The 56948-nt window shown below is 56.6% G+C and carries 51 protein-coding genes and 2 tRNA genes (1 of these 53 running past the window's edge); 28 read left to right on the top strand and 25 right to left on the bottom strand.

Annotated elements, in window-relative coordinates:
- From secD to J7399_RS00215, 10 genes are all read left to right on the top strand, one after another.
- Positions 1–1045 carry the 3' portion of a protein translocase subunit SecD gene (gene secD / locus J7399_RS20875; RefSeq protein WP_247742682.1) on the top strand. 617 nt of this gene lie to the left of the window's left edge, so 1045 of the gene's 1662 nt are visible here — the last part of the coding sequence; its start codon lies beyond the left edge, outside the window; the stop codon is at positions 1043–1045.
- Positions 1046–1048: 3 nt separating this feature from the next.
- Entirely contained in the window at positions 1049–2017 is a 969-nt protein-coding gene (gene secF, locus J7399_RS20870; RefSeq protein WP_209078264.1) for a protein translocase subunit SecF, read from the top strand.
- A complete protein-coding gene (locus J7399_RS00250) occupies positions 2010–2777 on the top strand; it encodes a TSUP family transporter (protein ID WP_209083486.1) in 768 nt (255 codons plus the stop codon). Before secF ends, J7399_RS00250 begins: the two co-directional genes overlap by 8 nt.
- A gap of 12 nt (positions 2778–2789) precedes the next feature.
- Complete coding sequence (locus J7399_RS00245) at positions 2790–3143, top strand: Mth938-like domain-containing protein (protein ID WP_209060358.1); 354 nt, start codon at positions 2790–2792, stop codon at positions 3141–3143.
- Positions 3144–3317: 174 nt separating this feature from the next.
- On the top strand, positions 3318–3938 hold the full coding sequence (gene ccmA / locus J7399_RS00240; RefSeq protein ID WP_209083485.1) for a heme ABC exporter ATP-binding protein CcmA: 621 nt from the start codon (positions 3318–3320) through the stop codon (positions 3936–3938).
- Complete coding sequence (gene ccmB, locus J7399_RS00235; RefSeq protein WP_209083484.1) at positions 3935–4591, top strand: heme exporter protein CcmB; 657 nt, start codon at positions 3935–3937, stop codon at positions 4589–4591. Before ccmA ends, ccmB begins: the two co-directional genes overlap by 4 nt.
- A gap of 90 nt (positions 4592–4681) precedes the next feature.
- Complete coding sequence (locus J7399_RS00230; RefSeq protein WP_209083483.1) at positions 4682–5434, top strand: heme ABC transporter permease; 753 nt, start codon at positions 4682–4684, stop codon at positions 5432–5434.
- Entirely contained in the window at positions 5431–5589 is a 159-nt protein-coding gene (gene ccmD / locus J7399_RS00225) for a heme exporter protein CcmD (RefSeq protein WP_209060353.1), read from the top strand. The genes J7399_RS00230 and ccmD overlap by 4 nt, the downstream gene beginning before the upstream one ends.
- Before the next feature lie 13 nt (positions 5590–5602).
- Positions 5603–6115, top strand: coding sequence for a DsbE family thiol:disulfide interchange protein (locus tag J7399_RS00220; RefSeq protein WP_209078350.1), 513 nt, complete (start codon positions 5603–5605; stop codon positions 6113–6115).
- Between the two features lie 142 nt (positions 6116–6257).
- Positions 6258–7292 (top strand): hypothetical protein, encoded by a 1035-nt coding sequence (locus tag J7399_RS00215; RefSeq protein ID WP_209083481.1) that lies wholly within the window; start codon positions 6258–6260, stop codon positions 7290–7292.
- Positions 7293–7334: 42 nt separating this feature from the next.
- Here J7399_RS00215 and acnA read toward each other — a convergent pair whose 3' ends face one another.
- The gene (gene acnA / locus J7399_RS00210) at positions 7335–10022 is read right to left on the bottom strand and encodes an aconitate hydratase AcnA (protein ID WP_209083479.1); all 2688 of its coding nucleotides are present in this window, start codon (positions 10020–10022) and stop codon (positions 7335–7337) included.
- A gap of 140 nt (positions 10023–10162) precedes the next feature.
- On the opposite strand from acnA, the gene J7399_RS00205 reads away from it, so the two are divergent.
- The gene (locus tag J7399_RS00205; protein ID WP_348539411.1) at positions 10163–10894 is read left to right on the top strand and encodes a DUF1223 domain-containing protein; all 732 of its coding nucleotides are present in this window, start codon (positions 10163–10165) and stop codon (positions 10892–10894) included.
- Positions 10895–10925: 31 nt separating this feature from the next.
- Here the strand turns inward: J7399_RS00205 and J7399_RS00200 are convergent, their stop codons facing one another.
- The 3 genes from J7399_RS00200 to purB all read right to left on the bottom strand — a co-directional run bounded on the left by J7399_RS00200 (position 10926) and on the right by purB (position 14177).
- Entirely contained in the window at positions 10926–12005 is a 1080-nt protein-coding gene (locus J7399_RS00200) for a FliG C-terminal domain-containing protein (protein WP_247742681.1), read from the bottom strand.
- A 180-nt stretch (positions 12006–12185) separates the two neighbouring features.
- Complete coding sequence (locus tag J7399_RS00195; protein WP_247742680.1) at positions 12186–12725, bottom strand: tetratricopeptide repeat protein; 540 nt, start codon at positions 12723–12725, stop codon at positions 12186–12188.
- Between the two features lie 147 nt (positions 12726–12872).
- Positions 12873–14177: an adenylosuccinate lyase gene (gene purB / locus J7399_RS00190; protein WP_209083474.1), complete on the bottom strand. Its 1305-nt coding sequence runs from the start codon at positions 14175–14177 to the stop codon at positions 12873–12875.
- A gap of 148 nt (positions 14178–14325) precedes the next feature.
- Here purB and J7399_RS00185 point away from each other — a divergent pair, with 148 nt between their 5' ends.
- Both J7399_RS00185 and J7399_RS00180 read left to right on the top strand, forming a co-directional pair.
- Positions 14326–14883, top strand: coding sequence for a hypothetical protein (locus J7399_RS00185; RefSeq protein WP_209083472.1), 558 nt, complete (start codon positions 14326–14328; stop codon positions 14881–14883).
- A 12-nt stretch (positions 14884–14895) separates the two neighbouring features.
- A complete protein-coding gene (locus J7399_RS00180; protein ID WP_209060336.1) occupies positions 14896–15207 on the top strand; it encodes a hypothetical protein in 312 nt (103 codons plus the stop codon).
- On the opposite strand, the gene J7399_RS00175 is transcribed toward J7399_RS00180, so the two are convergent.
- Entirely contained in the window at positions 15204–16439 is a 1236-nt protein-coding gene (locus J7399_RS00175; RefSeq protein ID WP_209083471.1) for an alpha/beta fold hydrolase, read from the bottom strand. The genes J7399_RS00180 and J7399_RS00175 overlap by 4 nt on opposite strands.
- A 176-nt stretch (positions 16440–16615) precedes the next feature.
- Between J7399_RS00175 and J7399_RS00170 the strand changes: the two genes are divergently transcribed.
- Complete coding sequence (locus tag J7399_RS00170; RefSeq protein ID WP_209083470.1) at positions 16616–17356, top strand: DUF3445 domain-containing protein; 741 nt, start codon at positions 16616–16618, stop codon at positions 17354–17356.
- Between the two features lie 35 nt (positions 17357–17391).
- Here the strand turns inward: J7399_RS00170 and J7399_RS00165 are convergent, their stop codons facing one another.
- The gene (locus J7399_RS00165; RefSeq protein ID WP_209083469.1) at positions 17392–18438 is read right to left on the bottom strand and encodes an ornithine cyclodeaminase; all 1047 of its coding nucleotides are present in this window, start codon (positions 18436–18438) and stop codon (positions 17392–17394) included.
- 49 nt (positions 18439–18487) lie between these two features.
- The gene (rocF, locus tag J7399_RS00160; RefSeq protein ID WP_209078279.1) at positions 18488–19414 is read right to left on the bottom strand and encodes an arginase; all 927 of its coding nucleotides are present in this window, start codon (positions 19412–19414) and stop codon (positions 18488–18490) included.
- 117 nt (positions 19415–19531) lie between these two features.
- Here rocF and J7399_RS00155 point away from each other — a divergent pair, with 117 nt between their 5' ends.
- Positions 19532–19957: an Lrp/AsnC family transcriptional regulator gene (locus J7399_RS00155; RefSeq protein ID WP_209060320.1), complete on the top strand. Its 426-nt coding sequence runs from the start codon at positions 19532–19534 to the stop codon at positions 19955–19957.
- Between the two features lie 18 nt (positions 19958–19975).
- On the opposite strand, the gene J7399_RS00150 is transcribed toward J7399_RS00155, so the two are convergent.
- Both J7399_RS00150 and J7399_RS00145 read right to left on the bottom strand, forming a co-directional pair.
- Complete coding sequence (locus tag J7399_RS00150) at positions 19976–20437, bottom strand: disulfide bond formation protein B (RefSeq protein ID WP_209083468.1); 462 nt, start codon at positions 20435–20437, stop codon at positions 19976–19978.
- Positions 20438–20439: 2 nt separating this feature from the next.
- Entirely contained in the window at positions 20440–21018 is a 579-nt protein-coding gene (locus J7399_RS00145; protein ID WP_209083467.1) for a YqaA family protein, read from the bottom strand.
- Between the two features lie 181 nt (positions 21019–21199).
- Here J7399_RS00145 and J7399_RS00140 point away from each other — a divergent pair.
- Together J7399_RS00140 and J7399_RS00135 are read left to right on the top strand one after the other, a co-directional pair.
- Positions 21200–21285 (top strand) — tRNA-Leu (locus J7399_RS00140).
- 185 nt (positions 21286–21470) lie between these two features.
- The gene (locus tag J7399_RS00135) at positions 21471–21914 is read left to right on the top strand and encodes a hypothetical protein (protein ID WP_209083465.1); all 444 of its coding nucleotides are present in this window, start codon (positions 21471–21473) and stop codon (positions 21912–21914) included.
- 83 nt (positions 21915–21997) lie between these two features.
- Here the strand turns inward: J7399_RS00135 and J7399_RS00130 are convergent, their stop codons facing one another.
- A complete protein-coding gene (locus tag J7399_RS00130; RefSeq protein WP_209061982.1) occupies positions 21998–22543 on the bottom strand; it encodes a DUF882 domain-containing protein in 546 nt (181 codons plus the stop codon).
- Between the two features lie 358 nt (positions 22544–22901).
- Here J7399_RS00130 and J7399_RS00125 point away from each other — a divergent pair, with 358 nt between their 5' ends.
- From J7399_RS00125 to J7399_RS00110, 4 genes are read left to right on the top strand one after another with little or no spacing between them, the layout of a single operon-like run.
- Positions 22902–24521 carry a L,D-transpeptidase family protein gene (locus tag J7399_RS00125; RefSeq protein ID WP_209083462.1) on the top strand — a complete coding sequence of 540 codons (1620 nt, stop codon included), beginning with the start codon at positions 22902–22904 and terminating at the stop codon, positions 24519–24521.
- A gap of 32 nt (positions 24522–24553) precedes the next feature.
- Positions 24554–25645, top strand: a complete 1092-nt coding sequence (gene lpxD, locus J7399_RS00120) for a UDP-3-O-(3-hydroxymyristoyl)glucosamine N-acyltransferase (RefSeq protein WP_209083461.1) — start codon at positions 24554–24556, stop codon at positions 25643–25645.
- A 29-nt stretch (positions 25646–25674) separates the two neighbouring features.
- The gene (locus tag J7399_RS00115) at positions 25675–25926 is read left to right on the top strand and encodes a phosphopantetheine-binding protein (RefSeq protein ID WP_209083460.1); all 252 of its coding nucleotides are present in this window, start codon (positions 25675–25677) and stop codon (positions 25924–25926) included.
- Positions 25927–25962: 36 nt separating this feature from the next.
- Positions 25963–27171 carry a beta-ketoacyl-[acyl-carrier-protein] synthase family protein gene (locus J7399_RS00110; protein WP_209083459.1) on the top strand — a complete coding sequence of 403 codons (1209 nt, stop codon included), beginning with the start codon at positions 25963–25965 and terminating at the stop codon, positions 27169–27171.
- Between the two features lie 93 nt (positions 27172–27264).
- Here J7399_RS00110 and J7399_RS00105 read toward each other — a convergent pair whose 3' ends face one another.
- Positions 27265–27861, bottom strand: a complete 597-nt coding sequence (locus tag J7399_RS00105; protein ID WP_209060304.1) for an invasion associated locus B family protein — start codon at positions 27859–27861, stop codon at positions 27265–27267.
- 530 nt (positions 27862–28391) lie between these two features.
- On the opposite strand from J7399_RS00105, the gene J7399_RS00100 reads away from it, so the two are divergent.
- The gene (locus tag J7399_RS00100; RefSeq protein ID WP_209083458.1) at positions 28392–29939 is read left to right on the top strand and encodes a helicase HerA-like domain-containing protein; all 1548 of its coding nucleotides are present in this window, start codon (positions 28392–28394) and stop codon (positions 29937–29939) included.
- 72 nt (positions 29940–30011) lie between these two features.
- Here J7399_RS00100 and J7399_RS00095 read toward each other — a convergent pair whose 3' ends face one another.
- The 5 genes from J7399_RS00095 to J7399_RS00075 all read right to left on the bottom strand — a co-directional run bounded on the left by J7399_RS00095 (position 30012) and on the right by J7399_RS00075 (position 35318).
- Entirely contained in the window at positions 30012–31316 is a 1305-nt protein-coding gene (locus tag J7399_RS00095; protein ID WP_209083457.1) for a branched-chain amino acid ABC transporter permease, read from the bottom strand.
- Complete coding sequence (locus J7399_RS00090; RefSeq protein WP_209060298.1) at positions 31313–32323, bottom strand: branched-chain amino acid ABC transporter permease; 1011 nt, start codon at positions 32321–32323, stop codon at positions 31313–31315. Before J7399_RS00090 ends, J7399_RS00095 begins: the two co-directional genes overlap by 4 nt.
- Positions 32324–32328: 5 nt before the next feature.
- A complete protein-coding gene (locus tag J7399_RS00085; RefSeq protein WP_209060296.1) occupies positions 32329–33156 on the bottom strand; it encodes an ABC transporter ATP-binding protein in 828 nt (275 codons plus the stop codon).
- Positions 33157–33251: 95 nt separating this feature from the next.
- Positions 33252–34034, bottom strand: coding sequence for an ABC transporter ATP-binding protein (locus J7399_RS00080; protein ID WP_209078288.1), 783 nt, complete (start codon positions 34032–34034; stop codon positions 33252–33254).
- Positions 34035–34130: 96 nt separating this feature from the next.
- Positions 34131–35318 carry an ABC transporter substrate-binding protein gene (locus J7399_RS00075; protein WP_209083455.1) on the bottom strand — a complete coding sequence of 396 codons (1188 nt, stop codon included), beginning with the start codon at positions 35316–35318 and terminating at the stop codon, positions 34131–34133.
- A 158-nt stretch (positions 35319–35476) separates the two neighbouring features.
- Here J7399_RS00075 and J7399_RS00070 point away from each other — a divergent pair, with 158 nt between their 5' ends.
- A complete protein-coding gene (locus J7399_RS00070) occupies positions 35477–36583 on the top strand; it encodes a PQQ-dependent sugar dehydrogenase (protein ID WP_247742679.1) in 1107 nt (368 codons plus the stop codon).
- 35 nt (positions 36584–36618) lie between these two features.
- On the opposite strand, the gene J7399_RS00065 is transcribed toward J7399_RS00070, so the two are convergent.
- Positions 36619–37620, bottom strand: a complete 1002-nt coding sequence (locus J7399_RS00065) for a GlxA family transcriptional regulator (protein WP_209083454.1) — start codon at positions 37618–37620, stop codon at positions 36619–36621.
- 161 nt (positions 37621–37781) lie between these two features.
- Here J7399_RS00065 and J7399_RS00060 point away from each other — a divergent pair, with 161 nt between their 5' ends.
- Positions 37782–39149: a 3-deoxy-7-phosphoheptulonate synthase class II gene (locus J7399_RS00060; protein WP_209060283.1), complete on the top strand. Its 1368-nt coding sequence runs from the start codon at positions 37782–37784 to the stop codon at positions 39147–39149.
- Between the two features lie 158 nt (positions 39150–39307).
- Positions 39308–39397: transfer RNA gene (locus J7399_RS00055), tRNA-Ser, on the top strand.
- A gap of 259 nt (positions 39398–39656) precedes the next feature.
- Here J7399_RS00055 and J7399_RS00050 read toward each other — a convergent pair.
- From J7399_RS00050 to cyoA, 6 genes are all read right to left on the bottom strand, one after another.
- On the bottom strand, positions 39657–40943 hold the full coding sequence (locus J7399_RS00050; RefSeq protein WP_209083452.1) for a uracil-xanthine permease family protein: 1287 nt from the start codon (positions 40941–40943) through the stop codon (positions 39657–39659).
- Positions 40944–41174: 231 nt separating this feature from the next.
- Positions 41175–41894: an SURF1 family cytochrome oxidase biogenesis protein gene (locus J7399_RS00045; RefSeq protein WP_209083451.1), complete on the bottom strand. Its 720-nt coding sequence runs from the start codon at positions 41892–41894 to the stop codon at positions 41175–41177.
- Positions 41891–42247, bottom strand: coding sequence for a cytochrome o ubiquinol oxidase subunit IV (gene cyoD, locus J7399_RS00040; protein ID WP_209083450.1), 357 nt, complete (start codon positions 42245–42247; stop codon positions 41891–41893). The genes J7399_RS00045 and cyoD overlap by 4 nt, the downstream gene beginning before the upstream one ends.
- Positions 42244–42888 (bottom strand): cytochrome o ubiquinol oxidase subunit III, encoded by a 645-nt coding sequence (cyoC, locus tag J7399_RS00035; protein ID WP_209060276.1) that lies wholly within the window; start codon positions 42886–42888, stop codon positions 42244–42246. The genes cyoD and cyoC overlap by 4 nt, the downstream gene beginning before the upstream one ends.
- Positions 42889–42893: 5 nt before the next feature.
- Positions 42894–44924, bottom strand: a complete 2031-nt coding sequence (cyoB, locus tag J7399_RS00030; RefSeq protein ID WP_209060275.1) for a cytochrome o ubiquinol oxidase subunit I — start codon at positions 44922–44924, stop codon at positions 42894–42896.
- 3 nt (positions 44925–44927) lie between these two features.
- Positions 44928–46007 (bottom strand): ubiquinol oxidase subunit II, encoded by a 1080-nt coding sequence (gene cyoA, locus J7399_RS00025; RefSeq protein ID WP_209083449.1) that lies wholly within the window; start codon positions 46005–46007, stop codon positions 44928–44930.
- Positions 46008–46187: 180 nt separating this feature from the next.
- Here cyoA and J7399_RS00020 point away from each other — a divergent pair, with 180 nt between their 5' ends.
- Positions 46188–47501, top strand: a complete 1314-nt coding sequence (locus tag J7399_RS00020) for an MFS transporter (protein ID WP_209083447.1) — start codon at positions 46188–46190, stop codon at positions 47499–47501.
- Positions 47502–47688: 187 nt separating this feature from the next.
- Complete coding sequence (locus J7399_RS00015) at positions 47689–49911, top strand: adenylate/guanylate cyclase domain-containing protein (RefSeq protein ID WP_209083446.1); 2223 nt, start codon at positions 47689–47691, stop codon at positions 49909–49911.
- 5 nt (positions 49912–49916) lie between these two features.
- Here the strand turns inward: J7399_RS00015 and J7399_RS00010 are convergent, their stop codons facing one another.
- Positions 49917–50411, bottom strand: coding sequence for a hypothetical protein (locus tag J7399_RS00010; protein WP_209083445.1), 495 nt, complete (start codon positions 50409–50411; stop codon positions 49917–49919).
- Between the two features lie 129 nt (positions 50412–50540).
- A complete protein-coding gene (locus J7399_RS00005) occupies positions 50541–56717 on the bottom strand; it encodes a hypothetical protein (protein WP_348539410.1) in 6177 nt (2058 codons plus the stop codon).
- On the opposite strand from J7399_RS00005, the gene J7399_RS20865 reads away from it, so the two are divergent.
- Positions 56688–56891, top strand: a complete 204-nt coding sequence (locus J7399_RS20865) for a hypothetical protein (RefSeq protein WP_247742678.1) — start codon at positions 56688–56690, stop codon at positions 56889–56891. The genes J7399_RS00005 and J7399_RS20865 overlap by 30 nt on opposite strands.
- The last annotated feature ends 57 nt before the right edge of the window (positions 56892–56948 follow it).

Raw genomic sequence — 56948 nt, 5'->3', positions numbered from 1 at the left:
TCAGCGCCAGGGTGCGGATCGTATTCTCATTCAGGTGCCCGGCATTGGCTCGGCCTCTGAACTCAAAGACATCATTGGCACCACAGCACAGCTGACATTTAACCCGGTTGTGGGCCGCGTCTCTGATCCGGACGCCCCTGCGGGTGTGGGCAACGAAGTGCTGCCGTCACTGGATGAAGAGGGCGTCTACTACATCGTGGAAAGCGCGCCTGTTGTGACCGGTGAAGAGCTGGTGGATGCACAGCCAAGCTTTGACCAGAACAACCGCCCCGCTGTTTCTTTCCGCTTCAACCCAACCGGGGCACGCAAGTTTGGCAACTACACCGCTGACAATATCGGCAGCCCGTTTGCGATTGTGCTTGATAACGAAGTGATCTCCGCGCCGGTCATTCAGGCCCATATCGCGGGCGGCTCCGGCATCATCACCGGGCGCTTTACTGTGGAAGAAAGCACCAACCTCGCTGTGCTGCTGCGCGCAGGCGCTCTGCCGGCTGGTCTGGAATTCCTCGAAGAACGCACCATCGGTCCAGAGCTTGGCCAAGACAGCATCGAGGCAGGCCGGATCGCCTGTATCGTCGCCTTTGTCGCCGTGCTGGTCTTTATGTTCCTGAGCTACGGCACCTTTGGGCTGTTTGCCAATATCGCGCTGATTATCAACGTGGGCCTGATCTTTGGCCTGCTGAGCCTGATCGGCGCCACGCTGACCCTGCCGGGCATCGCGGGGATCGTGCTGACCATCGGTATGGCGGTGGACGCCAACGTGCTGGTGTTTGAGCGTATCCGCGAAGAGCTGAAATCGGCCAAAGGTCCGGCCCGTGCGATCGAGCTTGGCTATGAAAAGGCGCTTTCGGCCATTCTGGACGCCAACATCACCACATTCATCACCGCTGTGATCCTCTTTGCCGTGGGCTCCGGCCCGGTACGCGGCTTTGCCATCACGCTGGGACTTGGCATTCTCACCTCCGTCTTCACGGCGATCTTTGTGACGCGTGTGATGATCGTGATGTGGTTTGAGCGCCGCCGTCCCAAGACAATCGAGGTATAAGCCATGCGTTTGAGACTGGTTCCCCAAGAAACCAAATGGGATTTCTTCTCGCGTCCAACCCTGTGGCTGGGCATTTCCAGCGCACTGATGGTGGCGGCTCTGGTGAGCTTCTTCATTCAGGGGCTGAACTTCGGCATCGACTTCCGGGGTGGCACAACCATCCGCACCGAAAGTGCGCAGGAAGTGGTTGTTGGTGACTACCGCGAGGCGCTGGTGCCGCTGGAGCTGGGCGATATCTCCATCACCGAGGTGTTTGACCCGACCTTTGACGAAGATCAGCATGTCACCATGATCCGCATTCAGGCCCAGGAAGGCGAAGAGGCGGTGACGGCGGATGTGATCGAGCGCGTTGAGGCGCAGCTGAAAACCGTGGTGTCTGACATCAAGTTTGTATCGGTTGAGTCCGTTGGCCCCAAGGTCTCCGGTGAGCTGATCAAAACAGCGGCGATTGCGGTGCTGTTGGCGATTGGCGCGGTTCTGATCTACATCTGGCTGCGCTTTGAATGGCAGTTTGCCTTGGGCGCTGTGGCCGCGCTTGTGCACGATGTGGTGCTGACCATCGGGGTCTTCTCCGAGCTACAGATCAAGTTTGACCTCGCTATCATCGCGGCCCTGCTGACCATTGTGGGCTACTCGCTCAACGACACTGTGGTGGTGTTTGACCGCGTTCGTGAAAACCTGCGCAAATACAAGAAGATGGAGCTGAAAGAGGTTCTCAACATCTCCATCAACGAGACCCTGAGCCGGACCATGATGACCTCTGTCACCACGTTGCTGGCGCTGATCTCTCTGTTTGTGCTGGGTGGTGACGTGATCCGGGGCTTTGTCTTTGCGATGATCTGGGGGGTGATTGTCGGGACATACAGCTCGATCTTTATCGCCTCTGCCGTGCTTCTGAAGCTGGGCGTGAAACGCGACTGGTCCAAGCCGGACAACACCGCTGGCAACCAATTCGCCAATATTGATGCATGACATCCTGACCCAGGCCCTCGCTCTTGACGGGTTTGCCTGGGTCGCCGCTGCCGCCTTTGTGGCAGGCATTGTGCGCGGGTTTGCTGGATTTGGCACCGCACTGATTTACCTTCCCATCGCTGCGCAAGTCATGCCGCCCCTCTGGGCGATCATCACGCTGGCGGGCATGGATATCCTCGCACCTGCTGTTCACATCCCCGCCGCGCTGCGCAATGGGCACCGCCGGGATCTTCTGCGTCTGATGATCGGCGTGGTGTTGCTTATGCCTGCCGGGCTCTGGCTTTTGGAGCGCACAGAGCCTGATGTGTACCGCTACCTGGTTTCGCTTCTGTCGCTCGGCATGTTGGTCGTCTTGCTGACCGGGTTTCGCTATCGCGGCGCGGTCACAGCCCCCATGGTCTATGGCATTGGCGGGGCAGGGGGATTGCTGGGCGGTGCCGCGGGGCTGCCGGGGCCGCCTGTGATCATGTTCTACATGGCCAGTCCGCATGGCCCGACAGTGATCCGCGCGAATACCAACGCCTATCTGTTTTTCTACGACATCTTGCTTGTGGTGGTGCTGATCTGCCTGAGCCGCTTTGAAGCCGCACCCTTTGTGCTTGGTATCATGCTGTCGCTGCCGGCGATGGCTGGCAATCTTTTGGGAGGCTGGCTCTTTGATCCGCGCCATGAGAAACTTTACCGGGCTGTGGCCTATCTGATTATCGCTGCCGCTGCCCTGTCCGGTTTGCCATTCTTGAACGCGGGCGGGGGGCATTAGGAGGAGAAGATCATGCAAATGACAGAAGTGACCTATGCGGACGCCATCCCGATAGACAGCTATGGCCCAGGGTTTTTCCGCATCGGCGGAGAGGTGATCGAAGGCGGGGCTGTGATCCATGCCAAAGGCGCGCGCAGCTGGGCAGGCTATGAGGATGCGCAAGTGGTGTTGGCGCTGGCGGAAGAGATCGATTTCATCCTCATGGGTACAGGTCCCGACATGGCACCGGTTCCAGCCGCCTTTCGCGAGACGCTGGAAGCGGCAGGCATCGGCGTGGAACCCATGGCGTCACCCTCTGCCTGCCGGACCTACAATGTTCTGGTGAGCGAGGGGCGCCGTGTTGCGGCCGTCCTGATGCCGGTCTGAGGGCTGCGGCGGGGCGTGCAACGTACGGTGCGTTTACATCTGCGTTGAGTGCGGGAGCCGAAAACAACACCACCGCGATACAGCCGCAATACCGACGCGATACAGACATGCGATGTGGGCTGCGTCAAAAGGTTACTCTTTTGCCATCGTAGAAAAGCGGTTAGATGCAGCGTCATGACTTTGCGCGTAAAAGATGTCAGCGTGGCGCGTGGTGGCGTGGCCGTTCTGGAAGGGCTGTCCTTTGAGGTGACACCCGGCAAAGGGCTGATTCTGAAAGGCCCCAATGGCGTCGGCAAGACCACGCTTTTGCGCACGGTTGCCGGATTGCAGCCCCCCTTCAAAGGCACCGTTGAAGCGTCCGAAGAAAGCATTGCCTATGCGGCCCACAGCGATGGTTTAAAGGCCATGTTGACGGTTGAGGAAAACCTCAGGTTTTGGGCGGAAGTCTTTGGCAAGTCTGACATTTCTGCCGCCATCGAAGGGTTTGATTTGGTCGAGTTGCAAGGCCGTCTTGCAGGCAGCCTGTCGGCCGGACAAAAGCGCCGCCTCGGGCTGGCGCGCCTGTTGGTGACAGGGCGTCCGATCTGGATTTTGGATGAACCCACCGTGTCTCTGGACACCGCCTCTGTGGCCCTGTTTGCCAAAGCGGTGGAGCGGCATCTGGCCAGCGGTGGCAGCGCGCTTTTGGCGACACACATCGATCTTGGCCTGTCCGTGGACGTGCTGGATGTCGGCCCCTTCCGCGCAACTGCGCGTGAGGGCGCCATTGCAGGCTACGATGAGGCCTTCTTATGAGAGCACTTCTCCTGCGGGATCTGAAACTGGCCTTCCGTGCCGGTGGCGGCTTTGGCCTTGGTATCGCTTTTTTCCTTATTGTTGTGATACTTGTGCCGTTCTCTGTTGGTCCTGAAAGCGGCCTTCTGACCAAGATTGCGCCTGGCATTCTATGGCTCGGCGCGCTGCTGGCTTGCCTTCTGTCCCTTGACCGTATTCTGGCGCTTGACTGGGAAGACGGCACGTTGGATCTGGTGGCCACATCACCTCTGCCGCTTGAGGCTGTGGTCTCCGTCAAGGCGCTGGCCCACTGGCTCACCACAGGGGTCCCGCTCGTGGTCGCCGCGCCGCTCTTTGGGGTGCTGCTGAATCTGCCACCACAAGGATACATCTGGCTGATCACATCGCTGGCTCTGGGCACGCCAGCCTTGAGTGTGATTGGCACCTTTGGCGCGGCGCTGACGGTGGGGATCAGACGCGGGGGGCTGCTGCTTTCCCTTTTGATTTTGCCACTTTACGTGCCAACCCTGATCTTTGGTGCAGAACTGGCGCGCCGGGGGGCTGAGGGGCAGGCCGTGACCACACCGCTGTTGATGCTGGCAGGGATCACCTTTGGTGTCATCGCGCTTTTGCCTTTTGCCAGTGCGGCAGTATTGCGTGTTAATCTGCGATAGCGCTTAGGGTATTTAATCCATATCAAAGCACCTGTGATGCTCTCATGGAAGTGAGGTGCAAAACACGGCACAGAAAGTTAGGACGACCTCATGGGATCGATCTGGGAATATGCCAATCCGGTGAAATTCAGCCAAACCGTTTCGCGGTTTCTGGCACCTGTTGCCATCGTGGCTGGCGCCTGTCTGGTGATTGGTCTGATCTGGGGCTTTTTCTTTACGCCGGATGACTTTCGCCAAGGCTCCACCGTGAAGATCATCTATCTGCATGTGCCTTCAGCACTGATGGCGATCAATGCCTGGTTCATGATGCTGGTCACCTCGCTGATCTGGCTGGTGCGCCGCCACCACGTAAGCGCCCTTGCAGCCAAGGCGGCAGCGCCCATTGGCATGGTGATGACGGTGATTGCACTGCTGACAGGCGCGATCTGGGGACAGCCGATGTGGGGCACATGGTGGGCCTGGGATCCGCGTCTGACCTCCTTCCTTATCCTGTTTCTGTTTTATCTTGGCTATATCGCCCTTTGGGAGGCGATTGATGATCCTGACACCGCCGCAGATCTGACGTCTGTCCTGTGCATCGTAGGATCGGTTTTTGCCGTGCTCAGCCGGTATGCTGTGAACTTCTGGAACCAGGGTTTGCATCAGGGGGCGTCGTTTGCACGGGTTGAGGCTGTTACGGGGGCGGACACCACGGAGAAAGTCTCCAACGTCTTCTTTTACCCGCTGCTGATGTGCATCGCCGGGTTTGTTTTGCTGTTTGTTGCGCTGGTGCTGCTGCGCACGCGCACGGAGATTCACAAGCGCCGCACACGCGCGCTTTTGGCACGGGAGCGCTTGGCATGATGCCGGACCTTGGAAAATACGCTGACACGGTGCTGTCGTCTTATGCGGTTTCGCTGCTGTTGATTGCCGGTCTTGTGTGGCTCAGCATCCGTGCGGCCCGCAAAGCCCGTGCGGATCTGGATCAGGTGGAGGCGCGTCGCAATGAGCGCTCGTAAAGTCTCCCCGTTGATGTTCTTGCCGCCCCTGCTGTTTGCGGGGCTTGCAGCGCTGTTCCTGATCGGGATGCAACGCCAGAACCCTGATGAGCTGCCAAGTGCATTGGTGGGCCAGCAGGCGCCCTCTGCGGAAATGACGCCGCTGGGCGACAAGCCCATGTGGGATGACGCGGCGCTGCGCAGTGGCAAGCCAACTCTGGTGAACTTCTGGGCCAGCTGGTGCGGCCCTTGCCGTGTGGAACATCCCAATCTGGAGCAGCTCCAGTCCGAAGGTCTCACCATCCTCGGAGCGAACTATAAAGACGTGCAAGGCAACGCTTTGTCTTTCCTGGATGAATTGGGAGATCCCTATGAGGCGGTTGGGGCGGACACGGCGGGACGTATGGCGCTCAACTGGGGTGTTTATGGCGTGCCGGAAACCTATCTGATTGATGGGCAGGGCAATGTAGTTCTGCGTATTGCAGGGCCGGTCACTCAGCGCGAGTTGGACGAGCGGCTCCGGCCCGCGCTGGACAGTTTGAAGTAATCACTCAGCCTGAAAACTTTTGAGAAAGCCCATGCCAGCAGGTGTGGGCTTTGTTCTTTCTAGGGGCGTCATTTGGAGATCACATCAATCTGGTCTACCAAAGGAGAGATTGTTTTGAGTGATTTCTTGTGGAGTAAGCGTGATGCGTTTTGCCGCCTATAATATCGAACATTTTGACCGCGCCTTTACCAATCAGAACGTGCCTGAGCTGGATCATAAGCGTCAGAAGAAAGATCCGCTGCCGCAGATAGAGGCGGTGGGGAAGGTGCTTTCAGAGATTGATGCGGATCTGATCGGGATCACAGAGGCCCCAAACACTGCAGGCAGCGCAAATGCCGTGAAATCCACCGTGGCCTGTCTTGAGGCTTTCGCAGCGCAGGCGGGCCTGCGCGCGCGCAAATGTGTGTTTGGCTTTAACGCCGGCACTCAGGAAATTGCGGTGCTTTATGATCCGGACAGTCTCGATGTGACACATAAGCCGAGCGGCACAGCCGGCAGCAAAAAGAGCCCCAGATTTGATGAGCCGTTTTTATATGATGCGGATGAGGATGGGTTGCAGGAGCTGCACAAGCATGATCGCCCGCCCTTGGAGGTGCATGTAGAGCGCAAGGATGGCGGGGCGCCGATGGATCTTTTTGTTGTGCATGCCAAATCCAAGGGTATCTTCAACAGTGTCGATTTGGTGCATCTGGAGCGCACGTCGCGCAGGAACCGCCTGCGTCTGTTTGCCCAAGCCGTCTCCATCCGGGAGCGTGTTGACCGGCTGTTGGTTGATGATGCGCGGGTGATGGTGATGGGGGATATCAACGACGGTCCGGGCATGGATGAGCATGAGGCGAAATTTGGCCGCTCTGCTGTTGAGATCATCATGGGAGACCTGTTTGAGCCGGAGAAAATTCTGCGCTGCTACGCCGGGCGGCCAAAATGGAAGCGGTTTGGCTGGGAGCCGTCCACCACGCGGTTTTTTGACCAGATCACCGAAGATCCGATCAACGCGATGATTGATCTTATTATGACCAGCCAATCTATCAAACCGGCGGGTGAGGATGCTTACAGGATTTGGAACCCTTATGAGATGTGGACAAAGAAACAGCGTGAGGCGCCTGAAAACAAATCTCTTTTTGAGGCGCTGACTTCAGCGAGCGATCACTTCCCGGTCAGTTTCGATTTTGACTGAGACGGACTAAGGCCCCGTTGGTGGGGCCTTAGCCATTTGGTTTCAAGCCTTGGCGAGATTGCGCAGCACATAGTGCAGCACGCCGCCGTGTTCGATGTATTCAATCTCCGGTGCGGTATCGATCCGGCATTTCAGCGTGATGGTTTTCTCTGTGCCATCCGCATAAGTGATGTCGCACAGCACCTCTTGCAGCGGCTCAACACTGTCCAATCCGGTGATTGTCACGCTCTCTTCGCCGGTCAGACCAAGCGTCTTGCGGGTGTCACCTCCGGTGAATTCAAAAGGGATCACGCCCATACCCACCAGATTTGAGCGGTGGATGCGCTCAAAGCTTTCGGCGATGACCGCCTTCACACCTAGCAGGGCCGTGCCCTTTGCCGCCCAGTCGCGAGAGGATCCGGCACCGTACTGTGCGCCGCCAAAGACCACCAGAGGTGTGCCATTGGCCTGATGGGCCATCGCGGCCTCATAGACCGAAGTTTGCGCACCGTTTGGGCCATTGGTGTAGCCGCCTTCGACCCCGTCGAGCATCTCGTTTTTGATACGGATGTTGGCGAAAGTGCCCCGCATCATGATCTCATGGTTGCCGCGGCGCGAACCGTAGGAGTTGAAATCCCGCGGCGCAACTTGGCGGTCGGTCAGATAGGTGCCTGCCGGGGTGGACTGCGCAAAGGATCCTGCGGGGGAGATATGGTCTGTTGTGACCATGTCACCCAGCATCAACAGAACTTTTGCGCCTTCAATATTGCTGATGGTGCCGGGTGCTGGCCCCATGCCTTGGAAGTAAGGTGGGTTTTGGATGTAGGTGGACGTCGCAGGCCAGTCATAGGTTTCCTGTTGCGGCACCTCGACGCCCTGCCATTTCTCATCCCCTTTGAAGACATCGGCATATTTGGATTGAAATGCCTCGCGGGTCACCGTTTGTTGCACTAGGTCGGCAATCTCCTGTGTGGAGGGCCAAATGTCTTTGAGGAAGACGTCGTTTCCGTTCTGGTCCTGCCCAAGAGGATCGGAGGTCAGGTCGATGTCGAGCGTCCCGGCAATCGCATAGGCCACCACAAGGGGCGGGGAGGCAAGGTAGTTGGCGCGCACATCCGGGCTGATGCGGCCCTCAAAGTTGCGGTTGCCAGACAGCACTGAGGTCGCCACCAGATCGCCTTCGGCAATGGCGTCGCTGATCTCTTTCTGGATCGGGCCGGAGTTGCCGATACAGGTGGTGCAGCCATAGCCCACAAGGTTGAAGCCAAGCGCGTCGAGATCCTTTTGCAGATCGGCGGCTTCCAGATAGGCCGATACGACTTGAGATCCGGGCGCAAGCGAGGTCTTGACCCAAGGCTTGCGGTTCAGTCCTAGAGCGGCGGCCTTGCGCGCCACAAGCCCTGCGCCGATCATCACGTAGGGGTTGGAGGTGTTGGTGCAAGAAGTGATGGAAGCAATCACAACCTTGCCGCTTTCCATCATGTAGCCTTCGCCTGCAACGGCCACCTCTTTGCCCATTGGGCGCTTGAAGGTCTCCTCCATTTCGCGGCGGAAGGCGGTTTTGCCGTCGCTCAGCGCGATATAGTCCTGCGGCCGTTTCGGGCCGGAGATTGCTGGCACAATCGTGCCCATATCCAGATGCAAAGTGTCGGTATAGATCGGCGCATAATTTTCATCGCGCCAGAAGCCGTTTTCTTTGGCATAGGCTTCCACCAGCGCGATGCGGTCTTCGTCGCGGCCGGTGTTGGTGAGGTAGCGCAGGGTTTCGCCGTCAATTGGGAAGAAGCCGCAGGTTGCGCCATATTCCGGTGCCATGTTGGCAATCGTGGCACGGTCCGCCAAGGGCAGACGGTCCAGCCCGTCGCCGAAGAACTCGACAAATTTGCCGACCACGCCTTTCTCGCGCAGCATTTCTACGACCTTCAGCACAAGATCCGTGCCGGTGGTGCCTTCCATCATTTCGCCGGTCAGCTCAAAGCCGATGACCTCCGGGATCAGCATGGAAATCGGCTGACCAAGCATCGCGGCCTCAGCCTCGATGCCGCCAACACCCCAGCCCAGAACCGCTGCGCCATTGACCATCGTGGTATGGCTGTCTGTGCCAACCAATGTGTCCGGATAGGCCACCTCATCGCCGTTCTGGTCCATATCGGTCCAGACCGTCTGAGCGAGATATTCGAGGTTCACCTGATGACAAATCCCGGTGCCCGGAGGCACGACGCGGAAATTGTCGAAGGCAGTTTGTCCCCATTTCAGGAAGGTGTAGCGCTCCATGTTGCGCTCATATTCACGGTCCACGTTCATCTGAAACGCGCGGGGATTGCCAAATTCGTCGATCATCACGGAGTGGTCGATCACCAGATCAACAGGCACCAGCGGGTTGATTTTGGAGGCAGAGCCTTTGAGGCCAACGATACCGTCGCGCATCGCGGCAAGGTCAACAACCGCAGGCACGCCGGTGAAATCCTGCATGAGTACGCGGGCAGGGCGGTACGCAATCTCACGCGGGTTTTGCCCGCCATTTTTTGCCCATTCACCAAAGGCTTTGATGTCATCGGTTGAAACAGAAAAGCCGCCGTCCTCAAATCGCAGCAGGTTTTCCAGCACCACTTTGAGGGCTGCGGGCAATCTGGAGAAATCGCCAAATCCGGCGTCCTGAGCGGCGGGGATGGAATAAAATGAAATCGATTTGCCGTTTACCGAAAGCGTCTTACGTGCCTTGGCGTTGTCTTGTCCGACAGTGATGGGCATGTTGGCCTCCCTTTCAACATTACACAGGGGTTCGCTACGCAAATTTGTGGCCCATGTGCGACAGGCATTCAAGCTTGCCGCGAGGTTCACCGGCTTCTCGCGAAACCTTGATTGGCAAGTCAGACCATCGCGGCGTAGTAATGTTGCTGGGAAATGCGAAGGGGATAACTGAGACGATGATCAGGACAACAGGCATAATAGCGACACTTTGGCTTTCACTTGCATCCGTTGTTGCTGCAGGAGAGCAACCTGTTGTGGTTGAGCTATACACTTCGCAGGGGTGTTCCTCTTGTCCGCCTGCTGATGCCTACTTGCGCGAACAATTGGCCGCGCGGGAGGATGTGATCGCTCTTGCACTGCATGTGGACTACTGGGATTACATCGGCTGGAAAGACGAGTTCGCCAATCCGGCGTTCACCCAGCGCCAGCACAGCTATGCGCGTGCTGCTGGCCATCGCTCGGTCTACACGCCGCAGATGATCATCAACGGGCAGGACCATGTTGTCGGCGCACACCCCAATAAGGTGGAAAAGCTGATTGAGGCACATAAAGCAGTCTCTTCTCAGGTGGATCTGGATGTGACACGTGATGGGGATGCGATCAGCATCACTGCTTCAACAGACCTGAGCACACCTATGAATGTGCATGTGGTCCAGTATCGCTCGGCTGAGAAAGTCTCCATCAAACGCGGCGAAAACGCCGGACGTGTCCTGACCTACGCCAATATCGTCGACAATTGGGAGCAAGTGCGCCGCTGGACGGGGCAAAGCGATCTGGCGATGCGCGTCAATGTTGAGGGCGACGCTCCCGTTGTGGTGCTCATTCAACGCGAAAACGGCGGCCCCATCGAAGCCGCCGCGCGCGTAAAATAACAGACACTCAGGATGACGTTGGGGAGGATGATTAATCCTCGTCGTCATCCTCGTCGCTGATCAGCTCAATTTCGCCTAGCTCCACCAGCTCGCGCACACCTGTCGTGATTTCCGACATGGCTGCCTCTGCCTCTTTGGTTTTCACTTCGCCGCGGTCGTTGACACCTTCGCGCAGCTGATCCGCCATACGCGCGGACATGTTGTTGAGGATAAACTCTGTGGAGACGCCAAAGTCGCCCTCGGTGGCATAAGCCATGGCGGTGATCAGGCTGCCTTCGTCGAGATCGCGCACCAGACGGGGGATATCCAGCGGCTTCACGCGGGTTGCGATATGCGCGTAGGTAAAGATGCGTCTGCGCACGGCCACGGCAAATTCCGCATCCTGTTCGTCCAGCGATTCCAGAACGTTGTCGCGTGTTGCGGTGGTTGCGTTGTTGAGGATCGCGCCCAGACGGTCCTCGGGACCTTGTTTGAAGGCTTTGGGCGGGCGGTCCTCGATTTGGCAAGCCAGCGTCAGGCCGATACGGTCCACCGCCTCAGGCGTGATGCTTTCGGTCATCGACATGGCAAATGTGATGCGGCGGGCTTTATCGCCGGCCAGTTTGGCCAGAACGGTTGCGGCCTTGTCGACCGGGAGCTTTGACATCAGGACAGCAGAGACCTCGATGCTCTCGCTGTCGACCATATTGATCAGCTCCGGCACGGTGAGTTCCTTGATGCGCGACCAAGGGTTGCCGATCATGCGCACGCCAGCCTCTTTGCGCAGGCGCGCTTCGGTCAGTGGGCTGATCTGGCCCTGAAGCACGCTGAGCGCTCCGGAAATACCGTTCGGGAAAGAGAGACCGATGGATTCGAGTTCCTGCGCAAATTCCATCAGAACTTCGGCAAGGGTGTCACGGTCGATGTAGCCCATGTCGCCCATCATGTAGGTCAGATCTGCCTGATGGTTGTCTGACAGTTCGGCCAGTGACAGCTCGGCACCCTCATTGAGCAGAAAACGCACGATGATGGCTGCCTTTTGCGGGCGGGTGAGATTGGTTTTGCGCATGCTGCCAAAGCTGGGCATGTCAGCGGCACCACCAAACGGCGCCAGAGGAATCGCACTGCTCATCAATGTCTCCATAGGTCTTAGGCTGCAATGTCCCATTCAACCCTAAAGAAACTCTGAACAACTTACTTAAAGCACCTCGGTTTTTTCCCAAGATTTGAGAACGCCGAGGTGCACCAAGACCAATGGAGGTCGCAAAGGATTTTTGAGGCAAACGTGGAGACACGTTTGCCTCATATCGTATCAGTAGTTGAACGTGTCGCCGCTCTGGATCGCTTTGGCCAACGCGATCTCCGGCCAGCTGCCTTCGCCGCCACGGTCACGGATCTCTTTCAACTGCACACGCGCAAGATCAAGGCGGCCGGCTTCGACGTGAGCCTGACCCATGTAGGAGCGCGCCAGGATGTTGTCTGGGTTCTTTGCCAGCGCTTTGTTGTAGTAGCGCATACCTTCATCCACATTGCCCAGACGGCGGTGGGTGAAGCCCCAGTAGGTCAGAACGCGGTCAGCGTTTTGATCTGACATCATCGCCAGCAGTTCCTGTGCCGCCGCATTTTCACCGGCATAAGCGAGGCTGCGTAGGTTTTCAAAATAGTCCTCGTCGGTCAGCGAGCTGTCTTGCTGCACGACGCATTTGCCAGCGCTTTCGCTGTATACCTTGCCGCTGCTGCAATGCACGGTTTTGGGTTTGGGTGTAGAAGAACCGCTTCCCGCGGACCAAACAGGTCCAGCCACGGCAAAAACGGCGAGTGACGCGACTGCGAAGGATTTGACCAACATCATTCTTTCTCCAAAAAATCTCTGTGCTTAGCAATACGCTAGCACGTGGTATTAAGATGTCGTAATCACAGGGCTGTCAGTTCAAATAAAATTCAAAAAAGGCGCGGCCATGGGCCACGCCTTTGTGATTTCCAGGTGATTTCTGGTGTCTTAGTCTTTGAAAACACGCGCGAAAATCGTGTCGACGTGTTTGGTGTGGTAGCCCATATCAAATTTCTCTTTGATACCGTCTTCACCCAGTGCCGCCACAACATCGGCATCCGCCAGAAGCTGTTCCTGGAAGTCCACGCGCTCTTCCCAGACCTTCAATGCGTTGCGCTGTACCATGGCGTAGGCGTCTTCGCGGCTGACACCCGCTTGGGTCAGAGCGAGAAGCACACGCTGAGACATCACCAGGCCCGGGAACTTGTTCATGTTCGCCAGCATGTTTTCCGGGAAGATCAGCATTTTGTCGACCACACCGGCCAGACGGTTCAGTGCGAAGTCAAGAGTGACGGTCGCATCAGGGCCAATGCCGCGTTCAACCGAGGAGTGAGAGATGTCACGCTCGTGCCAGAGTGCCACGTTTTCCATGGCCGGGATCACGGTCATGCGCACCAGACGGGCCAGACCAGTCAGATTTTCGGTCAGAACCGGGTTCTTCTTGTGGGGCATCGCGGAGGACCCTTTTTGGCCCATCGAGAAGAACTCTGCGCCTTCCAGCACCTCGGTACGCTGCATATGGCGGATTTCCACGGCGATGTTCTCAATAGAGCTGGCGATCACACCCAGCGTGGCAAAGAACATGGCGTGGCGGTCGCGCGGGATCACCTGTGTGGAGATCGGCTCTGGTGTGAGGCCGAGCTGCTCACATACGTGCTCTTCTACGGCTGGGTCGATGTTGGCAAAGGTGCCAACCGCGCCGGAGATTGCGCCGGTGGCGATTTCTTCACGCGCCTGCTGCAGACGGGCCTTGTTGCGGTCCATTTCAGCGTAGAAGCGGGCAAAGGTCAGACCCATGGTGGTGGGCTCTGCGTGGATACCGTGAGAGCGGCCCACGCGAAGGGTGTCTTTGTGCTCAAACGCGCGCTTTTTCAATGCAGCCAGCACTTTGTCCATGTCGGCGAGCAGAATGTCTGCGGCACGTACCAGCTGTACGTTCAGGCAGGTGTCCAGAACGTCAGAGGAGGTCATGCCCTGATGTACAAAGCGGGCTTCTTCGGAACCCACATGCTCTGCCAGGTGGGTCAGGAAGGCGATTACATCGTGCTTGGTGACAGCTTCGATTTCGTCGATGCGTGCGACGTCAAATTCGACGTCCTTGGCTTTCCAGACGGCATCCGCGTTTTCCTGCGGGATCACGCCCAATTTGGCTTGCGCGTCACAGGCGTGCGCCTCGATTTCGTACCAGATGCGGAACTTGGTTTCAGGCGACCAAACGGCGACCATCTCGGGGCGGGCATAACGCGGGATCATATCTCAGCCTTGTTTGTTAGCGTGGGGTCGAGCGTCGTTTAGACGTCGGAGCGCAAAACAGCAAGGGACGTGGTTCTGCGATGCGCATTTAGCTTGTAATTGCAGCACACTAAGTGTCCTATTACGCGAAATTTTGATGGAGGCATTTATGAAAGCTTGGTCCAGCCTTGTTGCCTGTGCTGCGGTGGGCGCGTTGTCCTTGCTGCCGCAGGTTGCACTTTCCGACACCGAGGTTGTCTATGCAGACGCCGGGCGCAACGTGTTTGAAGTCACTGTGCCTGATTTTTGGACATTGCGGGTGGGCGGGGCACGGGAGATCACACCGTCAGACGATGACGCACTGCGCCCGATTGCGCGTGTCTTTGGATTGTCGCCTGAGCTGGAGAATGGCGTTTGGGTTGGTTTGATGTCGCCGCCGCAGCTGCGCGGGCTTGAAGATGCCAAGGACTATGCGCAAAGCCTCAGCGGACAGCTTGCCAAAACCACCGAGATCACCGGCACAGAAAGCCGCGAGATAGCTGGCTATCCTGCCTTTGTCGTTGAGGGCACGGGCCGCCGCGATGGGCGCCCTGTGCATTTCACCGCGGCCGTTCTGGAGCTGCCGCGCGATCGCGTGGTTGTTGGGTTGACCGTGCTTGAGAAAGGGTATGACACCAGCGCTCTGAGCGATGTGAATGCCATTTTGCAATCCATTCGCGCGCGCTGAGGGAGGTTTGACATGACAAAGAAACGCTCTTTGAAAATGATTGCCGGCCTCGGTTTGGCGGGGATGCTTCTGGCGGCTTGTGAAGGTGGCGGTGGCTATGTCAGCACCGGTGTCTACTACGACAGCATGTTGTGGAACGACTACTACTACCACGACCATCCGGATCGCCCTGACAGGCCGGACCGGCCCGAGCGCCCTGATCGTCCAGAACGCCCGGTTCATCCGATTGCACCTGCGCCGCCTGTGGCCCGGCCACCAGTGGCGCGCCCGCCGGTGGCTCGACCTCCGGTTGCGCGCCCGCCTGTGGGACGGCCGCGACGCTAAGTCGCTGCCGCCAAGGCCGGTTCTGCCAGCGTCGTGCGCACAAGCGAGGATTGCTCCAGCGTGCGATGCACCGGGCAACGGTCAGCGATTTCCAGGAGCCGCTGCCGTTGTTCGTCGCTGAGATCGCCTTGCAGGTGGATTGTTCGGGAGAACGTGTCCACCTTTTGACCGGCCGGGGCCTCGGCGTCCCGCGCATGGACCTTGTCGTGGCTAACATCGACCCAAACATGGGTGAGGGGCCAGTCTTTGCGGCGCGCATACATGCGGATGGTCATTGAAGTGCAGGCACCCAATCCGGCGGATAGGAACCCATAAGGCGTCATGCCTTGGTTGGTGCCGCCGTAGGCCAGAGGCTCATCCGCAAGTGCGTGATGTGCAGGCCCTGCATTCACGTCCTGCAAAAAGCCGTTTGGATCAGCTTCTGCAACGCGCACGATGCCTTCAGGCGCACCGGGCGGCGGGGCAGGCGGGCGCAGCTGTAGATAGCGCCCTGCCCAGGAGGAGATCACTTCGGCCGCATATTCCGCGTCTTTGGGATCGGAGATCAGGTGATCTGCGTCGTCCAGTGTCACAAAGCTCTTGGGGTGTTTGGCCGCCTCAAAAATACGCGCAGCATTTTCGATGCCCACTGTGCTGTCACGTGGCGCATGCAGCACCAAAAGCGCCTGATTGAGCTCGCGGATGCAGGGCGCGATATTTTGCGCGGAGATATCTTCCAGAAACGCTTTGGTGATCTGGAAAGGACGCCCCGCGAGGCTGACCTCGGCTTGGCCTTGCTGGTCAATCTCGGTGACCGCATCGCCAAATTGGTGGCTGACATGTTCCGGCTCAAACGGGGCGCCCAAGGTGACGACCGCTTTGGAACTGGCAATGCGCGTGGCGGCCTTGAGAACGGCCGCACCGCCCAGGCTATGGCCGATCAGCAGGCTTGGTGCCATGCCGCGGCTTTCCAGATAGGCCGCTGCCGCTTCAAGATCTGCGACGTTGGAGGAGAAATGCGTGTTGGCAAACTCCCCTTCTGAATGTCCGAGGCCGGTAAAATCAAACCGCAAGACCGCAATGCCCATCGCCGCAAGACGCGAGGCGATGCGGCGGGCGGCTGGGATGTCTTTGGAACAGGTGAAGCAATGGGCAAATAGGGCCGTGGCCAGATGTGGGCCGTCAGGCAAATCAAGGCGGGCGGCAAGCTGATCGCCACCGTGGCCGGGGAAGGTGATGCGTTCGATGGGCATGTGGTATCTCCAGAGAGCAGTTGCCTCTCAATGTGTGGGCGCAAAGCCGCCTATAAAAGGAAGATTTCGTTTGGTCACAGGAAGGTGACTTTGTGCGAGCGAACAATTTTGGTGCCCAGCCGACTGAGGATGATTTTGAGCGTGCTTCCGAGCTTGTGATTGGATAGCAAGACGCCATGCAACCTATTCTACAGAAACAGATTCCTTATGACGCGCTGGCGCAGAAGCCCTTGCCGGGTATTGCGCCGCTTGAGCCTGCGGACTGGCTGATTTTTGATGACGCTTATGCGGCGCAGATGGCTTTGCGCTGCGCTCTTTTGAAACAACGCCCGGATGAGGTGGCTTGCCTTGCGCCTGAAGCTTTGCCTGCCGCGCAGGAGGCTTTGCGCGTTGTGCTGGATTGCCTATCGCAGCGCGAGGGTTTTGGTGTTTCTGAAACAGTGGTTGTTTGTCCGGATGGGCGCGAGGTGACGTTGGACTGGAGCCAGCCTCTGATGAGCCTTGGCCAGATCATTCAGGAGGACATCTGTCTGCTGCAAAAACAGGGAGAGGAGCATGTGCTCACCGGCGCGGTGCTTTGTTTTCCTGCGAGCTGGACTTTGGCGGAGAAGTTTCAGAAACCGCTGATCGATATCCATATTCCAGTGGGGGAATATGACGCCAACATTGCGAAACGCGTGCAGCGTTTGTTTGATGGCGTGCGCGCCGGGCGTCCGCTGTGGCGTAAGAATGCGCTGTGGTATGACGATCCCACGTTGTTTACGCCGCGCTCAGAAAACGCGCCACGCGATCCGGTGCCGGCAAAAGCAGGGGCGTATCTGCGCTCAGAACGTCAGAGCATCCTGCGCCTGCCTCAGAGCGATGCGGTGATATTCTCAATCCACACCTTTGTGGTGCGGCGCGAAGATATCCTTTAGCGCGCCGCAGCCGGATTTCGCTGGCAGAACCGAGTTCAGACCTTGGCGCGTTGCAGCATGCCAAACAGATCACGCGGATCATCCGGATCTGCAAGCATATCCAGATCTTCGTGAAATGAGGTTTCCGCCACCTTGTCGCGGATATAGCGCAGCGCCGAGAAATCCTCGATTGCAAAGCCCACACTGTCAAACAGAGTGGTCTGGCGCGTATCGCGGCGGCCCTGTTCTGCGCCTGTGATCACCTGCCAGAGCTCGGTGACGGCAAAATCCTCAGGCATCTGCTGGATTTCGCCCTCGATGCGGGTCTGTGGCGGGAATTCCACAAACACTTCGGAACGCTCCAGAATGCCTTTGGCCAGTTCGGTCTTGCCGGGGCAGTCTCCGCCAATCGCGTTGATATGCACACCTGCGCCAACCATGTTGTCGCTCAGGATTGTGGCGTATTGTTTGTCTGCCGTGCAGGTGGTCAGGATCTGCGCGCCTTCGATCGCCTCCTCAGGCGAAGAACAGCTGACAACGGTCAACCCGCTGCCTGCAAGATTGGCGGCGCATTTTGCAGTAGCAGCCGGGTCTTTGTCATACAGGCGCACGGTTTTTACGCCCATGATAGCCTTCATGGCGAGCGACTGGAATTCGGACTGCGCGCCGTTTCCGATCATTGCCATGGTGTCTGTGTCTTTTGGTGCCAGATACTTAGCGGCCATTGCTGAGGTGGCTGCTGTGCGCAGGGCTGTCAGAATGGTCATTTCCGTCAGCAGAACCGGATAGCCGGTGTAGACATCAGCGAGCAGACCAAAAGCGGTCACGGTCTGCAGCCCTTCGGCGGTGTTCTTGGGGTGGCCGTTGACATATTTGAAGCCGTAGGCTTCGCCGTCAGAAGTCGGCATGAGTTCGATCACACCGACGTCGGAATGGCTTGCCACGCGGGGTGTTTTATCAAACTGCTCCCAGCGGCGAAAATCTTCTTCGACATAGCGTGTGAGGTCGATCAGCACCTGCTCGACGCCGGTGTGATGCACAAGCCGCATCATATTGTCGACGGAGACAAAGGGAACGAGGGCTTTTTCAGAAGGTTGGGACATATGAGTGTGGCTCCGTCAGAGAGAAGTGGGGCGGACCTGCCCGCGAAAGTTAGGAGAAGCTTCGGGTTGGGCGATCAAAGACCCGCCGACCGAGTGCCGAGGCCGCAAGATCGACCATCAGCTTGGCGGTGCGCCCGCGTTCGTCGAGGAAGGGGTTCAATTCGACCAGATCCAGCGAGCTCAGCAGCCCGCTGTCATGCAGCATTTCCATGACCAGATGGGCCTCGCGCACAGTGGCTCCGCCCGGTACGGTCGTGCCTACGGCTGGGGCTACGGATGGGTCCAGAAAGTCCACGTCGAGCGACACATGCAGCAAGCCATTGTTTTTCGACACATGCTCAAGGAAGGTCGCGAGCGGTCGGGCAATGCCGTTTTCGTCGATATCGCGCATATCGTGGCGGCGGATTTCTGTTGCTTGCAGCGTCTCGCGCTCTGCTGCATCCACCGAGCGCAAGCCGATCATGCAGATGTTTGCTTCGGGCACGGGGTTCTGCACAGCCGGAAAGCCGTCAAACCCATCACGCCCAGCGAAGTAGGCCACGGGCGTGCCGTGAAGATTGCCGCTGTCACTGCTTTGAGGTGTGTGAAAATCGGTATGTGCATCCAGCCACAGCACAAACAGCGGACGGCCCTCTTTGGCGGCGTGATTGGCAACACCGGCAACCGTGCCAGCGGACAGGCTATGATCTCCACCCAAGAAAATAGGGAAGCCACGCGCGCAGGCCTCCTTTGCCGCAGTGGTGAGACGCTCGGTCCAGGCAATGGTTTCATTGAGCGCATAGGGTGCGCCTTCTGTCATTTCATCTGAAAAGGCGCGAGGCGCGAGATTGCCGAGGTCTTCGACCGCATGCCCGAGATCCTCAAGGCTTTCACGCAGGCCAGCCGTTCGAAAGGCATCCGGCCCCATCAGACATCCACGACGGCGTTTGCCGCTATCCACCGGCGCGCCGACCAACAAACAGGTCTTTTGTGTCATTTGCTCATCCATTTGACGCTATTTCTCGGAAGATGTTTCCGAAATGAATTGATTTACACCCAGCAATTTGCACATAACGCGAAGAGATTGTTCAGATTGGAATGTGGAGCTGTCGAAATGGATGATGTGGATCGCAAGCTGATTTCGGCATTGCGCAACGATGCGCGCGCCTCGTTGTCTGATCTGGCGATCACGCTTGGCGTCTCGCGCACCACGGTGCGAGGGCGGATCGAGCGCCTGCGTCAGCGCGGGGACATCGTCGGCTTTACTGTGGTCTTGCAAGACGACATGAAAAGCGATCCAGTGCGCGGGCTTATGTCTATCGGTATTGAGGGCAGGGGGACAGACCGAATTGTGCGCCACCTCACCGGATTTACGCCGGTACGCGCCATTCACAGCACCAATGGCCGTTGGGATCTGATTGTGGAATTGGGAACCGAGACTTTGGCGGAACTTGATGACGTGCTGGCCCAGATACGGCGCCTTGATGGGGTGGCTACCAGCGAGACCAGCCTGCTGCTCTCCACCCGGAAGGCCGGGTGAAGATTGGATACCGTCAGGTCAGGCTGTACGCTTGATCGCCCAAAGCCAGATCAGGGCGGCGCCAAGGGACAGGAGGGCGTTGTAGTTGGCCATGGACAGACCAAACATCTGCCATGGGATCTCGTCACAACGCACCAAAGGCGCGGACATGATCTGATTGAAAAGATCGTCGGCGCTCATACCTGTGATGTCACCGCTGGTGCAGGTTGAGGGGCCTTCCCACCAACCGCGTTCCACACCGGAGTGAAACAGGCCGATCAGGCCGGACGTCGCCGCACCCAGAGCGGCCACATAGGCCAGGAGTGTCATGCCTGAGAGGGCAGCCAAAGCTCCGGCACCTGCTGCCACCCAATGCGGGTAGCGCTGGTAGTAGCAGAGCTTGCAGGGCGCTAGCCCGCCAATGAATTCAAAAGCCCAAGCCCCAAGGACCATGCTGACCGAAAATCCGGTCAGCAGCAGAAAGACATGTTTTTGCGTCATTATTATAGGTATCTCACCACCAAGAAGCCGCCAAAGAGCAGCACAAGAAAGACGGTGGTTACGAGGCCAAGGCGGTTCTCGATGAAGTCGCGGATCGGCTCACCAAATCTGCGCAACAGACCTGCAACCAGGAAGAAGCGGATGCCACGCGCCAAGATCGACGTTGCGATAAAGGTGCCCATAGGCATGCCGGTGAACCCCGACATAATGGTGATGACCTTGTAAGGGAAGGGCGTGATGCCCGCGCCAAGTACCGCCCAGAACCCGAAGTCGTTAAACCGCGTTGAGAACTCTGCCACTGCGTCCGCTTTGCCGAGAGACATCAAGATCGGCTCGCCAATCTGCTCATATGCAAAGTAGCCAATTGCATAGCCGAAGATACCGCCCAACACGGAGGATATGAGCGCAACCAGTGCGATCAGCCAGGCCCGAGATGGGGCTGCCAGAATCATTGGGATCATCAGCACGTCAGGGGGAATTGGGAAGATCGAGCTTTCGATGAAGCTGACAATCGCGAGCGCCCAGAGCGCGCGGGGATGATCTACTAGACTCATGGTCCAGCTGTAGAGGCGTTGAAGCATATTTCGGTCTCTTGAGCCCTAGTTTGCACCTTACACTTGCGTAGGGCATCGGGATTGAAGTGCAAGCAAATAATCAACGAATGAGTGCGGTGAGGCCGAATCTGTCGCTGTCATATCTCTGTCAGAAAGTTGCGTTTTGTGGCTGGACCTTCCTGAGAAGCTTGTCTAAATGAAGAGCGTGGCCCAAGTGGCGGAATGGTAGACGCAGGGGATTCAAAATCCCCCGCCTTCACGGGCGTGAGAGTTCGAGTCTCTCCTTGGGCACCACAAAATCAATAGGTTACGTCGTGTAGTTAATGTTGGTGAGCATGCCCGCTCCACGCAATTTCGCGCAAAATCCGCTTTGCGTTTAACCCTGATACGACCAAAGGCCTATGAGGGCTTTGGGACATATCTCTAGGTGCATGAGCTCCTCGGGCCTATAGTTTCCCTCACTCTTGGGGAGGAGAGATATGTCACAGTCAACCAGCAATCGAAAATCCATAGCAGCCCTTGTTGTTTCTGCCCTTGTGTTCCTTGTCAGTCTTGCCGGGCTGGGCTGGGGATTTGTTGTCTCGGCCATTCTTGCAGGCGCGGCATTTTTTGGCATGACCATGATGAGCAAATCATCGAGTGCGGCTGAAGCGCCCGAAGTGTCGGCGACCCTGGATCCTGTTGTGGCACCCGCGCCGAAGCCTGCGGCGCCTGTAGCGGAACCGGAGGTTGCTCCAGCGCAAGATACTCAGGAAGCCGAACTCGAGACTGCATCTGCAATGGCGGAAGCTGCTCCAGAGGCCGACACTGAAACGCAGGTCGCTGATCCCGCAGTCACGGCAGGAATGGTGAAATTGGGAACGCTGCTTCCGGGGGAGGCGGAGCTGTCAGAGCGCAGAGGGGCCTGGCGATACGAGGGCTAAGGGCGCGGGCCGTGGTCTTGGCAAAAAAATAGGCGCCTGAGTGGCGCCTTTTTCTTTTTGAGGGATTGGGACGTGTTTGGGGCTTAGCGGCCCCATGTGCGGACGGGGCCGCAATCCATATGCACAAAGTTTGAACCGGAGTAGCGGCCAACACCACCGGCGCGGCATGCGGCTGCTGCGCGGGCCATTTGCGTCACTGAGCGGGAAGAGAGGCGCAAATCTGCTGCTTGGCCTTTCATGTGCAATGAGTTCTTCGCCACGCCGCGGGAGCGGGAGCGCAACATCGCGTTGGTCTTGGGGCTGCGATAGCCGGACAGCAGCATGTAAGGCTCGCCTGCATCCATCAGATTGTGGGCTGCGGCCATGATGTCGATGGTGCGAATGTCCATGTTGATAACGTCATTGGTGCGCCAGTCACGCATGAAGGCGTTGACTTCGCTGACCGCGTCTTTGATGTACTCGCCTTCGACCCAGTAAATGGTGTCGATGCGCTCACCTGTGCGGCCTGAATACATACGAATGCGGCGGATATCACCGCCACCGCGCAAAAAGCCCGCTGCTTTGGAATATGTCGGAGCCGCAGTCAATGCTGTTGCTGCAAACGCGCCCAGCAAGCCGCGCCGCGTCATGCTCAAAGAGCCGTCGTTCGGTTCGTTCATAGTTTCAGCGCCTGTCCCGTCGCTTACCTGCCACCGCGATGTTACGCGGCCGTTGTTGTCATCCATCCCCTCAGATGTGCGGTTTTTATGGCACACAAGGATTTCTACACCAAGGTTTCTTTTTGGCGTTGACGCGCGGAGCATGGGTTTTAGGCAGAATTTTGCTTAATTCCTGAACAAAAGGTTTCCGCCGCCGGACTTGTGGCGTCGCTGCACCGGTGCAACAAATTGCACCGCATTCCCCCCTTTGGCGAACTTGTGATTGGACAGCGTAGTCGATACGGAGAAAATCGAAGTCTAAATTGATCCCGACTATTGGAAGTTTCTTATGTTGCAACCTTCGCGCGCGTCCCGCTTTAAGCGCTGTGTTTTCAGCTCTGTCACCGCGGTTGTCCTCGCTGTTTCAACGCTGACCACTGAGGCGCAGGCCTTCCCAGCCTTCAAGCAGGCGGTTGCAGAAACAGCGGCGCGGGACGATGCGATTGCAGCCTATTACCGCGGCGCGGATTTCGATCCGATCTGGACCGGGCAGGGGGAGATCTTTGTTCAGCGGCGCAAGGCACTGATCAACGCGCTGTCCCGTGTTGAGGATCATGCTCTGCCGGCGGCACGTTATGATGTGGATCGTTTGGTTGCCCAAATGGCCAGTGCGCGCAGCGCGCGGGACTTGGGGCTTGTGGAAGTGGCGCTTAGCAAGGCTTACCTGAGATATGCGCGTGATCTGACCTCCGGCATGCTGGTGCCGTCCCGTATTGACGAAGAAATCGTGCGCGAGATTGCGCGGCGTGACCGCACCGAGCTTTTGCAGAGCTTTATTGCGGCGGCGGATGCGAAGGGCTTCCTGCGTGGGCTTGCACCTCAAACGCCGGAATACACCCGCTTGATGAAAGAGAAGCTGCGCCTTCAGCGTTTGGTTTCTCAAGGAGGGTGGGGCGAGAGCGTGCCTGTTGCCAAACTCGAGCCAGGCGATAAAGGTCGTTCGGTTATTGCACTGCGCGACCGCCTGATGCGGATGGGCTTTATGGAGCGCTCCGCCACCGCCTCCTATGACAGCGACGTTGAAAACGCCGTGCGCGCATTCCAGACAGCCCATGGGTTGGAAATTGATGGCGTCGCGGGCAAGGGTACGATCAGCGAGATCAACGTATCTGCCGAGACCCGCCTGAAATCCATCATGGTCGCCATGGAGCGAGAGCGTTGGCTGGATCGCGAGACAGAAGGACGCGAAATTCTCGTCAACCTGACCGACTTTTCCGCGAAGATTATCGATGACGGCAAGCTGACCTTCCGCACGCGCTCAGTGGTTGGCAAAAACCAGAGTGATCGCCGCAGCCCGGAATTCTCCGACACCATGGAGCATATGGTCATCAATCCAACCTGGAATGTGCCACGCTCTATTGCCACCAAGGAATACCTGCCTCTGCTGAAGCAGAACCCGAACGCTGTGAGTTATCTGCGTTTGGTGAACGGCCGCGGTCAAACGGTTGATCGCAGTGCAGTTGATTTTTCCCAGTTCACCACCCGGAACTTCCCGTTTGATATGAAGCAGGCGCCGGGCAACCGCAATGCGCTGGGTTTGGTCAAATTCATGTTCCCGAACCGGCACAATATCTATCTGCATGACACGCCTCAAAAGGCGCTCTTTAAACGCGAAGTGCGGGCTTACAGCCATGGCTGTATCCGACTGCAGCAACCGTTTGAATTTGCCTATGAGCTTCTCTCCAAACAGGAAGACAACCCCAAAGGCTTCTTCCAGTCGCGTTTAAAAACCGGGCGGGAAACCCATGTGAATCTGGAGCAGAACATCCCGGTGCACATCATTTACCGCACGGCTTACACCGAGGCCAAAGGTCCAGTGCAGTATCGCCGCGACGTCTATGGTCGTGACGCAAAGATCTGGGAAGCCATGGCAAATGAAGGGGTGGCCTTAACCTCTTATCAAGGCTAAACACGCCTCCGACATCATCCGGAGGGTTGCACATGGCGTTTACGGTTCAGCAGATTGCTGCGGCAATTGATGCGCAGGCACATGGCAACGTTGATTTGGTCGTGGAGCGGGTTGCCGAACCTGCCTTGGCTGGTCCGGATGATCTGGCGCTTCTGACCAATCCTAAATTCGCCGATGGGCTTGCCAAAGGGCAGGCCAAAGTGGCGCTTCTTTGGGATGGTGCAGATTGGGAAGGCATGGGGCTTGAGGCCGCGATCACCGCCAAACGCGGACGGTTTGCCATGTCTGGACTGTCGCGCATGATGGACCCCGGTCAGGGCTATCTGGAAGGCATTCACCCGACCGCACTGATTGACGAAACCGCCTCTATGGGCGAGGGCGTCTCCGTTGGACCTTATGCGGTTGTCGGCGCAAACGTGCAGATTGGTGCACGCAGCGTTATTGGCCCGTTCTGCCATATTGGAGCAGATACCCGTCTGGGTGAGGACACAATGCTGCGCGATCATGTTTCCATCGGCGCGCGCGTCACCATCGGAGACCGGTTTTGGGCCCAACCCGGCGCGCGGATTGGCGCGGATGGACTGTCGTTTGTGACCCCTGAGGCGAGTGGTGTAGAGAAAGCGCGCGCCTCACTAGGGGATCAGGGTGACGTCAATGAACAAGCCTGGGCGCGTATACATTCGCTTGGTGCTGTAACCATCGGAAATGACGTGGAAATTGGGGCCAACTCCTGTGTAGATTACGGCACGGTGCGCGACACCAAGATTGGCAATGGCTGCAAGATCGACAACCTCGTTCATGTGGCGCACAATGTTGTCGTGGGCAATGATTGTCTGTTTGCTGGCTTGGTCGGCATTGCCGGCTCCACGCGCATTGGCAACAACGTGGTTCTTGGCGGCCAGGTTGGCGTTACCGACAACACCACCATTGGCGACAACGTCATCGCCGGTGGTGGCAGCAAGCTGATGAGCAAGGTGGCACCGGGGCAGGTTGTGCTTGGTTACCCAGCGGTCAAGATGGAAACCAATCTGGAAATGTACAAAGCTCTCAGACGGTTGCCGCGATTGGCAAAGCAATTTGCAGATCTTCAAAAAACTGTTTCGAAGTTGGGCTTTAAGTCCTAAAACCCGATGGCCGCGGGAAAGGAAGAGAAATGAGTGTCAAAGTCAAAGTCATTGAAATCATTGCCGAACAGGCGGTTTTGGAGCCTTCTGACATCTCTATGGACAGCACTTTGGAGAGCCTTGGCATCGACAGCCTTGGTCTGGTCGAAAGCATCTTTGCCATTGAAGAGGCCTTTGATATTTCGATCCCTTTCAATGCCAATGAGCCTGAGAAGAGTGACTTTGACATTTCCTCAGTAGCCACCATCATTTCCGGCATTGAAAAGCTGGTAGAAGGCTGAGCCTGCACTCGCAGAACGAATAAGGCGAAAGAGGACATGAAGCGCGTCGTCATTACCGGAGCCGGCACAATCAACGCCCTTGGGCATGATGTGCCACAAACGCTTGCAGCCATGCGTGAAGGGCATTGTGGCATTGGCGAGCTGGACATGCGCGATGTGGACCGTCTGGGCGTCCAAATCGGCGCGCAGGTTCAGGGCTTTGAGCCAGAGGTGATCTTCAACCGTCAGCAGCTTTCGCTCTATGACCGCTTTACGCAGTTCGCGCTTGTCGCGGCCCGTGAGGCGCTGGCGCAGGCCGGTCTTGAGTTTTCCGGTGAGCTTTCCGCAAAGTCCGGCGTTGTCCTTGGCAACTCCGGCGGCGGTATGCAGACGCTGGATGAAAACTACCGGACCGTCTATGAGGACGGCAAAAACCGCGTACACCCCTTTGTGGTGCCCAAGCTGATGAACAATGCCGCGGCGAGCCACATCAGCATGGAGTTTAACCTCAAAGGCCCGAGCTTCACGGTGGCTTCTGCCTGTGCGAGCTCCAACCATGCGATGGCGCAAGCCTTTCAGATGGTCCGTTCCGGCATGTCTCCGGTGATGATCACCGGTGGAGCTGAATCCATGCTCTGCTTTGGCGGCGTCAAAGCCTGGGAAGGGCTGCGGGTTATGTCCAAGGATGCGTGCCGGCCGTTTTCGGCCACCCGCAACGGCATGGTGCAGGGCGAGGGCGCAGGTGTCTTTGTCTTTGAAGAGATGGATCACGCCAAGGCGCGCGGTGCGGAGATTCTTGCGGAAGTGGTCGGCTTTGCCATGACCTCAGACGCTGCTGATATTGTGATGCCCTCCCGTCAGGGTGCATCCCGCGCGATCTCCGGCGCTTTGGCCGATGCCAAGCTGAACCGCGAAGACGTGGGCTATATCAACGCGCATGGCACCGGCACGGCGGCAAACGACAAAACCGAATGCAGCGCGGTGGCCGATGTCTTTGGCCCGCATGCAGATAAGCTGATGATTTCTTCCACAAAATCCATGCATGGTCATTTGATCGGCGGCACCGGCGCGGTGGAGCTTCTGGCCTGTATCATGGCGCTGCGTGATGGCGTCATCGCGCCCACGATCGGCTATGAGGAAGCCGATCCTGAATGTGCAATGGATGTTGTGCCCAATGAGGCGCGAGAGGCCAATGTGGATGTGGCGCTCTCAAATGCATTTGCCTTTGGCGGGCTGAATGCGGTGATGGCGTTAAAGAAGGTCTGATACCGCAAGACCGTCGATACACAGACTTTGACAAAACAAAAGCCGCCCACCATCAGGTGCGCGGCTTTGTTGTTTTTGACGCTTTGGGAGCGTTTACTGATCGACACCACCTGCGGTGTCAAAGGCTTTGGTAAAACCAGCCAAGGACATTTCCACGGTGACCACCTGATCCGGGGCCAAGGCGGGCACAATGGTGATCTGCGCGACGTTGCCAGCTTTGAAGTTGTTGATATCGGCTTCGCTAAATCCGATCCGCGCGACACAGCCAGCCTGATTGCAGAAGGCAAACGGGTAGCGGCGGGCGTTGTTGCTGTCCACGGCCATGGTCAACTGCGAGGTCAGCAGCGTTTCAAGCGGGACAATCAAAGTCGCACCGGCCACCGCCTGACCTTCAGGTTGGGCCAGTTTGAACAGTGTGACTTCAGAGATCGGCGTACCAGTCTGGTCGCGCAAAAGCTGATACAAACGGCATGGGCGCGGCTCCGGCCCGCTGGCCGCACATTGCAGCTCCCAATCGCCGATAACTTCGGTGGTCACGTCATTGTTCGGGGCCTGCGGGATCTGGGCTTCACCTTGTCCGGCCACGGCTTCCCCCATTGCCAGCGATCCGTCAGACAGAGATGGCACACTCTGCGCAGAGAGCTGGCTCGCCACGAGCAACGCGGCAATAAAAGTTGGAAGTTTGAGCATGTGATTTCCTGATTGTTCTCATGTCGTCTGCCGTCGCTTAACACGGCAGAATTTGATTGTCAGGTCACGCTTGATGAAAACCTGATCAATGCTGACAGGCTTCGCTTTTGTGAGCGGACACATCTGGCGGAGCATGCCTCGCAGCCGGGTCGTGAGGGTAAACTAAGTTTGCACGAAAGATGGCATGTAAGGGATTGAAGGGGCAGTCACTTTCCAAAGAAAAAGGGCCCAAAACTGGGCCCTCTCCCTATATTTCACTCCCCGTCGGACTGGCCGACTTATTCATTGCCAAAACGCTACGGCCAAAATCGTTTGCGGTCAACAGGAAAAAGAAATTCTTCTGCCTTGGAATTGTTCAAAAAAAAGGGCCGCACAGTGCGTGCGGCCAGTACTCAACAGGGAGGAGTTCGTTCCCAAAACCGTTAAGTTCTGGTCTGGAACACCTTTGAAAATGGGGCAAAAAGGTTAACAATGTATTCTGCATTCGGTTAACCAACTCATTTTCAAGGCAACGGCGAGGTAAGTCACTGATGGACGGCAAGATTTTTTTGGGCGGTGGCGGACCCGATTATGGCGAAAAACAGGGGCTTTCTCTGAAATATGCCAACCGGCATGGCCTGATTGCTGGGGCGACCGGCACCGGAAAGACCGTAACTTTGCAGATTCTGGCGGAAGGATTCTCCGCAGCCGGGGTGCCGGTGTTCCTGTCTGACGTGAAGGGCGACCTCTCAGGTCTTGCCGCTTCCGGCAGTGCGGAGGCCAAATTGCACAGCGCTTTCACCTCCCGCGCTGAAAAAATAGGCCTTGAGAGCTACAGCTACAAAGCCTTCCCAGTGACTTTCTGGGATCTCTTTGGGGCGCAGGGGCATCCGGTGCGCACCACAGTTGCGGAGATGGGGCCGCTGTTGCTGGCGCGACTGATGGAGCTTAGCGAGGCACAGGAAGGTATTCTCAACATCGCCTTCCGCTTGGCGGATGAGCAGGGACTGCCTTTGCTGGATCTCAAGGACCTGCAGGCGCTGCTTGTCTGGGTTGGAGAGAACCGCGCAGAGCTGGCCCTGCGCTATGGCAATATCTCGGTCAACTCGATTGGTGCCATTCAGCGCCGCCTGCTGGTTCTGGAAAACCAAGGGGCCAACAAACTCTTTGGTGAACCGGCGCTGGATCTGTCTGATCTGATGCGGGTGGACGCCGAAGGCCGCGGTCGCATCAATATCCTTGCCTCAGACAAGCTTATGGGCGCGCCACGCCTTTATGCCACCTTCCTGCTGTGGCTGCTGTCTGAGCTGTTTGAAACCCTGCCTGAGGTGGGCGATCCGGAGAAACCCAAGCTGGTATTCTTCTTTGATGAGGCGCATCTTCTGTTTGACGGTGCGCCTAAGGCGCTGATTGACAAGGTGGAGCAGGTGGCGCGCCTGATCCGCTCCAAAGGGGTGGGGGTCTACTTCGTCACCCAGAACCCTGACGACATCCCCGAGGATATTCTCGGGCAATTGGGCAACCGCGTCCAACACGCACTCAGGGCCTTTACAGCCCGCGATAAGAAAGCGCTGCGCCTTGCGGCAGAAACCTACCGCCCAAACCCCCGATTTGAGACCGAAGCGGCGATACGCGAGGTGGGCGTCGGCGAGGCGGTCACCTCGATGCTGATGAAGAAAGGCGTGCCCGGCATTGTAGAGCGCACGCTGATCCGTCCGCCATCGTCGCAACTTGGGCCACTGGATCAGGCGTTGCGGGCAAATGTGATGGCCAACTCACCGGTTGCCGGAAAATACGACACCCCCAAGGATCGTCATTCCGCCTATGAAATGCTGCGCGATCGCGCCGCAAGCGCAGCCAAGGAGGCGGAGGTCGTCGAAGCTCAGGAAGAAGAGCAACTCACGGCACAGCGTGAGTTCAGCGCGGCCCGGCGCTACAGCGGTGGACGGGTGAGCCGATCGTCCTCAAGGTCTATGCGCATCCGGTCAGATGACAGCTTTGGCACCGCCATGGGCAAGATGGTGATGAAAGAGCTGACAGGCACCACGGGGCGTAAAATCGTGCGCGGTATTCTCGGCGGTCTCTTCAAAGGGCGCTGAGCCAGCCCCTTCTCATTCTCAAAATATGCTCGCCGAAGGCAAAAGGCGCTCCCGAGGGAGCGCCTTTTTCTCTTACTTTTCAGGGATCAAACCGCGTGGGCTGAACCTCAGCACCAACAGCAGGATCACCCCCATGGTCAGCAGGCGCATATGGGCTGCGCTGTCGATGAGGTGCTTCTTCAGGCCGCTGTCTTCCGCCATCCCGATGGTGACCAGCTCCATCAGCCACAGCCCCATCGGCTCAACCTGCACCCAGAGGAACCAGATCAGAAAGCCGCCCAGGACCGCACCAAGGTTGTTGCCGGAGCCACCGACAATCACCATCACCCAGATCAGGAAGGTGTAGCGCAGCGGCTGGTAGGTGCCAGGCGTCAACTGACCATCAAGCGTGGTCATCATCGCGCCGGCAATGCCGCAGACCGCCGAGCCCAGCACAAAGATCTGCAGATGGCGATTGGTGACGTCTTTGCCCATGGCTTCGGCAGCCACCTCATTGTCACGGATCGCGCGCATCATCCGGCCCCACGGGCTTTTGAGCGCAAGCTGTGCCATCACGAAGATCAAGATCAGCACAATGGCAAACAGGACCGAATAGTTCAGCTTCACAAAGATCGACGAGGCTGTCGCCACATCCATGCCCAGGCCTTCAGCGCGGTTGATGAAGGTTGAGGAGTTCTGCAGGTCGATCTCATAAGGCACCGGACGGTCCAGCCCGACCACATTTTTCACGCCGCGCGCCAGCCAGTCTTCGTTTTTCATCACGGCAATGATGATTTCCGCGATCCCCAGCGTCGCAATCGCCAGATAGTCAGAACGCAGACCCAGAGCGGTTTTGCCGATCAGCCAGGCCACACCAGCAGCCAGCAGGCCACCCACAGGCCAAGCCAGCAGCACTGGCAGGTTCAGACCACCCAGATTGCCCTGCAGCGCTGGATTGATCGCCTCGACAGCGGCCACACCGGGATCAAAGATACCGCGGTAGAGGAAGAAACCCGCCACCAGGATGGTGAGCGTTGCGAGATTGCGCGCACGCCCAGCAGGCATTTTTTGACGCAGCATAACCGCGCCCACAATTGTGCCGGCACCCGCAAGCAAAGCGATCATAATTCGCCAGCCACCTGCGCTCCAGGCACCGTCAACAGGCGCTGCGGAGGTCAGTACAACGGCCAGACCACCAAGCGCGACAAAGCCCATAACACCCACGTTAAACAACCCGGCAAAGCCCCACTGCAGGTTCACGCCAAGCGCCATGATTGCCGAAATCAGCCCCATGTTGAGGATCAGCAGCGCGACGTTCCAGCTCTGCATAAAGCCGGTCAGTACAATCAGGCCAAAGACCAGGGCAAAGAGGGCGGTGTTTTTTAGCTGTTCACTCATACCGATTTCCCCTTGAACAGGCCGGTCGGCTTGAACAGCAGAACCACGATCAGGATCACAAAGCTGACGGCAAATTTATAGTCGGTGCTCAGAAGCTGCACGAGACCGGAGGGCTCAAGGCTTTCTGGCAGCATGTATTTCAGCACTTTTTTCCACGCGTAGGTGATGGTTACCTCTGAAAAGGCAATCACAAAGCCCCCGGCAATGGCACCCAGCGGGCTGCCCAGCCCGCCGACGATGGCTGCGGCGAAGATCGGCAGCAGGAGTTGGAAATACACAAACGGTTTGAAGGATTTGTCGAGCCCGTAGAGCACACCCGCTGTGGTCGCGAGTGCCGCCACAATCAGCCAAGTGTACATCACAACACGCTCAGGGTTGATGCCCGACAGCAGCGCCAGATCTTCGTTGTCTGAATAGGCCCGCATGGACTTGCCGGTGCGGGTGCGGTTCAGGAACCAGAACAGCAGTGCCACAGCAACGATGGCGACCACAACGGTGATGCCCTGCGTGGTTTTGATCGCAAGGCCTTCGCGCAGGCCAGTCATCTGTTTGAACTCGCGCACTGAAATAATGAACCGTTCGCCATCAGAGAATTTCTGATCCGCTGGGCCGATGATGAAGCGTACGAGGCCATTCATTATGAACATCACGCCCATGGAGACGATAACAAGGATCACCGGCTTGGCTTTTTGCTCGCGGTAAAAGCGATAAATCATACGGTCGGTGATCAGCATCAGCGCCATGGTGCCCAAAATCGCAAAGGGCAGGGCCAGCAGGGCGGTTGGCAGCGGACCCAGGCTCAGGCCCATGGATTGGAACCACCATGTGATCAGCACAGCCAGCATCGCGCCAAAGGCCATGGTGTCGCCATGGGCAAAGTTGGAAAACCGCAGAATGCCATAGATCAGCGTCACCCCGAGCGCTCCAAGCGCCAGCTGGCTGCCATAGGCGATTGCGGGGATCAAAACAAAGTTAGAAAGCGCCACAAGGGCGTTGAGAAAGTCCATGGTCCTCAGCCCCCCAGGAATGACTTGCGGACTTCGTCATCCGCGAGAAGGTCTTTGCCGGTGCCGGTGTAGGCATTGCGGCCCTGAACCAGCACGTAGCCTTTGTCGGCGATTTCCAGCGCCTGGCGGGCGTTTTGCTCGACCATCAGGATTGGAATGCCGGTGCGGCTGACTTCGATGATGCGGTCAAACAGCTCGTCCATCACGATGGGCGACACGCCCGCTGTGGGTTCATCGAGCATCAGAACCTTGGGTTGGGTCATCAGGGCGCGGCCCACGGCCACCTGCTGACGCTGGCCGCCAGACAGCTCCCCGGCCGGTTGGTTGCGCTTCTCCTTAAGGATCGGGAACAGGTGATAGACCTGCTCGATGGTGCCGGAGAAATCATCAGTGCGGATGAAGGCCCCCATCTCGAGGTTCTCTTCCACGGTCATTGAGGTGAAAATATTGTTGGTTTGCGGCACAAAACCCATGCCTTTGGCCACGCGTGCCTGCGGGGTCAGATCGGTGATATCTTCCCCATCCAATCGCACCGAGCCCTGACGCAGGTTCAGCATGCCAAAGACAGCTTTCATACCGGTGGATTTGCCCGCGCCGTTTGGCCCGACGATCACAGCAATTTCGCCCGGGTTCACGGCAATGGTGCAGTCATGCAAAATGTCCGGACCGTCCTTGCCATAGCCGCCGGTCATGCTGTCGCCGACCAAAAAGGCATTGGTCGTGTTCATCTCTTTCCCGGTGCCGACGGAGCTTACAAGCTCACCGCCGCCTTTCGGGTTGGTGATCGAGGCGTCTTTGTTGCCACGATCGTCCTGATACGGGTTCCCCGTCATCCCATCACTCCTCGCTGAGCAAGCAGATAACACCGTCAATGCACCGTCGCTTTACCGCTGCAATACAGCCGCGATACCGATGCGATACCGACGTGTTATGCGCTCAGCTGTTCCTTGTTCTTGAGCCCGGTGCCGAGGTAGGCCTCGATCACCTGTTCATTGGCTTTGATCTCATCCAAAGTGCCTTCTGCGAGCACTTTGCCTTCTGCCATACAGATCACCGGGTCACAGAGACGGCCGATGAAATCCATGTCATGTTCGATGACGACAAAGGTGTAATTCCGTTCTTTGTTCAGGCGGATAATTGCATCGCCGATGGTGTTGAGCAGGGTGCGGTTCACCCCGGCGCCCACCTCATCCAGAAAGACGATCTTGGCATCCACCATCATGGTGCGCCCCAGCTCCAACAGCTTTTTCTGACCGCCTGAAACCTGACCCGCCTTATGGTCGGCAAGGTGCTCAATGGTCAGGAATTCAAGCACTTCGTCGGCTTTGGCGCGCAAGGCGCGTTCCTCATCCGCAATGCGCTTGCGACCAAACCATGTGTTCCACAGCGTCTCACCAGATTGCCCGCCGGGCACCATCATCAGGTTCTCGCGACAGGACATGGAGCTGAATTCATGGGCGATCTGAAACGTGCGCAGCAGCCCTTTGTGAAACAGCTCATGTGGCGGCAGGCCGGTGATGTCTTCGCCCGCCATGGTCACACGACCGGATGTGGGTTGAAGGACGCCAGCGATGACGTTGAAAAGAGTGGTTTTTCCGGCGCCGTTGGGGCCGATCAACCCGGTAATCGAGCCAGGCTCGATCCGAAGGGTCGCACCGTCAACGGCATGAAACCCTCCAAAGTGTTTGTGAACGTCTTCTACGACGATCATGGCTTTTCCCCCGAATGCACAGTTCTGGCTGCGCCTTATATATGGAGAAACAGCCCGGGCAAGGCCGGGCTGTTTCTGTTTCAAGTCACGCTTTGTTTAGCGATACTTAGCTGTGGTGATCTCGCCGCCGTCGATGACGATCTGGCGATAGTTGCCAGCCGATTCACCTGGTCCGATCAGCTCAACAGCGGATGCGCCCACATAGTCGACGTCCCCGCCACCTGCGATAATGTCGAGCGCTTTGGCCAGCTCACCTGGGTAGATTTTCTCGCCAGGTGCGTTTGCAACTTCCATGACTTTCTCTTTGAAATCAGCGGATTCTGCAGAGCCAGCTGCCTGCATGGCCAGCATGATCAGTGCCGCAGCATCATAGCTTTCCGGAGAGAATGCGCCGGAAGAATCAAACGCATCGCCTACGATCTTGCCGTAGTTGGCAGCGCCCGGGCTGTCGGTGCCTGGGAATTGACCGGTCGAGCCTTCGATTTCGTCACCAAAGTTCGCTTGAAGCTGGTCGCCGACCATGCCGTCAGGGAAGTGGAAGGTGTCAAACGCGCCGGTATCGATTGCGGCGCGCACGATGCCGGAGCCACCGCCGTCAACGTAACCAGCAACCACGAGACGCTCGCCACCGGCGGCGGCAAGAGCGCCAACCTCTGCAGAGTAGTCAGCCTTCTGGTCTTCATGCGCTGCGCTGATGGTGATTGAGCCACCTGCTGCTTCATAAGCGGAGGCAAATGCGTCTGCCAGGCCTTTGCCGTAGTCGTTGTTTACATAAGAAACAGCGACTTCCTTGATGCCTTCTTCCATGAGGATTTCGGTCATCACAACGCCTTGGCGGGCGTCAGAAGGTGCGGTGCGGAAGAACAGGCCGTTGTCTTCGTTGTTGGCGTGGCTGAGGCCCGGGGAGGTTGCCGATGGCGAAATCATCACAACACCGTTTGGCACTGCAACGTTTTGCAGGATCGCACCGGTGACGCCGGAGCAGTCTGCGCCCATGATCGCTTTGACACCGTCAGAGGTGATCAGGCGTTCTGCGGCGGCGGTGGCCGCGGCGGCATCAATACAGGTGGAGTCTGCGCGGACCGCGCTCACACTTGCACCGCCCAGCAGCTTGCCGCTGTCGTTGACTTCTTTGATTGCCAGTTCGGCGCCGTCACCCATTGCTGGGGTGATGGATTCCAGAGGTCCGGTGAAGCCCAGGATGACACCAATTTTGATGTCTTCTGCAGATGCAGCTCCGGCCAGCAATGCGCCTGCGGCGGAGGCCATAAGCAGCTTTTTCATGTTCTTACTCCCTAGTGATTTATTGTTATTCCGAATTGGAGCCTAAGCGCGCTAAAATCAAAAGGAAAGAGGCTGTTGACCAATTTTTCATCATTGGCGGGAGCTTTCACATAGCAAACGGCTAGGTGCCGAATATTTGCATAATATCAGGGTGTTGCATGCGACTTTTGAGAATGATGATTTGTGTTTCACTGTTGGGTTTCAGCAGTCCTCTGGCCGCGCAGAGCCTTCAAAGCTCACAAGGTCGCATTGCCGTTGAAGCGATCGTTGAGGATCTCAAGAACCCGTGGGGCTTTGCATTTCTTCCCGAGGACGGCCTGTTAATCACCGAGCGTGGCGGTCGTTTGTGGCATGTTGCGGCGGATGGCAAACGCACTGCGGTTCGCGGTGTGCCTGAGGCGCATGTTCAGGGGCAGGGCGGGCTTTTGGATGTGGTTGTGGCGCGCAATTTTTCTCGATCAAGAGAAGTGTTTCTCAGCCTGGCTGTTCGGCAGAAAGACGGGTCCGGCACCGCTGTATATCGCGGGATTTTGTCTGAAGACAGCACGAAGCTGACAGAGGCCAAAAGGATCTTTGAAATGGCGCCGGGCAGCAGCGGGGGGCGACATTTTGGTAGTCGTATTGTAGAAGCGACCGACGGGACTTTGTTTGTCACGATTGGCGAGCGCGGCGACCGGCCTGCGGCGCAAGACGTCACCGGTCACGAAGGAACGGTTGTACGTATCGCGCGTACCGGCGGGGCGGTCGGGGATAATCCTTTCCGAGGGCAGGCCGGCGCTCAGCCTGAAATCTGGTCATTTGGTCATCGCAACCCACAAGGCGCAACGCTGGACGCAGAGGGCCGTCTTTGGGTGGTTGAGCATGGCGCAAAGGGGGGCGATGAAGTGAACTTCATCAAAAAGGGCGCGAATTTTGGCTGGCCCGTTATCTCTTACGGTGCGCATTATTCAGGGGCGAAGATTGGTGTCGGGACAGAAAAGGCAGGTATGGAGCAACCTGCGTTTTACTGGGATCCTTCAATCGCGCCGTCTGGCCTGATGATTTACTCTGGGAAGCTGTGGCCGGAATGGCGCGGGGACTTCTTTGTGGGAAGCCTGAAGTTTGACTACGTGAGCCGCCTCAACGGGGCACCATTACGGGAAGTCGAGAAAATAAAAGGTTCGGCGACCAAGCGTGTGCGCGATGTGCGAGAAGGACCAAATGGGGCCATCTGGTTCCTCTCAGATGATAAGGGCACGCTTTACCGAATGACGCCTGCCAACTAACCGAAAAAGCGGGGGGCGGCTGTCTGGACTTTCCGTTAGACAGACAGCCGGGCGCTCTGGGAGCCGCGTTCGCGATAGGGCGTTGTCTCGTAGTGCGCTCGATAGCACTTTGAGAAATGGCTGGGTGAGGCGAAGCCACAGGCCAAAGCCACGTTGATGACGCTCATATCCGTCTGCATCAACAGATTGCGGGCTTTCTGCAGGCGCAGTTCCATGTAGTAGCGCTTTGGCGAGCGGTTGAGGTAGCGGCGGAACAAGCGCTCCAGCTGCCGCGTGGACATACCAACTTCTTTTGCCAGCAAAGAGGGGCTGATCGGCTCCTCAATGTTGGCTTCCATCATCTGAATAACCATAGAGAGTTTGGGGTGGCGCACGCCAATTCGTGTCGGCACAGACAGGCGCTGCGTGTCCTGATCTGTCCGAATCGAGTTGTAGATCTGTTGATCCGCGACCCAGTTGGCCACTTCCTCACCCAGATCCTGCGCGATGATTTTCAAGAACAGGTCGATAGAGGCCGTACCACCTGCTGTGGTCATACGATTGCCATCAGCGGTGAAGACCGCCTTGGAAAGTTCAATCTCCTCAAACTCTTCCGCGAAACTGTCCTGATTTTCCCAGTGAATGGTCGCGCGCTTGCCGTCGAGCAACCCGGCTTTCGCCATAGTGTAGGAGGCAGTGCAAAGGCCCACAATGGCGGGGCCACGGCGGGCTTCGCGCCGGAGCCAGTTCAGCAAACGCTTGGTTGTGGCCTGTTGAACATCAGCTCCGCCACACAACACAATCGTGTCATCGCGGTGCAACTCTTCCAGGTCTGCGTCAAGTTTCAGTGACGTTCCGGTTGAGCAATTGGTGGTGTCACCACCTTCACCACATAGATTCCATGTGTAGTGCTCACGGCCCAGGCGGCGGTTGGCAAGCCGCAAGCAATCAATCGCAGATGCGAAAGAAAGCAGTGTGAAATTCTCAAGGAGCACAAAAACAAAGCGCCGTCCTTTGACGTCGCCAAGCTCAGAACCGATGGTCGAAGTCTTTGACATCGTTTCCTTTTCCCGTGGTGAGGGCGCTTTCAAAGCGCCTTGTTTGTTTGGATTTGACGGGGTCTTGGACGCGCCCGTCAAAGTCGGATATTTCATCTATGGCTCTATCACAAGAGCTTTTGTATAAGGTGCCTTTAACCTGTCTAATCGGAGTAAAGACAATGGCAGAATGGCAAAAATCTGACTGGCGCGCAAAGCCCAGAGTTCAGATGCCTGAATATACGGATGAAGCAGAGCTTAAGGCAGTTGAAGCCAAGCTGGCAAGCTATCCGCCGTTGGTCTTTGCCGGCGAAGCGCGCCGCCTGAAAGCACAGCTTGGGGCCGCTTCACGCGGCGAGGCCTTTTTGTTGCAAGGTGGCGACTGCGCTGAGAGCTTTGAGCAGTTCAGCGCAGATGGCATTCGTGACACGTTCAAAGTGATGCTGCAGATGGCGATGGTGCTGACCTATGGTGCCAAAGTACCGGTGGTCAAAGTGGGACGTATGGCGGGGCAATTTGCCAAGCCACGCTCCGCGCCAACAGAGACTGTGGATGGTGTTGAGCTGCCAAGCTACCGTGGTGACATCATCAATGATCTGGCTTTCACACCAGAATCGCGCATCCCCGCGCCTAGCAAGATGTTGCAGGCTTACACACAGGCGGCGGCTACGCTGAACCTGCTGCGCGCGTTCTCCACCGGTGGTTATGCGGATGTGCATCAGGTGCACGCCTGGACACTCGGCTTCACCGAAGGGGAGAAGGCTGAGAAATACCGTGATATGGCGAACCGTATCAGCGATACGCTGGACTTTATGAAAGCCGCAGGGGTGACCTCTGATCGTCTGCATACGCTGCAGACTGTGGATTTTTACACCAGCCATGAATCGCTGCTGCTGGAGTATGAAGAGGCGCTGACACGTCTGGATTCGACCTCTGGCAAGTGGCTGGCAGGGTCCGGTCACATGATCTGGATTGGCGACCGTACGCGTCAGCCTGACGGCGCGCATGTGGAGTTCGCGCGTGGCGTTCAGAACCCGATTGGTCTGAAGTGTGGTCCGACCACCACGGCGGACGACCTGAAGGTTCTGATGGAAAAGCTGAACCCGGAGAATGAAGCAGGCCGTCTGACGCTGATCGCGCGCTTTGGCGCAGGCAGCGTTGGGGATCATCTGCCACGCCTGGTCAAAGCGGTTCAGGAAGAGGGCGCCAATGTGCTTTGGACCTGTGACCCGATGCACGGCAACACCATCAAATCGGCGACCGGCTATAAGACACGTCCGTTTGATAGCGTGCTGCGCGAAGTGCGTGAGTTTTTCGGCGTGCATAAGGCCGAAGGCACCATCCCGGGTGGTGTGCATTTCGAGATGACCGGTCAGGACGTAACTGAATGCACCGGTGGTGTGCGGGCCGTGACAGAGGAAGATCTCTCTGCACGTTATCACACCGCCTGTGACCCGCGCCTGAACGCCAGTCAGTCGCTTGAGCTTGCGTTCCTGGTGGCCGAAGAGCTGTCAAACAGAGATCGCCCACAGGCCGCAGAAGCCGTCTGATAAGGGTTTGTTAGGACCTCAAAAGAGCCGCGCAACTGCGCGGCTCTTTTTTGTTCAGAAATCCAAAAAATACATCATTTTGCCTCTTGCATCCTCCCGACAGTTAGAGGTAAACCCCGCTCCACAGAGAGACGATGATAACATCAACTCTTTGATGCGGAGAGGTGGCCGAGTGGTCGAAGGCGCACGCCTGGAAAGTGTGTAGGCGGGAAACCGTCTCCAGGGTTCGAATCCCTGTCTCTCCGCCATACACCTCCTGAGTTAAATCAATGTAATACAATACTTTGCAGTGTTTGACGCGATATCAGGACGTATTTTTGTTACTTTGCGATCTGACTTGTGGCTGCATTGTATCGCGTTTCGCCCAGCGGTGGGCATCGCTTGCTCTACAGAGTAGCAGGCGGCGGTCTTTTCACCATGTCGGGGGAATGTCAGTCAATTTACGGGCAGGGGATGAGCGCGGCCCGGAGGGTGGGCAGCGCTCTTTTCTGGCTCGGCAAGCCGACCTTAGTCCTTACGGGTTTGCGGTAGAATCATGTTCAGAAGGAGCCCAGCGACGCCAGCCAAACCGATTCCGGCAAGAGAGAAACCTTCGCCAAACGAAAGGGTCAGACCGCCGAGGCCAAGTACCAAGATTGTGGAAGCAATCACCATGTTGCGGGGATCGTGAAGGTCATCGCCGATCTTTGCGACCACACTCATGCCGACAACGGTCACCATGCCAAAGAGCAGGATCATGATGCCGCCCATGACGGGCATCGGGATGGTGCCGAGGAAGCCGCCCAGTTTGCCCACAAAGGACAGGGCGATGGCGAAAATTGCAGCCCAGGTCATGATCGCAGGGTTGAACGCACGGGTCAGGGTCACCGCGCCTGTCACCTCGGAGTAGGTGGTGTTTGGCGGGCCGCCCAGCAGGCCAGCAGCGGTTGTGGCCAGACCGTCGCCCAGCATGGTGTTCTGGATGCCCGGATTTTTGAGGTAGTCTTTCTTGGTGACATTGCCGATTGCCAGAATGTCGCCGAAATGCTCGATGGCTGGGGCGATTGCCACAGGCAGGATGAACAGAATAGCCGCCAGGTGGAACTCCGGGCGTACAAATTCCGGGATCGCGAACCAAGGCGCATCTGTAAGGCCTGCGGTGTTGATCAGGCTTTCGCCAGTGATCAAGCCAACCACAATCGCCGCCACATAGCCTGCGACGATGCCTGCCAGGATGGGGACGATCTTCATGATGCCACGGCCCAGAATCGCGGTGAGCATGGTGGTGCCAAGCGCGATGGCTGCCAGCAGCATGGCGATGCCGCGTGGCATGATTTGTGTGTCACCTGCGAGCCCTGTGGACATGTTGATCGCGACCGGCGCAAGGGACAGGCCGATGATCATGATCACCGGGCCAACCACGACCGGTGGTAGGTATTTGTGCAGAAAGCCGCTGCCCCAGATGCGGATGGCAAAGCTGAGCACAACATAGAGCAGACCAGCGGCAGCCAGACCGCCTGTGGTGGCTGCCAATCCCCACGTCTGTACGCCGTAGATGATGGGTGCAATGAAGGCAAAAGAGGAGGCCAAAAATACCGGCACTTGCCCGCGGGTCACGATCTGAAAGATCAGGGTGCCAAGGCCGGCTGTGAACAGTGCGACGCTCGCATTGAGGCCCGTGAGAATTGGTACAAGGACCAAGGCTCCAAAAGCCACGAAGAGCATCTGTGCTCCTGCGAGTGCTTGTTGTAGCCCGAATTTATAGGCGGTCTCGGATGATGGGATGCCACCATCGCTGTCTTGTCGTGCAGACATTGTGCGTTTTGTCTCCATGCTGGTGAATGTCGTTATCGGTGCCTCTGCTGTTTGGCAGGGCAGTAAAGCGCGCGAAGAGCGTTCTTTATTAGGGACGTCTGATTGCCCAATCATGCAGTTGCCGCAAGGCAAAAAGCTTACAAAAAGCTTAATTTTGCGAAATGGAGCAGAGACCTTTCAGCGCAGGCTGAAGGTCTATTCTGTTTTGCCATTTGAAAGGGGCTGGCAGTGTCAGATGTTGGCGCGTTTGCGATCCCAGATGACATAGAGCATGGCGGCCAGGAAAAGGGCGGCCATGGCGTACCATGTCAGAGCGTAGCTCAGGTGTGAGTTGCTGAACTTAAGGCGGGTCATGCCGCCGCGCGGCCAGGCAGTTTCTACGCCGCTGTGTTCAGCTGCCACATAGTAATCGAGGGTGGTGCGAAGCCCCACAGTCGTGGACATCACGGAAAGATCAGGCGAGACCCAGCGATTCTGCTCGGGCAAATTGCTTTCCAGCAGAGTCCCCTCGGGCTGGCTCGGGCGCACAAGGCCAACAATCTCTTGGGAGCCTTCCGGCAGCGACCAGTCCGTATCTGCAGTTCCCGTCGGCACAAACCCGCGATTGATCCAAACCGCTGTGTCTGCTGCATCTGTTACGAGGAGCGGGGTCATCATCCAATAGCCGGGGCCAAGATCGGTCACCGCCTTGATGAGGATGGATTTTGTGTGATCGTAGGTGCCGGAGAGGTGTACCCGCAGATATTCTGGCGGGACACCTTCCATTGGCGCGGGGACAGGATCCCCATATGCGTAGGTTTCAACCCGCGTGATCAGGTCCAGCTTCTCGCCTAGTCTCCGAACCTGCCAATTGCCAAGCGCGACCATGGAAAGGAAGAGCGCAGAGGACAACAGCAGGATAGTGACATCGACCCAAAGAGGACGTTTCACGCGGGTTGAAGAGGCCGTCATGGCAGGTTTTTGATCTGTTCGATCTGATCGTGTGCTGGCATCATGTTCTCATGAAGGTGCGCCATCACCCAGATCGAGCCGGCCATGATAATCACGACAAGCATCAAGGTGAAGACAACCGACATGGCCTGCCAGCCGTCTTCTGCGCTGACGGTCAGGTGCAGGAAGTAGACCACATGCACAAGCATCTGGATCGCGCCGAGGCCGAAGATGATTGCGATCAGGGTCGGTACGTCGGTGACCGCGCCGCTCATCACGCAATAGAACGGGATGACCGTCAGGATCACCGAAAAGATGAAGCCTTTCAGATAGTCGCGATAGGCCTTGGCTGAGTCGTGTGTTTCAGCGCTCATAGCAGAACCCCTGTGAGATAGACGAATGAGAACACCCCGATCCAGATCAGGTCGAGGAAGTGCCAGAACAGGCTCAGGCACAGGATGCGGCGTTTGTTTTCATGGGTCAGGCCGTGGATCTGAACCTGCACCAGCAGAACAACCAGCCAGAGCGCGCCACAAGCTACGTGCACACCGTGGGTGCCCACAAGGAACCAGAACGCGGACAGGAAGGCCGAAGCACCCGGACCGGCACCGATGTGCCAGAGGTGCATGAATTCTTCGACCGACAGATACAGGAACGCCGCGCCAAAGATGCCTGTCACAAGCAACCAGAACATCATCATGTTCTTGTTGTTCTCGTGCATTTTGATCACGGAGAACCCGTAGGTGATCGAAGAGAGCAACAGCCAGGCAGTGGCCCAAGCGATCTTGTCGAGCTCAAAGAGATCCACAGGAGCGGGGCCAGCCGCATAGTTCTGGCCCACAACTGCATAGATCGCAAAGAGAATGCCAAAGATCAGGCAGTCGCTCATCAGGTAGATCCAGAAACCGAGCATTGTCCCGGTTTCGTGGTGGTGCTCTCCATCGTCATGATGGTGGTCATCATGGACGATGAATTCAAAGCCGCCTTCCGGCGTGTCAACGGTAGCTGAGGACATAAGATTTACTCCGCCGGGCTCATGGTTGCTGCCTTGCCGGTTTCGATCGCGCGGACCTCGTCAGCAGGGATGTAGTAATCACGGTTGTAGTTGAATGTGTGGCCGATGCCCCAGATGAGGGAGGCAAAGAAGGTCACAGCCGCCAACCACCAAACGTGCCAGATCAATGCGAAACCCATCACGGTCATGAAACCGGAGATGATGATCCCGCTTGAGGTGTAGTGCGGCATATGGATTGGCGTGAACCCTTCGGTGGGTTTCTGATAGCCATTGTCCTTCATGTGCTGCCATGCATCCAGCGCGTGGACCCGCAGGTTGAACGCGAAGTTGTAGTATGGCGGAGGCGAAGTGGTTGCCCATTCCAAAGAGCGGCCGCCCCATGGATCGCCATCAACCTTCAGCTCTTCACGTTTCAGGATGCTGACGCCGATCTGAACGATGAAGGCCAGAAGACCCACAGCAATCATCAGTGCACCCACAAGAGCCACGATGAAGTAGACGCTGTAGAAGGTGTCCTCAAACTGGCTCAGGCGTCGTGTCACACCCATCAGGCCCATGATGTAGAGCGGCATGAAGGCAAACCAGAAGCCGACAACCCAGCCCCAGAAGCTGACTTTGCCCCAGAATGGGTCCAGCTTGAAGCCGAAGGCCTTGGGCCACCAGTAGTTGATGCCCGCAAAGATGCCGAACACCACGCCGCCAATGATCACATTGTGGAAGTGTGCTACCAGGAACAGCGAGTTGTGCAGGACGTAGTCCGCTGGCGGAATGGCCAGAAGCACGCCTGTCAGGCCGCCGATCACAAAGGTCAGCATGAAAGCAATGGTCCACATCATTGGCAGCTCAAAGCTGATGCGGCCTTTGTACATGGTGAACAGCCAGTTGAAGAGCTTCGCGCCCGTCGGGATCGAGATGATCATCGTTGTGATCCCGAAGAAGGAGTTCACATTTGCACCGGCCCCCATGGTGAAGAAGTGGTGCAGCCAAACGATGTAGCTCAGGATCATAATCACGCAGGTGGCGTAAACCATGGACGCATAGCCAAAGAGGCGTTTCTTGGTGAAGGTTGGCACAATTTCGGAGAAGATACCAAAGACCGGCAGCGTGAGGATGTAAACCTCTGGGTGACCCCAGATCCAGATCAGGTTCACATACATCATTGGGCTGCCGCCCATTTCATTGGTGAAGAAGTGGGTGCCAAGGTAACGGTCTGCAGTCAGCAGCGCGAGGGTTGCGGTCAGCACAGGGAAGGTGGCCACGATCAGAACGTTGGTGCAGAGCGTGGTCCAGGTGAAGACAGGCATCTTCATCCAGGTCATGCCCGGTGCGCGCATTTTCACGATGGTCACAACCAGGTTGATCCCGGAAAGCGTCGTACCGATACCTGCGATGTTGAGGGACCAGAGATAGTAGTCCATGCCAACGCCCGGGCTGAACGTCAGACCCGAAAGCGGTGGATAGGCCAGCCAGCCGGTTGCCGCAAATTCGCCCACAAACAGCGAGATCATGATCAGCACCGCGCCGGAAACTGTCAGCCAGAAGCTGAAGTTGTTGAGGAACGGGAAGGCCACGTCACGCGCGCCGATCTGCAGAGGCATCACATAGTTCATGAAGCCAGTGACAAAAGGCATTGCCACGAAGAAGATCATGATCACACCGTGTACGGTGAAGACCTGATCATAGTGATAGGCAGGCAGGAAGCCGACATATCCCGAGGAGGCCAAGGCCTGATGCAAGCGCATGAGCAAGGCATCGGCAAAGCCACGCACCAACATGATGGTACCAAGGATCATATACATGATCCCGATTTTCTTGTGGTCAATCGAGGTGAACCACTCGTTCCAGAGATAGCCCCAGAGACGGAAGTAGGTGATGGCACCAAACACGGCCAACCCGAGAAGACAGGTGCCAATGAAGGTGCCAAAGATGATTGGATCGTAGAACGGGAAGATGTCCCATCCCAACTTGCCCCAGAACCAGTGGGCAGAGTTGACGATATCTGTGCCGTGCTCGACGGCTGCGGTTGGGCTCGCCATGTATCAGTTCGCCTGTACTGTAGAGGAAGGAAGCAGAGTGGAGTCACTCAGCATTGCGTTGATGATCTCGTCGCGACGTTCGGCCAGATCAGGGCGCAGGATGTCAAACAGACCCTGCGGATCGTCCGCCGCGCAAAGACCGCGGAAGAGCTCACGGTTATAAAGCCCTTCGATGCCGCCGCCGCCAAGCGCGTCAGCCATCATCATGTCATTGAGGCAGAGGTCGTCCTCGCCCGCGCACATGTTCAGGATCTTATCCCAGATGCCGGCTTCGACGGAGGAGTAATAGGTGACCGGGTGATCGGTGCTTTGTGGTTCAAGCGCGACATAGGCATCCTGATCCAGTGCTTGAGGGGCCTCGCGGACCTTTTCGACCCATGCATCAAAGTCAGTTTCGTCCAGCGCGTGGAAGTCAAAGCGCATGTGAGAGAAGCCGTTGCCGCTGTAGTTGGCGGAGAAGCCTTCGAACTCGCCCGGGGCGTTGATTACCGCATTCAGCTCTGTCTCCATGCCACCCATGGCATAGATCATGCCGGCCATTTCAGGGATGTAGAACGCATTCATCACCGTCGCAGAGGTGATTTTCCACTCCACAGGGCGGTCAACGATGGCGGCGGCTTCATTCACGGTCGCGATGCCGTATTCCGGATAAATGAACAGCCATTTCCAATCCAGCGCAACCACTTGCACTTCCAGAGGCTCAACACTTGGATCGATTGGCTTTTCAGCAGAAATCCGCTTCAGATCGTCGTAGGGCTCAAGACGGTGGGTCGCGACCCAGGTCAGACCAGCAAGGCAGATGATGATGGCCAGCGGCACAGACCAAACAACAACCTCAAGACTGACGGAGTGATCCCAGTCAGGTTCGTAAGTAGCCTCTTCGTTGGAGGCCCGGTATTTCACGGCGAAAAAGACTGTCAGCGCCATGACTGGCACAATCACGATCAGCATAAGCACGGTTGCGTAGATGATCAGGTCGCCCTGTTGCGCAGCGATGTCGCCGGCCGGATTAAGGACTGTGAGTTGGCACCCTGATAATAACAAAAACGGGAGCACGAACAAACCAACGCGTTTCAGCAGCATGGCATTCTTCTTTTCGTATCTGGATATTTTTAACTGGGTTTAACGGCGATCAGGCGCCGTTCGCACCTTGCCGGGGGCGAATATCGCCAGTACGCTTCAGTTGCAAGATGCTGCGCTGCGTCAAATTTGCCGAAGCAGGGCGGTTGAGGCGTCTTTGATCCTTTGAGGAGAGGATCAGAGGTGAATTCACCAGACGGGAGGCTGAAAAATATGGCAATAACTGAAGCAACTGCACAACAAAACGTCACACTCGACGATGTTGTCATCACCGTGGTGATGGCACGGGTGACGGATTTTTTCGGATTTTTTGTCTACGCCATCGCTTCAGCCCTCGTTTTTCCAGCGGTTTTCTTTCCTCATCTGGATCCGCTTAGTGGAACTTTGTGGTCTTTCGCATTGTTTTCACTTGCTTTTGTTGCAAGGCCGATCGCCAGTATGGTCGCGCGACGCATTCAGACCAAGATCGGGAGGCCCGGAAAGATAACTCTGGCACTCATGATTCTTGGCTCGTCGACGGTGGCCATCGGATTGCTGCCAAGTTACCAGAATTGGGGCATTGCTGCACCCATCATGTTGGGCGTTCTGAGATTTGTGCAGGGGCTAGGGCTCGGCGGCGCTTGGGACGGCATCACGTTACAGCTGAAGTCGGCCGCTCCGGAAGGACGGGAAGGGCGCTACAGCATGGTGCCGCAGCTTGGTGGGCCTATCGGGTTCTGCGTTGCAGCGGCGCTTTTCTATGTGTTGACTGGCTTTTTGACGGAAGAGGAATTCCTGACATATGGTTGGCGTTTTGCCTTCTTTGCGGTGATGGCTGTGAATGTGGTTTCTCTTTTCGCGCGTCTGCGGTTGCTGACGACCGACTTTGGCAGTGACGACGAAACGCTACTCAAATCGGCACCGCTTCCGGATCTTCTGAAAAACGAGTGGCGGACGATCATTTTGTCGGCACTTCTGCCACTTGCAAGCTATGCCCTGTTCCACTTGGTCACAGTCTTCCCGCTCAGCTATGCGCTGCTGTTTTCTGGCAGAGACATCACCGAAATTCTGCTGCTGCAGCTGTTGGGCGGCGCATTGGCGATTGGCTCGGTCATCGTGTCAGGCATTTTGAGCGATTTGTTCTCGCGCCGTGTTGTGCTGTTCATCAGCAGCGTTCTGATGGTGTTGCTCAGTCTCAGCTTTGTGACACTGGAAACCGTTCCGTCCATCTACATTCTCTTCGGCTTTGTTGTGCTTGGCCTGTCTTACGGGCAATCCAGCTCCATCGTGCCGAACCGCTTTAAGGAAGAGTATCAATATTCCGGATCGGCCATGGCGACGAATTTGTCCTGGTTGGCTGGCGCGGCATTTGCGCCTCTCACAGGATTGTTCCTGGCGTCCCGTTTTGGGCTTTGGGCGGCCGCGATCTACCTGCTGTCTGGCGTCGCCGTGACGTTGCTCGCGCTATACCTGCTGCGTGAGGGCGACAAAAAACGCGCGCTGGGTCAGCGCGCCTGATCGATTAAATTACTCTGGCTGGCGGTGCGTGAGGTTTTCTAAGCCTTTGCATCGCCAGTTGGCCATCGACAGATAGTGGGTAATTACAATGCCCGTCTTTGTAGTCGATCAGCCCCTTACGAGCGCTTAAGACCGCTGACTTACAGAAGTATTTGCCAAAACTCTCAGGCTCTTGCTTAATCAAAACATGTTTGTTCGGTTTATTGAGTCCGTTGCCTTTGCTCGCATTGTGGCGTTGGGTTTGATTGTTTTTGCGCTGTTTGTCCGCATTGCTGACCCTATCCCGGTACAGCTTGTGCGCAACCTCACTTTTGATGCCTACCAACGTATTTTACCGCGTGTACCGGAAGAGCTTCCTGTCGCGATTATTGATATCGACGACGCCAGTATCGCTGAAATTGGCCAATGGCCTTGGCCACGGACGCGGTTTGCCGAAATGATCGACAAGCTGACCGAGTTTGGCGCGGTCGCGATAGCATTTGACGTAATTTTTGCCGAACCCGACCGTCTCTCTCCGCAGGCTATTGCTTTGGACAACAGCGCATTACCGCAACAAGTTTCCCAGGCTCTGTCTCGGCTTCCCGACAACGACGATGTATTGGCGGCGTCTTTCGAGCGCGCCCGCGTGATTGTGGGGCAAACAAGCATTCGAAGCGCATTCCATCGTTCGATCCCTAATGAACAAATTCCGGATGTGCCACATGCCATGATGGGGCCGTCTCCTGTGGGGTTCATTCTGGAGCTGCCTGATCTCGTGCAAAATTTGCCGGTGCTTGAGGACGCCGCTTCCGGCAGAGGCATGTTTAGTATTCGACCGGATCCAGACGGGGTCTATCGCAATTTGCCGATGGTTATGAACGCACAGGGACATCTACGCCTTGCTCTTGCGCCAGAGATGTTGCGGGTCGCCACTGGTGGGGCGCCTTTTGTGCTGAGATCAAACGAGGCAGGTGTTGATGGGGTCGTGCTTGCGCGTCAGTTTATACAGACTGCAGCTGATGGCACTGTCAGGCCGTATTTAACGCGATCGCTTCAAGAGCGATTTATCCCAGCTTCAGATGTTTTGAACGGAAAGCTTAGGCCAGATCAAGTGGCCGGTAAGCTGCTGTTTTTTGGCACGTCAGCGGTGGGATTGGGCGACTATAGGGCGACACCCTTTGGCGTGGCTGTCCCCGGTGTGGAGCTTCACGCGCAGTTGCTGGAAAACCTGCTTACTGGCTCGCTCTTGCAAAGGCCGAACTATGCAATCTCTGCTGAATTGGCGGTTACGCTTCTTCTGTGTTTGTTGTTTGTGGTCGTCACCCCAATCATGAATGCAGGATTTCTGGCGGTTTCCTCCGTGGCCATGCTAACAGCTTTTGGATGGGGCTCTTTCTTGCTGTTTCAAAACGAAAAAATCCTTTTGGACGCGAGTTTCCCGATCGTTTCTGCCCTAGCGACGATCATTTTTATGTCGACGACAAACTATATGCGCGAAGAGAAGCGCCGCCGTGATATCCGGAGTGCGTTTGGGCATTATGTTTCCGAAGATCTGGTGAACGCGTTGAGCGACAACCCGGATGGCTTGCAGCTAGGCGGGGAAACAAGAGAGCTGACACTGTTGTTCAGCGACGTGCGAGGGTTCACGCCCATTGCAGAGAGTTTCCGCGACAATCCTGCAGGCCTAACTCGGTTGATGAATACGTTTCTCAATCTCCAGTCCAACGCCATTCTGAATGAGAAGGGAACGATTGATAAATTCATGGGCGATGCGGTGATGGCCTTCTGGAATGCGCCACTTAGCCACGAGGATCACGCGCGCGCAGCCTGTCGAGCCGCGTTGTTGATGCGCGACGGCGTAGAAGCTCTCAACATCAAGAGGCAGAAGGAAGCAAAAGCTGCCGGTGCTGAGTTTCTCGAAATCCGGTTTGGGATCGGGATCGCAACAGGATCCTGCATGGTGGGCAACATGGGGTCGGACACGCGGTTTGACTACACCGCCATGGGGGATCCAGTGAATTTGGCGTCACGTCTTGAAGGCCAATCAAGCACTTACGGCAAGACAGTCATCGTGGCTGCAGAGACCGAGCGCCTAGTCCGTGAGAAATTTGCCTTGTTGGAAGTCGATTTTGTGCGGTTAAAGGGCAAGCAGCAGGCCGAGCATATCTTTGCCTTATTGGGAGACGCAAAGTTACTCAGAGAAGCGATGTTCGCAAAAATTCGGCAGACCAATGCAGACATGCTTGAGGCATATCGTTCGCGCGATTGGGCGCGCGCCAAGGAAATGCTGGAAAGTCTCAAACCGCTGGTGGCCGACTTCGATACCAGGCTCAACACACATCTGATGAACTATCATACGCGGATTGAAGATTTTGAACGCGCACCTCCACCCAAGGATTGGGACGGCGTCCATGATGCAACGACGAAGTAGACTACTTAGGAGTCGGCGCAGCGCGGTATGCCGAATTCAATTAGCTCCGCCCCGGTTTTTTCTTCATGTTCAGCAATGCGATAGCGAGCGGAACTCATGTACCAGTCACGCAGATCATTTGGATAGAAACTGGCAATCACTCGAGAGGCGCGTTCGAACACCTCAGGCTTGAGTGGCGCGCCGCTTTTGCTGGGGCCATGGAAACCAAAACGGGTATCTGGCGAAACACAGACATCGGGCAACCCCAACAACATCGTGCAGGTTGAGTGACAGACTTCGCCACGAATTTCGACGGGTGCTTGGCTGGTTACCAGTTTTCGCAGTTGATGAATGCGATCGGTAAGCAGGCCGCCGCGGTCATTCTGAATGATGAGTGGACGATCAGCAGGGGTGTTTGGCATAGCCGCTAAACTGATGCTGGCTAAAGATAACGATGCAATTTGCAGCGTGCAAAAGATAGCGAGCGCCCGATGCTGGCCGCTCAAGCGCCGATTTTTCAAGATCCACTCCGTCGCAGAGCCGGCCCATCCTGCCGGTCAATTGCCCCACAAAATAGGAGGGTAGAGTGGAAATGAGGTTAACTCATGGCGTCGACGCGAAGCTTTTGCGTCTACGGAGCGAGATGGCCTTTAAGTGTTTGTTGCGGCTCCTTCGACCGAGACATCCTGATCAACGGCGACAATTGCTAGAATTCCGGCACCTCCGTCGTACTGGTAAATGTCCAAGGTGCGGCCTTCGCCATCAGAAATTGAAGAGCCTTTGCTGAATCCCTCATCATCAAAGGTAAGCCTATCCCCGGCTTCACCCAAGACCGTAATGCTTTCCACGGCGTCGCTGCCAAAGAATCCTTCAAGTAGGGAATCTGCTGTGTCTGAGAGGTCCATGACGTTGTCCAGTGACAGGGTGATGTCATCCGCACCGGCGTTTTCAAAGTTGAGAACTTCGATATCGCGATAGTGGTCCCGCACATTGAATGCAGAGAAATCGAAGCTGCCGGAGCTTGACTGCATGAGGGTATCGCGACCTTCGCCACCCTCAGTCCAGTCTTCGGCAAAATCCGAACGGATCAGCAGGTCATCTCCATCGCGTCCGCGCAACTCGCTGAATCCATCGTCTAGCGCAGTGAGCTGATCATCAAAATCGGATCCTCGGACAACTTCGATGTTTTGAAGTGTGTGATTGAAAGTGCGTCCGTCCCAAGTGCCGGTTGCGGATCCTTCCTGCAGATCGACAGTTACGCCACTTTCAACGCCACTGCGATCATAGCGAATTTGGTCGATTCCGCCGAGGCCGTCAGCGCTGTCCGTGCCGGTGCCGAGAATGAAGCGATCATTGTACTCGCTGCCAACCAAATTGTCGTCGCCATCCTCCGTGCGCAGTTCAATCAGGGTGTTTGTCAGATCACCAGCGGCATTTATGATATGGGCTTCGCCAGTGGTGGAATACATGCTGCCGGACGCACCCAGATGTATTTGGCTGAGATCCGCACTCACATCGCCCGAGTAAATGCTTGCACGCACCAGGCCATTGCCGCCTGCGAGGTTCAGCGTGTCTGTACCTCCGCTGGCTCCAAAGCTAATCCAGTTAAACTCGGTGCTGTTCAGCGTAACATTGAAGGTATCGTTGCCGCTTGTCCCCTGGAAGCTGAGGCCCCAATCAGCGAATTGAGGGTCGACGAGTGTGTCGATGCCTGCAGCGCCCTTGTCTACGGAGCCTGTGTTGTTCTGTAGATTCAGGTTCAGAGTGACTGATGTAGTCGAGAGATCGCTGTAGTCAACTTCATACCAGCTGTTGTCCGTAGCATGGGTAAAGCGAAGGGTATCGTTGCCTTCCGACCCGTAAATGAAGTCGCCTTCATCGTTGTTCCCGAGCAGATTGATGTCGTCGTCACCAATTGTGCCAAATATCTCATCATCGCGACCAGTGGTGCCAATGATGTAGTTTGCTTGATTGGTCATATTCGCCACAATCTGGTTGGCCTCTACCAAAGTCGTGCCGCCCAAGTCGACGCCGAAGAAATTTCCCGAACCATCGTCAAAATCAAACCGCACGCGAGTATCGCCGTCAAACACATACTCGCTGATGGTGAAGGGCAGGGCAGCAATGGAGGTGTCCCATTGCAACATGTCTGTGGTTGAATCAAAGCCGTCAATATAGTCGTTTCCGGCTGAGAAGATGATCAGATTGTTTCCTTCATAGACGTTGTAGTAGTCATCGCCGCCGCCTCCGATCAGGACACTGACGCCTCCCGTCGTGGAAAGCTCATCATTTTCGGCGCCCCCGATGAGAATGTCATCACCATCGCGGCCATCCAAACGGTTGCCTAGATTGTTTGCGACCAAGACATCGTCAAAATTTGTCCCGCGGATTTGCTCAAAGTTCACGAGCGTATGTGTGAAAGCCTGATTATCCCAGACACCCGTTGCGACACCTGTTGCCAGATTGACAGTGACACCCTGTTCGACCCCGTTGCGATCGTATCGTATTGTGTCCCACCCACCGCGCGCATCTGCGAAATCATTGCCTGCGCCCAGAATAAAACGGTTGTCAAAATCTGACCCATAGACGGTGTCGTTGCCGTTTCGGGTGCGCACATCAAGCCGTGAGTTTGACAAATCTCCGCTGTAGTTGATGGTCACGCTTTCGTTCGGGCCTTCAGAGAAGAAGCCCGTCACCAAGTCGCCAGTTACGTCGTCGTTCCCGCTGCCAAGGTCGACGCGGAACAGACCGGTGCCTGCGGTGAGATTGATGACGTCGTGACCGCTCCGATGAGAGATGCCGAGCCATGTATCCTCAACGGGATCTTGTCTGATGTTGAAGAGATCATCCCCATCGCTGCCAACGATAAACAACCCATCACCCGCTGCAGCAAGAGCGATATCTTCGAGCGTATCGACCCCCGCCACACCTTTGTCGACGGTGTTGATGCCTCTGCTCATATCCAGATCAACGGTGATGCCAACCGCACCCAGATACTCGTATATTAGATCGGTGAACGTCTCATTGGTACTTGCGGAGTAGTTGTAGGTGTCGTTGCCGGCGCTTGCGTAGATGAACTCGCCTTCCCGATCGTTGCCGCCAATTGAAATGGTGTCGTCTGCTGGTGAGCCAAAGTAATCTGCACGACCAAAGGTTCCGACGGTATTGACCGGAGTAAAGGTCATGCCTGCCAAAATCTGATACATGCCTTCGAGCGAGACTCCATCAAGTGTGAGCTCAAATTCATTTTCGAGCCGGTCGTCAAAATCATCATCAAAACGGAAAGAATGTCCTGGCCCACTTGATCTGCTGACAATTTCCAATGTGCCGATGTAGGTGATTGGCGCTCCTGCAAATTGCAGCGTGTCTTCGGTGACGTCAAAATCACCGACATAGTCATACCCACCGTTATAGGTAAGGCTGTCTGCGCCGGCTTCGAGACGAAAGCCCTCATCGTTCACTGAGCCAATGATTGTGTCGCCTTCTTCGGTGCCGCGGACGCTCTCAATGGAGGTGAACGTATCCGTATCGCCAAAAGGGTCTGTGGCAATGCCGGTTTGCAGGTTCACCGTAACGGCTCCGGTGCCACCGCGATCGATATCCCAGCGGTAGTTGAGTTGGTCTTCCCCATCACCGCCGTTGATGGTGTCGTTCCCGCCAAACGGTTGATATCCTTCAGATTGGTGGTCTGAGCCGTTGAAAACATCGGCGTCTGATGTGCCGCCAAAGTAATGTGTATAGGTGAATGTGTCGTTCACAACACCGGCGTTGTTTGACACAACGGTGCCAGAGCCATTTGCACCGACATTTACAACAACACCGCCGCTTCCTTCGACGTCATCATAGCTGATGTCGATACCGTCCCCTTGCTCCCAAAGCTGTTGGTGGCCGATGATCGTGTTGTTGCCAGCACCGGGTTGAATGTAGTCACCCCAAAACTGGTTCTCTATGCTGCCGCCCGACGCATCGAGCAGATCATCGCCATCGCCGCCGCGCATGTTCTCCCGGCCACCACCGCCAATGATGGTATCGTCGCCACCACCACCGCGTAAGGTAAAGCCTTCATTAGGCGCGCCATATGACTCCGCACCCACAAAATAGTCATTCTCATCCGTAGCGCGCAGCCAGTTTGCGTAGGTGAAAGTATCGTTCACAACACCGACGTTATTGGAGGTGACAGTTCCTGAGCCTTCAAGGCCAAGCGTGACTTGCAGCCCGCCTGTGCCTGTCAGGTTCCAGTAACCGATTTCGATGCCTTCACCTGCTTCCCAATGCGCTTGGTGACCGATGATCGTGTCGCTACCGCTCCATGGCTCGATGAGATCACCGTAGCCCTGCGTTTCAGTCGAGCCCGCAGATGAATCAAAGAGTTCATCGCCTTCCCACCCCCAGAGTGTATCTCTTCCAGAGCCGCCAATAAGTGTGTTATTGCCTGCGTGACCTTGCAGGTGGCTGCCCGTTTCTGAAGCAGTGAGGTAGTCATCAAAAGCAGATCCCCGAACACGCTCGAAATTACTGAGCGTATGCGTGAAAGCTTGTCCGTCCCAGATGCCGGTCGCTATGCCGGTCGCGAGGTTCACGGTCACACCCTCGAATATATCAAAGCGGTTGTATTGGATGCTATCAAATCCGCCGCGCCCGTCTGCAACGTCCGTTCCGGGACCGAGAATGATGGAATCTCGTCCTTCGCTGCCAATCACGTTGTCGTCGCCAGCATGCGTCCGAAGGTTTAGCGTCACATCGGATATGTCGCCCAGAAAGTTGATCGTGGTCGAATCCGTGCCCCAAGATACCGTACCTGCGCCGAGGTCAGCGGTGACGTTTTCACCGTCTTCCCCAGCATCGACACGCAGCCAACCCGTCCCGCCAAAAAGATTGACCGTGTCATCTCCACCTGAGTCAAAAACGCCAATCCATGCGAAGTCGGAATTGCTCAGTGTGACGTTGAATGTGTCGTCATTCGCCGTGCCATAAATGCCAAAGGCCCAACGCGCGACCTGAGACAGGTCGACAAGCGTGTCCGTGCCACCTGAAGATTTCAGGATCGTGTTTGTCGCTGCGTTGGCATCAAGATTGGCGGTTATGGAGCCGAAATCGAGAGCTTCTGCGTTGTAACGCAACTCCTGATAAGCCTCTGGGGCATTATTTGAATAGATATAAGTATCGTCGCCAAACGACGCGAAGGTTATCTTAGCGTCCCCATCTACAGTGGTGTGCTCGATCGTGTCGTTGAGATCTGTGCCATAGAAATACTCTACATTCAGAAGGTCTGAGACTTCGGCTAAAGTCACTCCGAATAACACGATGCTAGATGTGGTTCCGGCCCCGTCATCAAATGCCAAAAGTGTTCCGGTATCAACGCCATCGTCATAGGCTGCGGTTGTGAGGCTATCAAAGTTTGCCAGGGCGAAACCGCCAAAGACAAGTGCGTCCTCATCAGGGTTGAGATCTCCGACCACGTCAAAACCAGCCGTATAGACCAAGATGTCTTCGCCTGCGCCAAGTTCCGTGAAGTCGTCGCCAGCTCCCGTTTGAACGGTGTCGTTGCCGTCACCGGCGAAGGTTACGAAACCTCCATCGCCCGTGATCACGACGTCGTTGTACTCTGTGGTAAGGACACTCTCAAAACCTGCAAGGGAATCTGTGTCCCCAAAGAGGTCGATTGCGAAGCCCAGTGCGATGTTGATCGTCACCCCGACAGTGCGGACGGTATACCTGCTGTCCAGATCATAAGAGACTTGGTCAAAACCGCCTGCGCCGCCTCTCAGAGTGTCATTTCCAGCCAGGCCGAGCGCACGACTAAAGTCGGCATTATCTGCAAGCTGAATGCTGTCTGAGAATTGTGAGCCACGGACAAATTCAATGCCGCTAATTAGGTCCAAAGTACCGTCAGATTTCTCGGCAGAACCTGCGTTTAGGTTTACGTCGACGGCACCCGATGCATTGGCATAAGAAATTTGGTCAAGCTCGCCTGCGCCGCCGTCAAAGCTGTTGTTTCCGTCGGTGTCATAGAAAAAGTCATTTCCGGAGCCGCCAAAATATTGGTCATCTCCCAAACCAAAATCGGCCTCATCATCCCCACCGTTGCCAAAGAAGATATCGTTGGATGTATTCTCTTCATTAACGTCGATCCAATCTTCCTGATCAGACCCATTGTATACCCAAGGAAATTCCCCAAAGAACGCATCTAGAGGCGCGTTATCGATCACACCGCCGACGACGCTGTTGTTCAAAGCTGTTACGAATTCAGCCACGGTCAGGTTAAAGCCTGTCCCAGTCAGAAAATCCGCGTCCGTCGGAGTGCCGATTTCTACCCCGGTGATGATCCCGGTAGCGCCGTCGTAGTCGAGGTCGGAGCCGATAAAGGCAAAGGTACGTCCATCATCTGCGGTAAATCGGATTTCTGAAGATGAATTTACGCTAGGCGTGCGGACCGATGCGACACCGGAGTTGATCTCAAAAAAGGCCGCGTCAGGCATGTCTCCAAAATTGAGGTCGAAGCCCGGGGGCTGGGATAAAAATGTGGTGGTGGATCCGGCCACATTTACCGTCAGTTCATTCGTGGGTTGCGAAATGCTCACCACCCGGTTGGTGCTTCCACTGTCGTTGCCGTTTGCATCAAGCGATGTGATGCTGATCTGAACGCTGTTTGCATCCGGAATATCAGCAGGCTGAAACACTTGAGAGAACCGGCCATCTGCCCCTACATCCGTGGTGGCGACCGTGCCGCCAAAATCGATGGTCACGGAGCCGTTTGGATCGGCCGTCCCTGAAATAGTGATCGGGGAAAGCTGTTCTTGAACATCGATGAAATCGTCGCCGGTCACACCATCAAGCACAACCGCATCCGCAACGGGGTCAACGTTGAGCGTGACGGTTGCGGTGCTTGTTTCCCCGTTTCCGTCGTCGATCTGGTAGGTGAAGCTGTCGGTGCCGTTGAAATTTGCGTCCGGCGTGTAGGTGAAGCTGCCGTCATCATCGAGGGTGAGGGTGCCGTTTGAGACATCGCTGGTCAGGGTGACGCTGATCGGATCGCCATCGGGGTCGCTGTCGTTGGC

Source organism: Shimia sp. R9_1 (genome assembly GCF_017743775.1).
Classification (GTDB): Bacteria; Pseudomonadota; Alphaproteobacteria; order Rhodobacterales; family Rhodobacteraceae; genus Shimia.
The sequence above is the reverse complement of the archived record's forward strand: the minus strand, read 5'-3'. Positions and strand labels throughout refer to the sequence as shown.

Bases quoted from the DNA above. Each gene is read 5' to 3' on its own strand.
- J7399_RS00250 (WP_209083486.1), top strand. From the start codon at position 2,010: ATGCATGACATCCTGACCCAGGCCCTCGCTCTTGACGGGTTTGCCTGG.
- J7399_RS00220 (WP_209078350.1), top strand. From the start codon at position 5,603: ATGTTCTTGCCGCCCCTGCTGTTTGCGGGGCTTGCAGCGCTGTTCCTG.
- J7399_RS00065 (WP_209083454.1), bottom strand. From the start codon at position 37,620: ATGTCAAAGACTTCGACCATCGGTTCTGAGCTTGGCGACGTCAAAGGA.
- J7399_RS00045 (WP_209083451.1), bottom strand. From the start codon at position 41,894: ATGACGGCCTCTTCAACCCGCGTGAAACGTCCTCTTTGGGTCGATGTC.
- J7399_RS00100 (WP_209083458.1), top strand. From the start codon at position 28,392: ATGGACGGCAAGATTTTTTTGGGCGGTGGCGGACCCGATTATGGCGAA.
- J7399_RS00170 (WP_209083470.1), top strand. From the start codon at position 16,616: ATGCAACCTATTCTACAGAAACAGATTCCTTATGACGCGCTGGCGCAG.
- ccmA (WP_209083485.1), top strand. From the start codon at position 3,318: ATGACTTTGCGCGTAAAAGATGTCAGCGTGGCGCGTGGTGGCGTGGCC.
- J7399_RS00110 (WP_209083459.1), top strand. From the start codon at position 25,963: ATGAAGCGCGTCGTCATTACCGGAGCCGGCACAATCAACGCCCTTGGG.
- J7399_RS00050 (WP_209083452.1), bottom strand. From the start codon at position 40,943: ATGTCTGCACGACAAGACAGCGATGGTGGCATCCCATCATCCGAGACC.
- purB (WP_209083474.1), bottom strand. From the start codon at position 14,177: ATGATCCCGCGTTATGCCCGCCCCGAGATGGTCGCCGTTTGGTCGCCT.
- J7399_RS00180 (WP_209060336.1), top strand. From the start codon at position 14,896: ATGACAAAGAAACGCTCTTTGAAAATGATTGCCGGCCTCGGTTTGGCG.
- J7399_RS00095 (WP_209083457.1), bottom strand. From the start codon at position 31,316: ATGAGTGAACAGCTAAAAAACACCGCCCTCTTTGCCCTGGTCTTTGGC.
- rocF (WP_209078279.1), bottom strand. From the start codon at position 19,414: ATGACACAAAAGACCTGTTTGTTGGTCGGCGCGCCGGTGGATAGCGGC.
- cyoB (WP_209060275.1), bottom strand. From the start codon at position 44,924: ATGGCGAGCCCAACCGCAGCCGTCGAGCACGGCACAGATATCGTCAAC.
- J7399_RS00075 (WP_209083455.1), bottom strand. From the start codon at position 35,318: ATGAAAAAGCTGCTTATGGCCTCCGCCGCAGGCGCATTGCTGGCCGGA.
- secF (WP_209078264.1), top strand. From the start codon at position 1,049: ATGCGTTTGAGACTGGTTCCCCAAGAAACCAAATGGGATTTCTTCTCG.
- J7399_RS00215 (WP_209083481.1), top strand. From the start codon at position 6,258: ATGCGTTTTGCCGCCTATAATATCGAACATTTTGACCGCGCCTTTACC.
- cyoD (WP_209083450.1), bottom strand. From the start codon at position 42,247: ATGAGCGCTGAAACACACGACTCAGCCAAGGCCTATCGCGACTATCTG.
- ccmB (WP_209083484.1), top strand. From the start codon at position 3,935: ATGAGAGCACTTCTCCTGCGGGATCTGAAACTGGCCTTCCGTGCCGGT.
- J7399_RS00185 (WP_209083472.1), top strand. From the start codon at position 14,326: ATGAAAGCTTGGTCCAGCCTTGTTGCCTGTGCTGCGGTGGGCGCGTTG.
- J7399_RS00085 (WP_209060296.1), bottom strand. From the start codon at position 33,156: ATGACGGGGAACCCGTATCAGGACGATCGTGGCAACAAAGACGCCTCG.
- J7399_RS00015 (WP_209083446.1), top strand. From the start codon at position 47,689: ATGTTTGTTCGGTTTATTGAGTCCGTTGCCTTTGCTCGCATTGTGGCG.
- J7399_RS00080 (WP_209078288.1), bottom strand. From the start codon at position 34,034: ATGATCGTCGTAGAAGACGTTCACAAACACTTTGGAGGGTTTCATGCC.
- J7399_RS00130 (WP_209061982.1), bottom strand. From the start codon at position 22,543: ATGACGCGGCGCGGCTTGCTGGGCGCGTTTGCAGCAACAGCATTGACT.
- J7399_RS00155 (WP_209060320.1), top strand. From the start codon at position 19,532: ATGGATGATGTGGATCGCAAGCTGATTTCGGCATTGCGCAACGATGCG.
- J7399_RS00245 (WP_209060358.1), top strand. From the start codon at position 2,790: ATGCAAATGACAGAAGTGACCTATGCGGACGCCATCCCGATAGACAGC.
- cyoA (WP_209083449.1), bottom strand. From the start codon at position 46,007: ATGCTGCTGAAACGCGTTGGTTTGTTCGTGCTCCCGTTTTTGTTATTA.
- lpxD (WP_209083461.1), top strand. From the start codon at position 24,554: ATGGCGTTTACGGTTCAGCAGATTGCTGCGGCAATTGATGCGCAGGCA.
- acnA (WP_209083479.1), bottom strand. From the start codon at position 10,022: ATGCCCATCACTGTCGGACAAGACAACGCCAAGGCACGTAAGACGCTT.
- J7399_RS00105 (WP_209060304.1), bottom strand. From the start codon at position 27,861: ATGCTCAAACTTCCAACTTTTATTGCCGCGTTGCTCGTGGCGAGCCAG.
- J7399_RS00115 (WP_209083460.1), top strand. From the start codon at position 25,675: ATGAGTGTCAAAGTCAAAGTCATTGAAATCATTGCCGAACAGGCGGTT.
- J7399_RS00090 (WP_209060298.1), bottom strand. From the start codon at position 32,323: ATGGACTTTCTCAACGCCCTTGTGGCGCTTTCTAACTTTGTTTTGATC.
- J7399_RS00070 (WP_247742679.1), top strand. From the start codon at position 35,477: ATGCGACTTTTGAGAATGATGATTTGTGTTTCACTGTTGGGTTTCAGC.
- J7399_RS00195 (WP_247742680.1), bottom strand. From the start codon at position 12,725: ATGATGTTGGTCAAATCCTTCGCAGTCGCGTCACTCGCCGTTTTTGCC.
- J7399_RS00060 (WP_209060283.1), top strand. From the start codon at position 37,782: ATGGCAGAATGGCAAAAATCTGACTGGCGCGCAAAGCCCAGAGTTCAG.
- J7399_RS00150 (WP_209083468.1), bottom strand. From the start codon at position 20,437: ATGACGCAAAAACATGTCTTTCTGCTGCTGACCGGATTTTCGGTCAGC.
- J7399_RS00145 (WP_209083467.1), bottom strand. From the start codon at position 21,018: ATGCTTCAACGCCTCTACAGCTGGACCATGAGTCTAGTAGATCATCCC.
- J7399_RS00165 (WP_209083469.1), bottom strand. From the start codon at position 18,438: ATGTCCCAACCTTCTGAAAAAGCCCTCGTTCCCTTTGTCTCCGTCGAC.
- J7399_RS00135 (WP_209083465.1), top strand. From the start codon at position 21,471: ATGTCACAGTCAACCAGCAATCGAAAATCCATAGCAGCCCTTGTTGTT.
- ccmD (WP_209060353.1), top strand. From the start codon at position 5,431: ATGATGCCGGACCTTGGAAAATACGCTGACACGGTGCTGTCGTCTTAT.
- J7399_RS00230 (WP_209083483.1), top strand. From the start codon at position 4,682: ATGGGATCGATCTGGGAATATGCCAATCCGGTGAAATTCAGCCAAACC.
- J7399_RS00200 (WP_247742681.1), bottom strand. From the start codon at position 12,005: ATGAGCAGTGCGATTCCTCTGGCGCCGTTTGGTGGTGCCGCTGACATG.
- J7399_RS00125 (WP_209083462.1), top strand. From the start codon at position 22,902: ATGTTGCAACCTTCGCGCGCGTCCCGCTTTAAGCGCTGTGTTTTCAGC.
- J7399_RS00175 (WP_209083471.1), bottom strand. From the start codon at position 16,439: ATGCCCATCGAACGCATCACCTTCCCCGGCCACGGTGGCGATCAGCTT.
- J7399_RS00205 (WP_348539411.1), top strand. From the start codon at position 10,163: ATGTTGCTGGGAAATGCGAAGGGGATAACTGAGACGATGATCAGGACA.
- cyoC (WP_209060276.1), bottom strand. From the start codon at position 42,888: ATGTCCTCAGCTACCGTTGACACGCCGGAAGGCGGCTTTGAATTCATC.